The sequence below is a fragment of the Micromonospora cremea genome, from assembly GCF_900143515.1.
Taxonomy (GTDB): domain Bacteria; phylum Actinomycetota; class Actinomycetes; order Mycobacteriales; family Micromonosporaceae; genus Micromonospora; species Micromonospora cremea.
In genome coordinates, this window is the sequence record NZ_FSQT01000001.1 from 2,862,394 (window position 1) to 2,906,689 (window position 44,296).

Annotated in this window: 48 protein-coding genes, 5 pseudogenes and 1 other annotated feature (1 of these 54 cut by a window edge); of the genes and pseudogenes, 27 read left to right on the forward strand and 26 right to left on the reverse strand. The window is 67.9% G+C overall.

From position 1 onward, the window contains the following. The 3 genes and pseudogenes from BUS84_RS41235 to BUS84_RS13135 form a co-directional block, all read right to left on the reverse strand. Window positions 1–180 carry the 5' portion of a transposase gene (locus BUS84_RS41235; RefSeq protein ID WP_425293432.1) on the reverse strand. Its footprint begins 144 nt before the window's first position, so 180 of the gene's 324 nt are visible here — the first part of the coding sequence; its start codon is at window positions 178–180; its stop codon lies beyond the left edge, outside the window. A 280-nt stretch (window positions 181–460) separates the two neighbouring features. After that, a pseudogene (locus BUS84_RS41240) lies at window positions 461–916 on the reverse strand (IS110 family transposase); the annotation flags it as partial. 251 nt (window positions 917–1,167) lie between these two features. Then, window positions 1,168–2,064: a LysR family transcriptional regulator gene (locus BUS84_RS13135; protein WP_074311727.1), complete on the reverse strand. Its 897-nt coding sequence runs from the start codon at window positions 2,062–2,064 to the stop codon at window positions 1,168–1,170. Between the two features lie 80 nt (window positions 2,065–2,144). On the opposite strand from BUS84_RS13135, the gene BUS84_RS13140 reads away from it, so the two are divergent. The 4 genes from BUS84_RS13140 (at window position 2,145) to BUS84_RS13155 (ending at window position 5,930) form a co-directional block, all read left to right on the forward strand. After that, a complete protein-coding gene (locus tag BUS84_RS13140) occupies window positions 2,145–2,969 on the forward strand; it encodes an NAD(P)-dependent oxidoreductase (protein WP_208869606.1) in 825 nt (274 codons plus the stop codon). Beyond that, window positions 2,969–3,379 carry a RidA family protein gene (locus BUS84_RS13145; RefSeq protein ID WP_208869607.1) on the forward strand — a complete coding sequence of 137 codons (411 nt, stop codon included), beginning with the start codon at window positions 2,969–2,971 and terminating at the stop codon, window positions 3,377–3,379. The genes BUS84_RS13140 and BUS84_RS13145 overlap by 1 nt, the downstream gene beginning before the upstream one ends. 88 nt (window positions 3,380–3,467) lie before the next feature. Next, window positions 3,468–3,971 (forward strand): hypothetical protein, encoded by a 504-nt coding sequence (locus BUS84_RS13150; protein WP_074311734.1) that lies wholly within the window; start codon window positions 3,468–3,470, stop codon window positions 3,969–3,971. A 1,128-nt stretch (window positions 3,972–5,099) separates the two neighbouring features. After that, window positions 5,100–5,930, forward strand: a complete 831-nt coding sequence (locus tag BUS84_RS13155) for an FkbM family methyltransferase (RefSeq protein ID WP_244298511.1) — start codon at window positions 5,100–5,102, stop codon at window positions 5,928–5,930. 134 nt (window positions 5,931–6,064) lie between these two features. On the opposite strand, the pseudogene BUS84_RS41245 reads toward BUS84_RS13155, so the two are convergent. The 5 genes and pseudogenes from BUS84_RS41245 to BUS84_RS36640 form a co-directional block, all read right to left on the reverse strand. After that, window positions 6,065–6,222: pseudogene (locus BUS84_RS41245) on the reverse strand (transposase); the annotation flags it as partial. A gap of 112 nt (window positions 6,223–6,334) precedes the next feature. Continuing rightward, complete coding sequence (locus tag BUS84_RS13165; RefSeq protein WP_074311740.1) at window positions 6,335–7,795, reverse strand: glucose-6-phosphate dehydrogenase; 1,461 nt, start codon at window positions 7,793–7,795, stop codon at window positions 6,335–6,337. Window positions 7,796–8,019: 224 nt separating this feature from the next. Continuing rightward, on the reverse strand, window positions 8,020–8,154 hold the full coding sequence (locus BUS84_RS40660) for a hypothetical protein (protein ID WP_280175117.1): 135 nt from the start codon (window positions 8,152–8,154) through the stop codon (window positions 8,020–8,022). A gap of 6 nt (window positions 8,155–8,160) precedes the next feature. After that, window positions 8,161–8,928, reverse strand: a complete 768-nt coding sequence (locus BUS84_RS13170; protein WP_084757383.1) for a DUF4396 domain-containing protein — start codon at window positions 8,926–8,928, stop codon at window positions 8,161–8,163. A 145-nt stretch (window positions 8,929–9,073) separates the two neighbouring features. Continuing rightward, window positions 9,074–9,244 (reverse strand): annotated as a pseudogene (locus tag BUS84_RS36640) (ISL3 family transposase); the annotation flags it as partial. A gap of 440 nt (window positions 9,245–9,684) precedes the next feature. Between BUS84_RS36640 and BUS84_RS13180 the strand changes: the two are divergent. Beyond that, on the forward strand, window positions 9,685–10,464 hold the full coding sequence (locus BUS84_RS13180) for an IS5/IS1182 family transposase (protein WP_074311742.1): 780 nt from the start codon (window positions 9,685–9,687) through the stop codon (window positions 10,462–10,464). Window positions 10,465–10,855: 391 nt separating this feature from the next. Here BUS84_RS13180 and BUS84_RS13190 read toward each other — a convergent pair whose 3' ends face one another. Next, the gene (locus BUS84_RS13190) at window positions 10,856–11,212 is read right to left on the reverse strand and encodes a DNA polymerase ligase N-terminal domain-containing protein (protein WP_244298513.1); all 357 of its coding nucleotides are present in this window, start codon (window positions 11,210–11,212) and stop codon (window positions 10,856–10,858) included. A gap of 802 nt (window positions 11,213–12,014) precedes the next feature. Here BUS84_RS13190 and BUS84_RS13195 point away from each other — a divergent pair. Further along, window positions 12,015–13,862: a glycoside hydrolase family 15 protein gene (locus BUS84_RS13195; RefSeq protein WP_074311747.1), complete on the forward strand. Its 1,848-nt coding sequence runs from the start codon at window positions 12,015–12,017 to the stop codon at window positions 13,860–13,862. A 7-nt stretch (window positions 13,863–13,869) separates the two neighbouring features. Here the strand turns inward: BUS84_RS13195 and BUS84_RS40665 are convergent, their stop codons facing one another. Continuing rightward, the gene (locus BUS84_RS40665; protein ID WP_280175118.1) at window positions 13,870–13,995 is read right to left on the reverse strand and encodes a hypothetical protein; all 126 of its coding nucleotides are present in this window, start codon (window positions 13,993–13,995) and stop codon (window positions 13,870–13,872) included. A 188-nt stretch (window positions 13,996–14,183) separates the two neighbouring features. Here BUS84_RS40665 and BUS84_RS13200 point away from each other — a divergent pair, with 188 nt between their 5' ends. Next, window positions 14,184–14,519 (forward strand): cupin domain-containing protein, encoded by a 336-nt coding sequence (locus tag BUS84_RS13200; RefSeq protein ID WP_074311749.1) that lies wholly within the window; start codon window positions 14,184–14,186, stop codon window positions 14,517–14,519. 209 nt (window positions 14,520–14,728) lie between these two features. On the opposite strand, the gene BUS84_RS37505 is transcribed toward BUS84_RS13200, so the two are convergent. After that, window positions 14,729–15,040: a hypothetical protein gene (locus BUS84_RS37505; RefSeq protein ID WP_143728355.1), complete on the reverse strand. Its 312-nt coding sequence runs from the start codon at window positions 15,038–15,040 to the stop codon at window positions 14,729–14,731. Here BUS84_RS37505 and BUS84_RS40900 point away from each other — a divergent pair. Further along, window positions 15,003–15,326, forward strand: a pseudogene (locus tag BUS84_RS40900) (NF041680 family putative transposase); the annotation flags it as partial. The gene BUS84_RS37505 and the pseudogene BUS84_RS40900 sit on opposite strands and share 38 nt — an antisense overlap. Window positions 15,327–15,357: 31 nt before the next feature. On the opposite strand, the gene BUS84_RS13210 reads toward BUS84_RS40900, so the two are convergent. Both BUS84_RS13210 and BUS84_RS13215 read right to left on the reverse strand, forming a co-directional pair. Next, entirely contained in the window at window positions 15,358–16,881 is a 1,524-nt protein-coding gene (locus BUS84_RS13210; protein ID WP_074311751.1) for a transposase, read from the reverse strand. Between the two features lie 304 nt (window positions 16,882–17,185). Beyond that, window positions 17,186–17,821 carry a TetR/AcrR family transcriptional regulator gene (locus BUS84_RS13215; RefSeq protein WP_074311753.1) on the reverse strand — a complete coding sequence of 212 codons (636 nt, stop codon included), beginning with the start codon at window positions 17,819–17,821 and terminating at the stop codon, window positions 17,186–17,188. Between the two features lie 232 nt (window positions 17,822–18,053). Here BUS84_RS13215 and BUS84_RS13220 point away from each other — a divergent pair, with 232 nt between their 5' ends. The 5 genes from BUS84_RS13220 to BUS84_RS13240 all read left to right on the forward strand — a co-directional run bounded on the left by BUS84_RS13220 (window position 18,054) and on the right by BUS84_RS13240 (window position 21,482). After that, entirely contained in the window at window positions 18,054–18,491 is a 438-nt protein-coding gene (locus tag BUS84_RS13220; RefSeq protein ID WP_208869608.1) for a carboxymuconolactone decarboxylase family protein, read from the forward strand. 108 nt (window positions 18,492–18,599) lie between these two features. Then, window positions 18,600–19,391 (forward strand): isocitrate lyase/PEP mutase family protein, encoded by a 792-nt coding sequence (locus BUS84_RS13225; protein ID WP_244298514.1) that lies wholly within the window; start codon window positions 18,600–18,602, stop codon window positions 19,389–19,391. Window positions 19,392–19,452: 61 nt separating this feature from the next. After that, window positions 19,453–20,100: a nitroreductase family protein gene (locus BUS84_RS13230; protein ID WP_074311759.1), complete on the forward strand. Its 648-nt coding sequence runs from the start codon at window positions 19,453–19,455 to the stop codon at window positions 20,098–20,100. Between the two features lie 45 nt (window positions 20,101–20,145). Further along, window positions 20,146–20,526, forward strand: a complete 381-nt coding sequence (locus tag BUS84_RS13235; protein ID WP_074311761.1) for an MmcQ/YjbR family DNA-binding protein — start codon at window positions 20,146–20,148, stop codon at window positions 20,524–20,526. Window positions 20,527–20,570: 44 nt separating this feature from the next. Further along, the gene (locus BUS84_RS13240; protein ID WP_074311763.1) at window positions 20,571–21,482 is read left to right on the forward strand and encodes an NADP-dependent oxidoreductase; all 912 of its coding nucleotides are present in this window, start codon (window positions 20,571–20,573) and stop codon (window positions 21,480–21,482) included. A 238-nt stretch (window positions 21,483–21,720) separates the two neighbouring features. Here BUS84_RS13240 and BUS84_RS41250 read toward each other — a convergent pair whose 3' ends face one another. Both BUS84_RS41250 and BUS84_RS13245 read right to left on the reverse strand, forming a co-directional pair. After that, window positions 21,721–21,933, reverse strand: a complete 213-nt coding sequence (locus BUS84_RS41250; protein ID WP_143728417.1) for a hypothetical protein — start codon at window positions 21,931–21,933, stop codon at window positions 21,721–21,723. Window positions 21,934–22,270: 337 nt separating this feature from the next. Beyond that, entirely contained in the window at window positions 22,271–22,582 is a 312-nt protein-coding gene (locus tag BUS84_RS13245; protein WP_074311765.1) for a hypothetical protein, read from the reverse strand. 92 nt (window positions 22,583–22,674) lie between these two features. On the opposite strand from BUS84_RS13245, the gene BUS84_RS13250 reads away from it, so the two are divergent. Beyond that, window positions 22,675–23,793 carry an IS630 family transposase gene (locus tag BUS84_RS13250; protein WP_342197856.1) on the forward strand — a complete coding sequence of 373 codons (1,119 nt, stop codon included), beginning with the start codon at window positions 22,675–22,677 and terminating at the stop codon, window positions 23,791–23,793. Between the two features lie 18 nt (window positions 23,794–23,811). Here BUS84_RS13250 and BUS84_RS13255 read toward each other — a convergent pair whose 3' ends face one another. The 4 genes from BUS84_RS13255 to BUS84_RS13265 all read right to left on the reverse strand — a co-directional run bounded on the left by BUS84_RS13255 (window position 23,812) and on the right by BUS84_RS13265 (window position 26,042). Continuing rightward, window positions 23,812–24,102, reverse strand: coding sequence for a hypothetical protein (locus BUS84_RS13255; RefSeq protein ID WP_244298516.1), 291 nt, complete (start codon window positions 24,100–24,102; stop codon window positions 23,812–23,814). A gap of 312 nt (window positions 24,103–24,414) precedes the next feature. After that, a complete protein-coding gene (locus BUS84_RS37520) occupies window positions 24,415–24,663 on the reverse strand; it encodes an SMI1/KNR4 family protein (RefSeq protein ID WP_143728356.1) in 249 nt (82 codons plus the stop codon). A 240-nt stretch (window positions 24,664–24,903) separates the two neighbouring features. Further along, the gene (locus tag BUS84_RS13260) at window positions 24,904–25,395 is read right to left on the reverse strand and encodes a hypothetical protein (protein WP_074311769.1); all 492 of its coding nucleotides are present in this window, start codon (window positions 25,393–25,395) and stop codon (window positions 24,904–24,906) included. A 353-nt stretch (window positions 25,396–25,748) separates the two neighbouring features. Then, window positions 25,749–26,042 carry a DUF7336 domain-containing protein gene (locus BUS84_RS13265; protein WP_074311771.1) on the reverse strand — a complete coding sequence of 98 codons (294 nt, stop codon included), beginning with the start codon at window positions 26,040–26,042 and terminating at the stop codon, window positions 25,749–25,751. A 433-nt stretch (window positions 26,043–26,475) separates the two neighbouring features. Between BUS84_RS13265 and BUS84_RS13270 the strand changes: the two genes are divergently transcribed. Next, a complete protein-coding gene (locus tag BUS84_RS13270) occupies window positions 26,476–27,612 on the forward strand; it encodes a hypothetical protein (protein ID WP_143728357.1) in 1,137 nt (378 codons plus the stop codon). Window positions 27,613–27,773: 161 nt separating this feature from the next. Further along, window positions 27,774–27,953, forward strand: a complete 180-nt coding sequence (locus BUS84_RS40670) for a tyrosine-type recombinase/integrase (protein WP_280175132.1) — start codon at window positions 27,774–27,776, stop codon at window positions 27,951–27,953. Window positions 27,954–28,200: 247 nt separating this feature from the next. Here the strand turns inward: BUS84_RS40670 and BUS84_RS38220 are convergent, their stop codons facing one another. After that, window positions 28,201–28,374, reverse strand: a complete 174-nt coding sequence (locus tag BUS84_RS38220; protein WP_159451019.1) for a hypothetical protein — start codon at window positions 28,372–28,374, stop codon at window positions 28,201–28,203. A gap of 740 nt (window positions 28,375–29,114) precedes the next feature. Between BUS84_RS38220 and BUS84_RS13285 the strand changes: the two genes are divergently transcribed. The 5 genes and pseudogenes from BUS84_RS13285 (at window position 29,115) to BUS84_RS13305 (ending at window position 33,829) form a co-directional block, all read left to right on the forward strand. Then, window positions 29,115–29,813, forward strand: coding sequence for a hypothetical protein (locus BUS84_RS13285; RefSeq protein ID WP_074311778.1), 699 nt, complete (start codon window positions 29,115–29,117; stop codon window positions 29,811–29,813). Between the two features lie 320 nt (window positions 29,814–30,133). Next, window positions 30,134–30,733: a hypothetical protein gene (locus tag BUS84_RS13290; RefSeq protein WP_143728358.1), complete on the forward strand. Its 600-nt coding sequence runs from the start codon at window positions 30,134–30,136 to the stop codon at window positions 30,731–30,733. 240 nt (window positions 30,734–30,973) lie between these two features. Then, window positions 30,974–31,734: pseudogene (locus BUS84_RS36645) on the forward strand (hypothetical protein). Between the two features lie 65 nt (window positions 31,735–31,799). After that, window positions 31,800–33,173 carry a HEAT repeat domain-containing protein gene (locus tag BUS84_RS13300; RefSeq protein ID WP_159451020.1) on the forward strand — a complete coding sequence of 458 codons (1,374 nt, stop codon included), beginning with the start codon at window positions 31,800–31,802 and terminating at the stop codon, window positions 33,171–33,173. A 281-nt stretch (window positions 33,174–33,454) separates the two neighbouring features. Then, window positions 33,455–33,829, forward strand: coding sequence for a hypothetical protein (locus BUS84_RS13305; protein ID WP_074311784.1), 375 nt, complete (start codon window positions 33,455–33,457; stop codon window positions 33,827–33,829). Window positions 33,830–33,994: 165 nt separating this feature from the next. Here BUS84_RS13305 and BUS84_RS13310 read toward each other — a convergent pair whose 3' ends face one another. The 3 genes from BUS84_RS13310 to BUS84_RS13320 all read right to left on the reverse strand — a co-directional run bounded on the left by BUS84_RS13310 (window position 33,995) and on the right by BUS84_RS13320 (window position 37,080). Next, window positions 33,995–35,176: an SMI1/KNR4 family protein gene (locus BUS84_RS13310; RefSeq protein ID WP_074311786.1), complete on the reverse strand. Its 1,182-nt coding sequence runs from the start codon at window positions 35,174–35,176 to the stop codon at window positions 33,995–33,997. Window positions 35,177–35,497: 321 nt separating this feature from the next. Next, window positions 35,498–35,803, reverse strand: a complete 306-nt coding sequence (locus BUS84_RS13315) for a hypothetical protein (protein WP_074311788.1) — start codon at window positions 35,801–35,803, stop codon at window positions 35,498–35,500. A gap of 167 nt (window positions 35,804–35,970) precedes the next feature. After that, window positions 35,971–37,080: an IS630 family transposase gene (locus BUS84_RS13320; protein WP_143728360.1), complete on the reverse strand. Its 1,110-nt coding sequence runs from the start codon at window positions 37,078–37,080 to the stop codon at window positions 35,971–35,973. Between the two features lie 72 nt (window positions 37,081–37,152). Between BUS84_RS13320 and BUS84_RS13325 the strand changes: the two genes are divergently transcribed. The 3 genes from BUS84_RS13325 (at window position 37,153) to BUS84_RS13335 (ending at window position 38,882) form a co-directional block, all read left to right on the forward strand. Next, window positions 37,153–37,572, forward strand: a complete 420-nt coding sequence (locus tag BUS84_RS13325) for a DUF4304 domain-containing protein (protein ID WP_159451021.1) — start codon at window positions 37,153–37,155, stop codon at window positions 37,570–37,572. A gap of 291 nt (window positions 37,573–37,863) precedes the next feature. Then, window positions 37,864–38,175: a transposase gene (locus BUS84_RS13330; RefSeq protein WP_074311792.1), complete on the forward strand. Its 312-nt coding sequence runs from the start codon at window positions 37,864–37,866 to the stop codon at window positions 38,173–38,175. Further along, window positions 38,130–38,243: a sequence feature (AL1L pseudoknot), on the forward strand. It overlaps the preceding gene by 46 nt. Continuing rightward, the gene (locus BUS84_RS13335; RefSeq protein ID WP_074311795.1) at window positions 38,172–38,882 is read left to right on the forward strand and encodes an IS3 family transposase; all 711 of its coding nucleotides are present in this window, start codon (window positions 38,172–38,174) and stop codon (window positions 38,880–38,882) included. It overlaps the preceding feature by 72 nt. Before BUS84_RS13330 ends, BUS84_RS13335 begins: the two co-directional genes overlap by 4 nt. On the opposite strand, the gene BUS84_RS13340 is transcribed toward BUS84_RS13335, so the two are convergent. Beyond that, a complete protein-coding gene (locus BUS84_RS13340; protein WP_074308642.1) occupies window positions 38,779–40,179 on the reverse strand; it encodes an IS30 family transposase in 1,401 nt (466 codons plus the stop codon). The two genes, BUS84_RS13335 and BUS84_RS13340, sit on opposite strands and share 104 nt — an antisense overlap. Before the next feature lie 20 nt (window positions 40,180–40,199). Between BUS84_RS13340 and BUS84_RS13345 the strand changes: the two genes are divergently transcribed. Beyond that, window positions 40,200–40,490, forward strand: coding sequence for an IS3 family transposase (locus tag BUS84_RS13345; protein WP_143728361.1), 291 nt, complete (start codon window positions 40,200–40,202; stop codon window positions 40,488–40,490). A 213-nt stretch (window positions 40,491–40,703) separates the two neighbouring features. On the opposite strand, the gene BUS84_RS13350 is transcribed toward BUS84_RS13345, so the two are convergent. Next, the gene (locus tag BUS84_RS13350) at window positions 40,704–41,909 is read right to left on the reverse strand and encodes an MFS transporter (RefSeq protein WP_074311797.1); all 1,206 of its coding nucleotides are present in this window, start codon (window positions 41,907–41,909) and stop codon (window positions 40,704–40,706) included. 167 nt (window positions 41,910–42,076) lie between these two features. On the opposite strand from BUS84_RS13350, the gene BUS84_RS13355 reads away from it, so the two are divergent. Both BUS84_RS13355 and BUS84_RS37525 read left to right on the forward strand, forming a co-directional pair. Further along, entirely contained in the window at window positions 42,077–42,313 is a 237-nt protein-coding gene (locus BUS84_RS13355; RefSeq protein WP_244298517.1) for a hypothetical protein, read from the forward strand. 868 nt (window positions 42,314–43,181) lie between these two features. After that, window positions 43,182–43,994, forward strand: coding sequence for an ASCH domain-containing protein (locus tag BUS84_RS37525; protein WP_143728362.1), 813 nt, complete (start codon window positions 43,182–43,184; stop codon window positions 43,992–43,994). A 52-nt stretch (window positions 43,995–44,046) separates the two neighbouring features. On the opposite strand, the gene BUS84_RS39030 is transcribed toward BUS84_RS37525, so the two are convergent. Then, on the reverse strand, window positions 44,047–44,296 hold a 250-nt coding region (locus BUS84_RS39030), incomplete at its 5' end, for a hypothetical protein (RefSeq protein ID WP_208869609.1).

Below are 44,296 nucleotides of genomic sequence, written 5' to 3' on the forward strand. Positions count from 1 at the left end.
GTGTTGTAGGCGGGTCAGGACGATGGTGTGTAGGGCGCGGTTGAGTTGGCGGTCTCCTGAGCGGTTGAGTCGGTAGCGGACGGTTTTGCCGGAGGACGCCGGGATCGGGGCGGCGCCGGCGAGCATGGCGAACGCGGCGTCGTCGCGGCAGCGTCCTGGGTGGGACCAGGCGGTGAGCACGGTGGCGACGACGATCGGTCCGACGCCGGTGAGGTGAAGCAGGTCCGGTCGCCAGGAGCGGACGATGGCACGGATCGCTTTGTCGTGTTCGGTGGCTTCGGTCTCGAGGAAGCGGGACGCGGCGGGCGAGGTCCCGCAACACGGTCAGGTAGGTGAACACCTCGACGTCTGCGCTGGTGGTGGGGCGCAGTCGGGTGGCGGTGGTGAGCATGACGCGGGTGCTCTGGCCGCGGGAGCGGGCTCGCACCACCTCGGGAGCGGTGATCACCATGGCGTGCAGCTGTCGCTGGGCGTCGGCGCTGGCTTCCACGGCGGCGCGGCGGGCGGTCAGCCGCACCTGCAACGCTGCTCGTTGCGCGCCGGTCTTGGGCTGAGCCAGGCGCGTGCGGGCCAGGGCGTCGCGGGCGGCGCGTTCGGCGTCGATCGGGTCGGACTTCGCCCCGGCGCGGCGGGCCGGGCGCAGCGGCCGGTCCAGTTCGACGACCAGTTCGCCGGCGCCGGCCAGGTGCCGGGCCAGGCCGGCACCGTAGCCGCCGGAGCCTTCCAGCGCCCAGGCCCGCAGCCCCGAGTGTTGCTCGGCCAGGGCCACCAGTTGCGCATAGCCGTCCGGGTCGGTGCTCACCGTGACCCGGGCCAGTACCCCGCCGGTACGGGTGTCGAGCAGCGCGGCGGTGTGCGTGTTTTTGTGCGTGTCGACGCCGATGACGACCTCGACCAGTTCTGCCAGCATGGACATGCGTTCTCTCCTCACCGTGGGGACGCAAGGGTCCGGTCCGGTGCGGAGATGGCAGGACTGTGATGAGACACGCCAGCCGCTAACTGGCGGTCAAGCTCCTGATCAGGCCAAACGTCTCCCGCCGGGCCGGCGCCGGCAGCAGCAGGCGGACAAGTCCCCCCAAAGGCACGAAGCCAGTCAGACGAAGGGTCACGCCCACCACTGCCAGCCATCAGCTCACCACTGCTGAACCGATCCCGCCATGCTCACAGTCAGCCGAGGCGGGTCGCCTCCGCCCGCAAGTGGTCCAGAAAATGCGTGACCGCCGGCGACGGCGTCCTGCCCCGCACGGTCGCCGCGAAAATCTGCCGCGTCGACTCGTCGTCCGGATGCAGGCGTAGCAGGGCGATGTCCGGCGGGGTTCCGCGTATTGCCAGGGCCGGAACCAGGGCCACCCCCAACCCGGCGGCGACGCATCCCAGCTTGCCGGTCCACTCGGCCGCGACGATGTCGATGCGCGGCGTGAAGCCGCTGGGCAGGCTTGCGCGGAGCAGCGTCTTCTCCGCGGTGGCCGAGCCCACGACGAACGCGTCTTCCGCGAGGTCCGCCAGGCGCACCGAGCGGCGGCGCGCGAACCGGTGGTCGCGGGCGACCGCGACCAGTAGCCGCTCGTCGAGCAGATGCCGCAGGTCGAACCGTTCACGGTCCAGCTCGCCCGCGGGCGAGGTGCTGACCACGGCGACGTCCGCCTCGTCCTCGATCAGGCGCTCCAGCAGCCGCGGCGTCACGCCCTCGACCAGCGACAGCGAGATTTGTGGGTACGCCGAGCGGAACGACGCCATCGCCCGGGGCACGAGGGCCGCGACCGCGGTCGGGAAAGCGCCCACGCGCAGCCGCCCCCGGCCGAGTCCGCGCAGATCGTCGAGGTCGCGCCGGGCGGCGGCGAGTCGGTCGAGGACCGCTTCGGCGTGCGGGAGCAGCCCGCGGCCCTCCTCGGTCAGGGCGACGCCGCGGGGCAGCCGGTCGAAGAGCTTCGCGCCGACGTCGATCTCGAGCGCGGCGATCTGGCGGGAGACGGCCGACTGGGTGAAGCTGAGGGCGCGGGCGGCGGTCGTGATCGAGCCGTGCTCCGCGACGGTGCGGAACACCTCCAACAGCTGAGTCTCCATGGCAGATATGGTAACCACGCATGGCAGGCATGCGAGACATTCGTTGGTGGCATGACTCGCGCCGGTCTAGCGTTGCCAGCATGAAGATCATCGCGGTCCTCGGCACAGGACGTATGGGTACGCCGATCGCGCGCCGCCTCCTCGCCGGCGGTCACCGGGTCACGGTGTGGAACCGCAGCCCGGCGCGTTCGGAGCCGCTGGCCGCGAACGGCGCGACGGTGGCCGAGAGCCCGCCCGCCGCGGTGGACGGCGCCGACGTCGTCATCGTCATGCTCACCGACGCCGACGCGGTCGAAGCGGTGCTGTTCGGGCCTGACGGCGCCGCCGCCGCGCTCCGACCGGGGGCGGTTGTGGTGCAGATGTCGACCATCGGGCCGGACGAGGTCCGGGCGGTCGCCGGACGCCTCCCGGCGGGCGTCTCGTTCCTCGACGCCCCCGTCGGCGGCAGCGTCAACGCCGCCCGGGCCGGCAGGCTGGCGATCTTCGCGGGTGGCTCTGCCGACGCCCTGGAGAGCGCGGCTCCGGTGCTGGAACAGCTCGGTTCCGTCCGGCACTGCGGCCCGATCGGGGCTGGCGCGGCCGTCAAGCTCGTCGCGAACACGGGCCTGGTGACGGCGGTCGCCGGGCTGCGCGACGCGCTGACCGTCGCCGCAGCGCTCGGCGTCGACCGGCAGACCGCCCTCGATGTGCTCGGCCGTGGACCCCTCGCCTCCGCGGTCGAACGTGTCGGAGCGCCCGGCGCTTCGTTCGCAGTCGCGTTGGCGGCGAAGGATGCGCGGCTGGCACTGCGTCTGTCGGCGTCGGCTCCCGCGCTCGAGGCCGCCCTCGACCTGATGCAAGCCGCGCCCGACCAGGACGCAGACCTCTCCTCCCTCGTCTCTGCCGACTCTGTGAAGGAATCCTGATGAACCTCACCCTGGACAACCCCGCATCCGTCGCGGCCCCGTTCGGCGACCGCTTCGCCCACGTCGCCCGGATCGACGTCGGCGGCGGCTCGCTGCTGATGCTCGCCGGACAGGTCGCCGTCGACGACGACGGCAAGGTTGTCGCCCCCGGAGACGCCGGCGCTCAGGCCGAACGGATCTTCGAGATCGTCGGCGGCGTGCTCGCGGCGCACGGTGCGAGCTTCGACGACGTGCTGCACATCCGTACGTTCATGACGGATCTAGGGGATCTTCCGGCGTACGGGGCCGTCCGACGCCGCCTCTTCCAGGGCACACCGCCGCCGGCGAGCACGACCGTCGAGATCAGCAAGCTCTTCCTGCCAGGCGCCGTGCTCGAGGTCGAAGTCACGGCCGTGGTCCGTTCGCGCTAGGGAATCGACCTCGCGCGGCGTAGATCATCGTGGGTGAGCATGCCCCTAGACTCCCGGTGTCTCGGAACTCGACAGATGGGAAGTTCTCGTGCGTCGCTGGACGGCCACCTTGACCCTGATCGTGCTGCTCACAGGGTGCGGTGGAGGCGAACAGGTCGACCCGCAGGCTCCACAGCCGGTTTGGCAGAGCGTCGCGCCGACCACCCCGGCCACGCTGACGCCTGCCGAGGCAAAGAGGCGCTACCTGGCAATCGTGGCGCCGTACAACACCACGTTGGAAGAGCTGGAGGACGCGGTCAACGCCGGGAAGCCGTGGCGGACGGTCCGCACGCTGGCCGCCGACGTGGCCCGGACCAACGAAGCACATGCGGTTGAGCTACGCGAGACGGTCTGGCCGGCAGAGGTCCGGGCGCCGATGGGCGCACTCCTCAAAGAAAACGACGTCGCGTTACGGCATTGGCGGCGAGCCGGCGAGGCGGCGGACGCCGACGCGCTGATGCGGGAGATCCGCGCAGCAGCGGCGCACAGCGGAGCCAGGGAGGCCGGCAAGGTCCGCACCGCGCTCGGGCTGCCCGCCTACCGGGAAGGCTGACCGCCTGCTGCCCGCGATCGAACGCCTCGGCGCCAAACAAGACGGGGGCAAGCGTCCGGCCCGAGTCCCGGTGGATGTCCACCAGACTCGGGCCGGATGCGTTCGTCGCGAAGGCCGACAGGCGTCGACCCTGGCCTGAGCGTCGGTCACCGTTACGATCGCCAAGAGCCCGGGCACGGTCCTGGCCGAGGGGATCGAAGCCCGGTCACCGGTTCGCCGGCAAAAGTTCATTTCCTGGGCTACGTGTTTCATTGACCTGCACCACGCGCCGCGACCAATCGGTCAGCACCGTGCAGGCGATCCCTTCCACGTTCGGAGACACCGTGGCAGCTCCAGCAAGGGGATCAACCGCTTCGGCGGTTACCCCACTGGCGCGGGCTCTGGACCGAGCCCCGGCCGCCGGATCGCTGGCCCTTTCCATGCGGTTGAGGCGAGGCCACCTTGCCCTTCGCGCGTCGGGCAGCCCGATTTGCGTAAACCGCATCCTCGTCGGTCTCGGTCTCGGCCGTGGTTGGCGTGTCGGCATCCTCGGCGTGGACGTCTTGAGCCGGCTCAGGCTCCAGCATCGGTATCTCCCTGGATTCGTGGGGTGCCCTAAGGACCGTCGCCAGCCGGCGGAGCCGGACTGCTCGACGCCGGTGGGGGCACCTTGACGGTATCGCAATACCGAGCCCGTCCGATCGACGGTCCGTAGGCCCAGCGCGAATGGCGACCGCCGTTAGATCTGCGGCAGTCGATACGCGACCGAGGGCTGACCGGAAGTGTCACCCAACCGCCCGATTTGATCTTCAACGGCCGAGCATACTGCCCGCCGTTCCGGTGTGGCACGCCGCGTCGACGTACGGCCGCGCTGGCCCGACCGGGACCGGCGCCAACCGCTCACCGACACCTCGGCCTCTTGCTGAACCAGCATGAACGCAAACGGTGTGCGCTGCAGTTGATCTCGGCGCACCGTGGGGCAATGGTCTGTGTCGCCCCTCGGACACAGACCATTGCCCCACCGCCCATGATGATCGGCAAGTCGCGCACTCGCGCATGCCCGTCAACGGCGAACCAGCCGTCGCCAAACGAGGGCTGCGCTCCCCGTCTACGCCGTCCTAGGAGGCTGGGTATCCGGGTGCCCGGGAAATGGACGCGAATCGCCCTCGCGTTGCTCCGGACGCGACTACGGTCAGACCAGTGGTCGATGACCTCAGCGCGGTGGAGGCACTCAAGGCGGACCCGACCCTGTCCGGGTTGCGCCGTTCCCTGGAGGCGTACTACGGCGACCCGGCCCGCGAGGCGGCGATGGACGCGTTCTACGCGCCCCTGGTCCGCCCAGGGGACCTGGTCTTCGACGTCGGCGCGCACGTGGGCGACCGGCTCGGCAGCTTCCGGCGGCTGGGCGCCCGCGTGGTGGCCGTCGAGCCGCAACCGCTCTGCACCCGGGCCCTGCGCGCCCTCTACGCGGACGACGACCGGGTGACCGTGGTGGAGGCGGCGTGCGGGGCGTGTACCGGGCCGGTGCGGCTGCACGTCAACTCGGCGAACCCGACGATCTCCACGGTGTCGGCGGGTTTCCTGCAGGCCGCCGAGGGGGCCGGCGGCTGGGAGGACGAGATCTGGGACGTCGAGATCGAGGTGGCCGGAACCACACTCGACACCCTGGTCGCGGCGCACGGTGTGCCGGGCTTCGTCAAGATCGACGTGGAAGGGTTCGAGGACGCCGTGCTGGCCGGGTTGAGCCGCCCCCTGCCGGCGCTGTCCTTCGAGTTCACCACCATCGAACGGGACCTGGCCGCGCACTGCCTGGACCGGCTCACCCGGCTGGGCTTCACCACGTTCACCGTGGCGCTCGGCGACGAGATGGCGTTCGCCCTTGATGGCTGGCGGCCGGCGGGCGAGGTGGCGGCGTACCTGCGGGCGCTGCCCCACGAGGCCAACTCGGGCGACGTCTACGCCCGCGCCCGGCCCGCCTGACCCGCCTGGCGGACGTCAGGCAGCGGCGAAGGCGGCGAGCCGGTCCAGGCCGGCCGGTTCGGTCATCGGATCACGGTAGGCGCCGGCACGCCCCCGGACGACCCGGTTTCCTCGCATTGACGCTGGTCACACGCCGTCCACCCGATCTTCCCAGCGGCGTCCGCCCGGCCTGCAACCCTGCCAGGACCTTCGTCCACGTGCCGTCACGCTGCCAGCGCCGGAACCAGCGGTACAAGGTCTGTCGCGGCGCATAACGCCCTCGACCCGGCTCCGCAGGCAGGACGCGCCGCACCCCCGCCCACTGAGCGTCGGTGAGATCGTGCCGCCTCCCTGCCGCTACCCTCGCCGGCCTCCAGGTGAATGGCGCCTCCGGGCGTCCGCATGATCGGCGGCCCAGATCGTCCTCAGTGACGACGCAATTCGCCGGGCGCCGGGGTCAGGAGGGAGTCGCCCGGGCCGTGACTGCCCGCCGGGTACTCCTGCAACGGCACTGCTCCCGCCCGCCATGCCTCGAGCACCGGCTCCACGATGCGCCAGGAGTCCTCGACGGTGTCGCCCCGCACCGACAGCGCCGGGTCGCCCTCGAAGGCCCCGCGCAGCACCTCGCCGTACGGCGGCAGCTCCCCCGGCCCGAAGTCGGCCGCCAGGTTCACCTGATCGAGTTCCAGCGGGTTGCCCGGACCGTTGATGTTGACGTCAAGGCTCAGCCGGTCCGGCCCGAAGCCGATCCGCAGCCGGTCCGGCTGCTCGTAGCCGGTCAGCCCGGTGGGTACCCGGGGCGGCTGTTTGAAGGTGACGACGGCTTCCTCGCGTTTGCCGGCCAGGGCCTTGCCGGACCGCAGCCGGAACGGCACACCCGCCCAGCGCCAGGTGTCCACGGCCAGCACCACCTCGGCGAGCGTCTCAGTCTCCCGGTTCGGGTCGATGCCCGGCTCGTCGGCGTACGCGGGCAGCCGCCGCCCGGCCGCCTCCCCGGCCGTGTACCGGGCCCGCCTGCTCCATCGCACCGGGTCGTCGTCCCATACCCGCGTGGCCCGCAGCACCTGTGCCTTGCGGCCGCGCAGGTCCCGGGCATCCAGTGTGGGCGGGGCGTCCATCGCGATCAACGCAAGGACCTGCAGCAGGTGGCTCTGCACCATGTCGACGAGCGCGCCAGCGCCGTCGTAGTAGCCGGCGCGGCCCTCAAGGCCCAGGGTCTCGTCGAAGACGACGTCCACGCAGGCCACGTGCGCCGAGTTGAGCACCGGCTCGAAGATCCGGTTAGCGAAGCGCAGCCCGAGGATGTTCATGACCGTGGACTTGCCGAGGAAGTGGTCAATGCGGTGCACCTGGTCCTCCGGCACGAACCGGGCCAGGATGCCGTTGAGGGACCGCGCCGAGACGGCGTTGGTGCCGAACGGCTTCTCCAACATCAGCCGGGTGCCGGGCGGCAGGCCGATGCGGGCGAGCGCGGCGGCGGCCCGGGCGGTGATCATCGGTGGCAGCGCGAAGAAGATCACCAGCCGGCCGCGACAGTCGGTCAGCAGCCGCCGCAGGTCCTCCTCGCGGGTGACGTCGGCCGAGACGTACCGAGTGGTCCGGACGACCTCGGTCGCCCGGGGACCGTCGGCGCCGACCGTCGCGAAGGCGTCGGCCACGCGGCGGCGCCACCGCTCGTCGTCCCAGTCCTCAGTGCCGCTGCCGCTGCCGATCAGCGTGAGGCCGGGCTGGGCGCCGGTGTCCACCAGTCGGCCGAGCCCGGGCAGCAGCAGGCGCGCGGCCAGGTCACCGGTGCCGCCCAGCAGCAGCAACGTCTGGGAGACGCGGTCCCCGGCGGCGGGAAGGTCGGCCACGGGACCTGGGGCGCTCGGAGGCGATGTCGTCATGCAACCACCATGCCCTGCCGGTCGGGCAGGTTGGCGCCCCTTTAGGGGGACGAGCCCCCGGTCGTTGCGCATCGAAGCCGGCTCCGGTCAGGCCGGGATCAGCGTCCTGTCGCCTGCGGACGTGGACGACCTGAACCTGCGCCTCGCCGCCGAGGACCGCACCGACGTGTGGTGGCTGCGCGCCGCCGTGTTCGTCCGGAGACGAAGGCCGGGTTCTGGCGTGGCTACTCGCGGACCCGGTCGACCCGGCCGCCGTCGAGGCTCACGTGGCCGCGCTGGTCGACACCGCCACCGACCTGCTCCGGTTCCTGCTCGCCCGTTCGGGCGGCGAGTCGCTGATCGACAGGGCATCGGCGCATCACCACCTACTGCGGCGTGCCCAGCAATTCCGTTTTGACGCCGCTGCGGATCAGCAACAAGCTTGGCGGCCAAGCGGCGAAGAAGCCGATGATCAACCCGACCTGGATAATGAGCCAAAACACCGGACTACTAGGCCGCAGGGTCTCGTGGAAAACAAGAAAATGCATTAGCGCCAGCCAACCTAATAGGGCGAATTCGAAGACGGACACGGTCAGCAGGTCGCCCCTGAAAAATTTCCGCATTGCGGCCCACGCTCTTCGACCACCCGTGTGAGCCTCAGTAGAGTAGCGAAATGCAACGCCTACGGCCACTGCGCCTACATAGTCGCCGACGACCTCGGGCCACAGTGTGCTGCCGAACATTTCGAGGCCAACGCCGTAGGTGATAGGCGTAGCAATGATGACACCCATAGTGCAGTGCGTCGCACAATGACAAGCATCGATTGTCGTACGAGCATGTCGCGACCACCTGGGCGGGTTGCCGTGCCGGTCCAGCCACCGGGGAGACTGGGGCCTACCCCACTTTCTGTAGGCCAGGACGGCTGCTGGGCCAAGGTAGAGGGCGGTTGCCGGCCAGACTATCTCCATGACCTTGACCGGCTGACGATATCCAAGAACAAATTGGTCAACAAGGACAACGGCGGTGCTGGCCAACCCCACAAAGAGCACAGCCCACGAAAGCATCACCAGCCACACCGGTTGCACAGACATCTCCGTTCGCTCCATGGCACTCGATGCAATGTCGGTGGCGGCGGATGTGACGAACTCCGCCACCAGGTGAGGAAGGCGACCCAAGATGCCGTCTCAAACATGAGAGCACATCGGGCGGTGAGGCATCCGGCATCGCCCCACCTGCACAACATCGCGCCTCGCGGGCTGAACAATGAACCCGATGCAGAGCAATGCTGGCTCAACGAATTCAGCGGGGGTCGAGTTGTTCTCGGGTTCGTCGGGTGGTGGCGCGGCGGGTGCGTAGTCGCTGGTCGACGGGGTTGCGGAAGATGTAGGCGTCGTGGGCGACCGTCTTGATCACTCGGTTGGTGCCTTCGAAGCCGGCGTTGATGCCGGTGCGGATGAAGGCCAGGATTTGGGCCAGTAGGGCGAGCGCAACCGCATCAAGGGCGCGAGTGCGCAGCGGCATGGCCGCCCAAGCCGCCACCGAAGGTCGGTTCCTCGGCGGACGGCCACCCTACGGCTATCGACTCGTCGACGCCGGCCCCCACCCGAATCCCGGCAAGGCAGCCGACGGTCGACGGCTGCACCGCCTGGAACCTGATCCGCTCACCGCACCCGTAGTACGGTGCGCATCTACGCCGAGTACCTCGCCGGACACGGCATCTTGCCATCGCCGAAGGACTCACCCGCGACGGCATCTTCTCCCCCTCGGCCTACGACCGGCGCCGCAACCGACACCGCACCACCACACCATGGAGCAAGAGCGCCATCCGCTTCAGCCTGACCAACCCCCGCTAAGGGACGTCTCGTAACCCCGGTGTCTGTCTGGTGAGGACGGTCGGTCAGGATGCCTGGATGCAGGTGATCACCGCGGCCCGGCCGGCATGGGTTTTCCCGTTCACGGGGTTGCAGCCCGCCCAGTTCCGCACGCTGGTCCGTCTTGTCGCCGAGCGGGGCGGTGCCACGATCGCCGACGGCCGGCCGGGCCGGCAGTGGGCCCTGGACCTCGCCGACCGGGTGCTGCTGGTCGCCGCGTACTGGCGCACCAACCTGACCATGCGGCAGATCGGTCCGCTGTTCGGGGTGTCTCACTCCGCCGCTCACCGGGTCATCGACACCCTCGGCCCGCTACTGGCACTGGCGCCGGTGCGCCGGCGGCCGGTTGACCAGATCGCCATCGTCGACGGCACCCTGATCCCCACCCGTGATCACCGCCTGGCCGCCCCGAGCAAGAATTACCGGTACTCGACGAACCTGCAGGTCGCCATCGACGCCAGCACCCGCCTGGTCATCGCCGTCGGCGACCCGCAGCCCGGCAACCGCAACGACACGATCGTCTACCGCACCAGCGGCATCCAGGAGAAGCTGGCCGGACGGCCGGTCATGGCCGACGGCGGCTACCGCGGCAACCCCGAGGTGATCATCCCGTACCGCAAGCCCGCCGACGGCAGCGATCTGCCGGACTGGAAGCAAGCCCTCAACGTCGAACATCGGACCGTTCGAGCAGGGGTCGAACATGCCCCGGCCAGGATGAAGTGCTTCAAGATCCTGCGCGACTACCGCCGCGCCGCCCACACATTGGCCGACGCCACTTCCGGCATCGCCAACCTCCACAACATCATCCTCGCTGGCTGACCACCGACCCGGCGCCGGGCAACGCCTTCACCCGGTTACGAGACGTCCCTTAGACCGCCGCCAGGTGTGGAAATAACAACGCAAGACCGAAATCCTGATCGACGTCGACGACGTCGCCCTCGGACACGAAACCAAGCTGCGCTGGAACCCCAAAAACGAGTGGATCTACGGCGCCTTGCACACGAACCACTCAATTATGACGAGACGTATACCCGCACCCAGACGCTGATCGCCAGTGCGGGAAGGTGTCCCGATGGGATCACGAAGCCCCGGGCCAGCAAGCGCAACTACGTGCTGTCCGGGCTCCTGCACTGCGGCATCTGCCAATCACACATGAAGCGGCCAGGCCTGGCATCACTGATGCCCAGCAGCTCGGCTGAGGTGGGAGTTCTTATCGTCGCTTGTCCGAGGGCTGCTCTTTCGTCAAGTGGAGCAGCCAACCCTCGCCCGTACGGATGAGCGCGTACCGCCGGCGGCCGGCGCGGCCGTGCAGGGTGAACAACATTCGGCGCTCGGTACGGTCGTGCTCCTCCCACGTGCCGATGTCGGCGATTGACTTGTCAGCGTCCTCGTAGGTGAGGTGATCGAGGTGGTGGTCGGCCACGGCGATTGCGAGCCGGTTGTCGCTGGGATTGTCCGGCAGGCCGCGGGGCACCGCCCAGGAACGCAGCACACCATCCTCCTCGAGCCGCAGGTCGAAGTGCGGTCGTGGTTTGCGGTGGTGGTGCAGTACGAAGGCGAGCGGCACTCTTACGATTGTCGGCGCCCGCTCACCGTCTCGCTACCGACCTGCTCGTCCTCGCCGCGATCTACCGGCTCGCCGCCCGCGCTCTTGCCGCCGAACTCGACGTCGAAGCCATGCAGGACCTACGGCGCCTCGATCACCATCTGTCGCGCGGGGCCGGGTGATCCCCACGCCCAGGCCGCCCGGACTTCCCTGCCGGGCGACACGCGCCTCGTCCCTAGTTGTTCTGCCCACGGACGTTGGTGACGTGACTGGGTCTTGCATCCGCCATGGCTGCCACTACCGGTGATGGTCAAGAAGCTCCATGAAAGGCGGGTGTCGGACTGCTGGTGACGTCCCTCCCTGCCGAATCTGTCGACCACCGGGGCGCAGAGGAATGGCTCGTCCAGATCTGGCCAACCAGACCGCCGGACGCCCCAGAAACTCTCTAGCATCCAACCCCGGTGGGCAGTGCGCATCCCTGCACGTCAGCTCGTCCTTGAACCGCCCCGGTGCTGGTGGAGGCCTCTTTAGTTCAGAGGATCTCCGTCATGCCGAAGCAGTACCCGAAGGATCTACGTGATCCTGCGGTGCGTCTACTACAAGGCCACGGCGATGCCGGCGCCGGCACGGTCGGTCGACGACGCCCGACTGAACAGGAGAAGTGCCCGCGGGCGCCAGCGCCTTGCAGACGCGGGCCTTCACCCTCCGGGCTAGTGGAGGCGCGCCAGGGCGCGCGAGAGGGTGGCTGACCACGAATCGAGCCGAACCCGGCAATTCGTCCCTTAGGTTACTGCGCAGGAGGCTGTCGAGACCGGGGGGCGACGTGGAGAGCTATCCGGCGATCGAGGATCACGGGCTCATCGGCGACCTGCAGACCGCCGCGCTGGTGACGTGCGACGGAACGATCGACTGGTTCTGCGCGCCGCGCTTCGACTCGCCGAGCATCTTCGCGGCGCTGCTGGACCGCGAGCGGGGTGGCTACTTTCGCATCGCCCCGCACGAGGTCCGGTACGTCACCAAGCAGCTCTACCTCCCTGGCACTCCGATCCTGATCACCCGGTTCATCAGCGCGGACGGCGTCGCCGAGGTAATGGACTTCATGCCGGTCACCGGCGATCGGGTCACTGACGCGCACCGTCTGGTCCGCATGGTCAACATGGTCCGGGGCAGCATGCGGTTCCGGGTGGAGTGCCGGCCCCGGTTCGACTACGCCCGGGAGAAGCACCAGCTGGAGCGCCACCGCCATGGGTACGTCTTCCGCAGCCGGTCAGCGGCGCTCACCTTCAACCCGGTGGACCCGGTGCGGCAGCTAATCACGCAGGGAGGCGACGTCCGCTTGGAAGACGGCGACCTGGTCGCGTACGCCACCCTGAACGAGGGTGACACCGGCGGGGTGGTCCTGGATACGGCCGGCACGGAGCCACGGATCATCCCTCCGGTAGAGGTCGAGGGGATGTTGGAGTGGACCCGGGACTACTGGCGGCGCTGGGTCGAGCGCTCCCGCTACACCGGGCGGTGGCGGGAGATGGTCGAGCGCTCAGCCATCACGCTGAAGCTCATGACGTACGCGCCGACCGGCGCGATGATCGCCGCGCCTACCGCCGCGCTGCCCGAGCTGGTGGGCGGCACCCGCAACTGGGACTACCGCTACACCTGGGTACGCGACACGTCGTTCTCGGTGCACGCACTGCTCGGCCTCGGCTTCACCGAGGAGGTCAGCCAGTACATGAACTGGCTGGACGAGCGGATCCGCGAGGCCGGTGACCACCAGGACCCGCTGAAGATCATGTATCGGGTGGACGGCTCCTCCGACCTACACGAGGAGACTCTCGACCACCTGGAGGGCTATCGCGGCTCGCGACCGGTGCGGATCGGCAACGGCGCCGCCGACCAGCTCCAACTCGACATCCACGGCGAGGCCCTCTATGCCATGCATCTCGCGGACGAGCAGGGCATCCGCGTCTCGCACCAGGTGTGGAAGAGCACCGTCCGACTCGTCGACTGGCTCTGTCACCACTGGGACCAGGCCGACGCCGGCATCTGGGAGAGCCGCCACCACCCCCGCAACTACACCTTCGGCCGGGTGATGTCCTGGGTCGCGCTGGACCGGGCCATCCGCCTCGCCACCCGCACCGGCCGCCCCGGCGACATCACCCGCTGGGGTGAGCAACGCAACCAGATCTACAACCAGGTCATGGCCCGCGGATACCACCGGGGACGCGGCACCTTCGTGCAGGCGTACGACGAGAACGTGCTGGACGCGGCGCTGCTCGCCATGCCGGCGGTCGGCTTCGTGACGCCGAGCGACCCCCTCTGGCAGTCCACCCTGAACGCGATCGAGCGCGAGCTGGTCTCCGACAGTCTGGTCCACCGGTACGACCCGGTCCACTCCCCCGACGGCCTTCCCGGGCACGAGGGCACCTTCAACATGTGCACGTTCTGGTACGTCGAGGCGCTGGCCCGCTCCGGTCGCCTGGACGACGCCCGGCTCACCTTCGAGAAGATGTTCACCTTCAGCAACCACCTCGGCCTGTACGCCGAGGAGATCGCCGCGACCGGTGAGCAGATCGGCAACTATCCACAGGCGTTCAGCCACCTCTCCCTGATCAACTCGGCGCTGGCGCTGAACGACCTGCTCGACGTCAAGGCCGACGCCCGGCGCCGCCAGTAGAGCGGCCTCAGCCCGAGATGGTTGCGGCCTGGATCGGATTGTCGGCCGTGTCGGTGAGCTGGACGTCACGCCCGTCGCCGGCGGGCAGCCAGGCGCCTCCCACCTGCACCTGGTCTACATCGCGCTGGATCAAGCTAGTCACCGTGGCGTGGCTGGTCTCTCCCTGGTGCTGCGCCTACGCGGATAGGTTTCCGCCGAGCCCGCCTGCCGGCGGCCCGGCACGGGTATCGTCACCCTGTCTGGGCCGGCTGCCTGGTGGGACGTCCTTGCTCCCGGCGGTGAGTTCGGCGTCGTTCGGTTGGACGGGCAGGTGGGCGCCACGTGCAGAAACACAGTCTGGACGCGCTTGCCCGCGAGCACGGCGAGCGGGCTGCGTCGTCGGGCTCCGGTCGCAGCGCGGCGACCATCTTCGGCGGGCACGAGCGGACGCTCCGGCAGACGATCATCGCACTCCGGGCCGGCGTCGAGCTGAGCGAACACGAGAACCCGGGGCAGGCTTCGGTGCTGGTGCTGCGCGGACGGGTCGAGCTGTTCGGCTCCGCGGCGAGTTGGACCGGACGCCAGGGTGACCTGCTCATCGTGCCGCAGGAGCGGCACCGCCTGGTCGCCCACGAGGACGCCGTGGTGCTGCTCACCGTGGCCAAGCTCGAGCAGTGATTCCGGGTGGGCGTCGGAGGGCTCCGTTGTCGCCAGCGCCCGCCGAAAGAACTCACGAGCCGTTCCACGGTCACCTCCGGTGGGAACCGGAACCCGACGAACGCGGACGCCGGAGGCAACCACGGTCAAGTTCGAATGGACTTCACTGCTCAGGTCTGCCTCGATCTTGCCGACGTTCAATGCAACAGAGCTCAGCTTCCAGGTGTCGTTCAGCTGGACACCTCGGCCGGCCAGAACTGGAACAGAAACGACTCCACTCCGCGTAGTTTCTCGATGCCCGATTGTGGCGTCAGGGCAGCGATTCCGGACCGCCCGGCGCTGTACGCCCGCACCTCGTATCGGCCTGCTGGGCCGATCCAAAGAACATGCGTGTCGGTTGGCTGAATCTGCGGGTAGCCGCTGTCCAGCCGGACGCGTCCCGCCTGACTGCTCTCCCACCCGTCGAGCCGGGGCGGCGCCCCGTCCCAGATCTCCAGAGTGACGAAGCCGGTCTGGCTGTGGTGGTCCGGCGTCGACGCCACGACCGCCGACGTTGATCGGCTCTGGCAGACGTTCCTACGCCGCTTCGACATCGAACACACGTTCCGCCTGTTCAAACAGACCCTAGGCTGGACCTGCCCGAAAATCCGCACCCCGCAGGCAGCCGACCGCTGGACATGGATGATCCTCGCCGCCCACACGCAGCGCCGCCTCGCCCGCGCCCTGGCCGCCGACCTGCGCCTGCCCTGGGAGACACCCGCACCACCCGAGCGTCTCTCGCCCGCCCGCGTCCGCCGAGGGTTTCGGCACCTCCGCGCGAAGGCCACGAGGCTGTCGCACAGCTTTCGATCTTCAACTGTCAAGAGGTCCTCTGTCTGGCATCGTGGTGGAAGATCTTTTTCAGGTTGTGCACCGCGCCGAGGAGTTTGATCTCGGTGTCGACGCCGGCGGTGCCGCGGTGGTGCACGCGGCGTCCGAACTGCTGGAACAGCTGGGCGAAGCCTGGTTCGACGAGGGCGTCGCGGCGGGCGTAGAGCTGCTTGCCTTCGGCGGATGCCAGCCGGGCGGCCATCTCGCGGTGGCCGGCGGGGACGTTGTGCCCGGGTGGCGTGGTCGCCCGGGTCTGCTCGTACTCCTTGGTGATCGACACCAGCAGCGGGAGATCGGCCAGGGCTGCGAAGTTCGCGGTGCTGGCATAGCCGCTGTCGGCCAGCCACGCCGCGACGTCGCCGGTCAGCCCGGCGGCTGCGCAATTGTGTTGAACACGTCTGATGACCGGGACGAGTGCGGTGGTGTCGGCGGGGTTGTCCTGCAGCTCGATCGCGAGGAGAACCTGGTTGCGTGCGCAGGCGATCTGGACGTTGTAGCCCTGCACGTATCCGCCGTGCTTGCCGAGCATGAGCCGCGACGCCGGATCGGTGAGCGAGGCCCTGGCCACTGCGGACGGGATCGGTCGCGGGTAGCGCGCACGGTGCAACGCGGCCTGCGCCCGGGCGAGGCGGGCCTGCTGAGCAACGACCTTGGTCTTGGCCTCGATACTGACCGGCGGGCGCCCGACAGCGCGCCGCCGTCCCGCGGCCTGATCCTGCAGGGTCCGGCGGACGTAGTCGGCCAGCCGCTGCTGCTGGCCGGCCGTGACCTCGGCCAGGCGCGCCTCGGCTTTCGCCACCATCCGCTGCGCGGCCTCCACCTTGATCCGGATCTCGCCCGCCGAGGGCAGCGAACGCTCGAACAGCTTGTCCCGGGCCACCCGGGCCCGTGTCACGCGATCGCTGAGCTGCGACAGCCGCCGCAGACAGCTACCTGCGGCCGTGAGCCGACGGCGCCCGTCGGCAGCCGCTTCGTCCGTGTCCTGCGCCAGCTGGACGAGTTGCGCCTCGCCGTCGGCGATGACGGTCTCCAAGGCGTCCAGGCTGCGGTTGGCTGAGCGTGCGGCGGCCGCGTGCATCGGTGAGCCGTCCACCGCCACGGCGGACAGGTCCACCAGCCCGCGCCGGGCGCACAGCGCCAGGACCTGCACGAACAGCGACTTCAGGCCCTCGCGGTGACGACACAGGAACCGCGCGACGGTGGCATGGTCGACCTGCTGGTTGCCCGTGATGATCCGGCAGCCCACATCATCGAGGCAAGCGGCCTCGATCTTGCGCGTGGAGCGCACGCCCTTGCAGTAGCAGTAGAGCACCAGGCTGAGCAGCACCTGCGGCGGATACGCCGCCGCGCCCTGGCCATCGGCACGATAGCCGCGCAGGAACCCGGACAGGTCGAACTCACCGACGATCTTCAGGACCTGCCAGCACAGATGCTGCGGCGGCAGCCACCCACGCAGGTCATGCCCGGCTGGCGCCGAGCCGTCTGGGCTGCAGGGGATGAAGTTGTAGGCCACGGCACGACATGATCGTCCACTGTGGGCGAACAAAAGCGCCAACTCTTGACAGTTGAAGATCGAAAGCTGTGCGACAGCCTCCCACCTGTCCCGCCGGCGCGCCCAAACCTTCCCGACCAGGACCGGGGCGACCACCCGACCGCCGCAACACCCACCCCACCCCGCGCTACGACGTCCACACCGCGACCACCACGAACACCAAGAAACCGGCCACGAAGAAGGCGAAATCCGCCAATCCCCGTCCACGCCGCACAGGTTAAAGATCAAGTTAGGGAACTCGAGCGGCGGATTCGGTTCCAACTGCCTACGTGTCGTGTGGGATCGCGAAGGTCTCGATGTAGTCGAGAGCGGCTTCCAGGGCGTCCCTGAGGGGGGAGATGTCCCGGGCGACTTGTGCGAGGAGCATGCCGCCCTGGAACGCGGCGAGGAGCAGGCTCGCGAGCTGCTCGGCGTCGGCCTCGTTGCTCAGACGGCCCTGCCGCTGCAGGCGGAGGAGCGCGTCGCGGAAGATCTCTCGCCACTGGGCGAACGCATCCGCAAGCTCATCGTGAACGTCGAGGTCGGTCTTGATGATCTCGCTGGCGAGCGACCCGAGGCTGCAGCCTTCGTGGTAGGCGCGTTCATACCCGATATAGAACGCTGCCCACTTCCGAAACCCCTCGAGGCTCTCGAAGCCGTCGAACTGTTCGCTGCGATGGAGCCCGAGGACGCGTTCAGCCTGCCATTCGATCACCGCCAGGACGAGGCTCTCCTTGGTCGGGAAGTAGTGGTTGATCTGCGACCCGCTGACGCCGGCGGCGCGCCGGAGCTTGTCGTTGTTCGTGGCGTGGACGCCCTCGGCGTAGATGAGCGCGGCGGCGTGCTCCAGTATCCGGGCACGCGTCGCCTGCCCCTTCTCGGTGAGCCTGCGAGGCTCTGGCGCTGCCGTCGTGGACTTCATGATTCACATCTTATCAAAAGTGGGCTTGACAGCCCAGTCTTGTGTGGTGTTGTATTCAGGGAGTGGGCTACGCAGCCCAAAACCTGACCCAGGTCGGTTACCGACCACCACCCACATGGACTGGAGTGGACTTCCCATGCCACGCCTGAACGTTCTTCCTGCCGATGAGCCCTCCGCCGACGTGCGGAGCACGCTCGACCAGGTCGGCGCGCAGTTCGGCTTCGTACCGAACATGTTCACCATGCTCGCGTCGAACCCGACCGTCCTCGATCTCGTCATGACCGTGCAGACGAAGGCGAGCAGGCTCCTGGACGCGAGGACGCGCCACACGATCGCGCTGGCCGTGTCCGAAGCCGATGGCTGCGACTACTGCCTGGCGCTGCACACGGCCGGGTCCCTGAAGGGCGGCATGTCCGTGGAGGACATCGAGCTGGCGCGGGCGGGAAGCTCGGTCGATCCGAGGCGGGCTGCGGTGGCTCGCTTCGCCCAGCGGGTGATCGAGACGCGCGGACGGGTCAGTGATGCCGACCTCGCGGCCGTCCAGGGGGCCGGGTACACCGATCCGGAGATCTTGGCGATCGTCACGCTGGTCGTCCGGGCACTGCTGACGAACTACCTCAACAACGTGAACCTGACCGACGTCGACATCCCGGCCCCCGACCTGGCATGAGCGCTTACCAGACTCGCGAGAACAGCGGCCTGACCGGTCGAACCCTCGCCCTGATCGACCGCAGTGGAAAGGAACGACGTGTCCGGTTCTGAGCTCTATGAGAGGTTCATGGCACTGCACACCCGAGAAGGGGGCCTCGTCATGCCGAACGCCTGGGATGGCGTGTCGGCATTGGTCCTGGCGGATGCCGGCTTCGAGGCCATCGGCACGTCGTCGGCGGCCCTGGCGGCCGCGCTCGGCCGCATCGACGGTCGCCACAGCATCACCCGCGACGAGCATCTCGACCACGCACAGCTGCTCGGCCGGCTCACGGGGTTGCCCGTCAACGGTGACTTCGAGGACGGCTACGGCGTCACCGCCGAGGACGTCGCCGTGACTGTGGACAGTGCCGTCGCGCACGCGCTGGCCGGCATCGGGATCGAGGACACCACCGGGAATCCCGATGACCCGATCCGCGACTTCGACGACGCGGTAGGCCGGGTTCGCAGTGCGGTCGCCGCGGCGAAGCGACGCATCGTCGTCACCGCTCGCACCGACAACTTCATCCAGGGGCGGCCTGACCTCGATGACACCATCCGACGGCTGACGGCCTTCGCCGAGGTCGGCGCCGACGTGCTCTACGCGCCGTTCCCGCCCGACCTCGAGTCCCTGGTCGCGATCGTCACCGCCGTCGCGCCGACACCCGTGAACGTTCTCATCTCACCGGCGGATCAGGTGCTGACCGTCTCTGAACTGCAGAAGGCCGGGGTCAAGCGCATCAGCCTGGGCCCTGCGCTCTACACGCATGCGATGGGTGCTCTCGAACAGGCGGCCACGGCGCTCAAGGCCGGCGACATCGCCTCGGCCACGACAGGCATCAGCTTCGACCGGGTGGGCGAACTCCTCGCCCGCAAACCCTAGCCGTATCCGACTTTCACCATCTACAACCCCTCACCTCATCACGCACAGAAAGCACGATGACATGGATCTCGACAAGCTCATGAGCAAGCACCTCAGCCGGTATTTCGACGGCAGCAAGACGATCCCGGATGAGACTCTTCAGCAGCTGCTGAGGTTCCTGCGCTCGGCTCCCACGTCGACGAACATCCAGCCGAATCACTTCTACGTCGTGTCCTCTCAGGAGGGCAAGGAGCGGCTGGCGGCCAACCTCGGCGAGCGGTTCCAGGACAACGCCGAGAAGATCCTCAACGCCTCGCACACCATCATCCTCACCACTCGGGCCGATGTGCCCGAGCACCACCTCGAAGCGGTGTTCGCCAAGGAGCGGGCCGACGGCCGGTTCGCAGATGAGGCAAAGCAGGAGCGGTGGGAATCGATGACCCGTGACTTCGTGAGCCTGCGCAAATACAGCTACAAGGACACCTACCACTGGATGGAGAAGCAGACTTACATGGTGATGGGTCTGACGATGATGGCAGCCGCCGAGCTCGGCGTCGAGGCCATGCCGCTCGAAGGCTTCGACCCGATCAGCGTGGACAAGGCCTTCAACATCCGCGCGACCGGATACACCACCACCGTGCTGCTCGCGCTCGGCTACCCCGACGAGGCGAAGCAGTACAAGACCCCGGTGTCGCGGTTCGAGCCCGAGCGTCTGTTCACCTTCGCCTGAGCGGCCCGGCCCGGGCGAACCGATCGCTAGAGGAGTTGATCAGCTATGGACGGACAGGAACTCCAGAAGGTCGCGAACGAGTACGCGACAGAGCTGCCGGACGTGACGTTCGAGCACCGTGTCGGCCCGAATTGGGAGCTGTACAAGGTGGGCGGCAAGGTCTTCATGCTCATGACCGACATGCCCGGACACCCCGTCGTGATCCTGAAGGCCGATCCGGACGAGGCCGTTGGGCTGCGCGAGCAGTACGCAGAGATCACGACCGGCTACCACATGGACAAGAAGCACTGGATCACGGCAGCAGGTGGGCCCAGCCTCGACGAGAACCTGGTGAAGGAACTCGTCACCGACTCCTACCGGCTCGTGGTCGACAAACTCCCGAAATCCAAGCGGCCCGTGGACCCGAGCACGAACCCGGCCGCCTGAAACCCGAAACACGCACGAACAGAATCAACACAGAAGGAAGAACCATGATCGGACTCGGTGTTCGAGCCGCCAACGGCGCTCTGGAGATCCTCGACCTTCCGAACCCCCGCCAGCCTGACGCGGGCGAGCTCGTCCTGGAGGTGGTCGCGGCAGGGATCGGGCCGTGGGACGCCCTGCTTCACACGGGCGGATGGGACGTCGGCCTCGTTCCGCCCGCAGCTCTGGGCGTCGAAGCCGTCGGCCGCGTCACCGCGACCGGCCCGGACGAGACCGAATTCCGCACGGGAGACCTCGTGCTGGTCCACGAGGCGCCCCTGCCAGGCCGCAGCGGCACCTGGGCAGAGCGCGTCCTAGTCCGTTCCGCGCACGTCGCACGACTGCCCGAGAACCTGGCTCCGGAGATTGCGGCGGCACTCCCGGTCGCCGGGCTCACCGCCCAGCAGGCCCTCGACGAGCTCCAGGTCGACGCCACCACCCGCCTGCTCGTCGTCGGAGCGTCCGGCCCCACCGCGTCACTGGCCGTGCAACTCGCCCACCTCCGGGGCGCCGACATCGTCGCCGGTGCCGGGCCGGCCCGCGCCGATCAGCTCCGTGCCCTCGGCGCCAGCGAGGTCATCGACACCCACGCTGACGGTTGGGCGCAGAAGAGCGATCGCCGATTCGACGCCGTCCTCATCGCCGCGACAGGCACCGCCGAGGACGCGATCGGACTGCTCACCGACGGAGGCCGCCTCACCTCCATCACCTCGGACGCACCCGACCCGATTCGCGGAATCACCACCTCGGACCTCTACGTGCAGCCCGACGGACGTGCACTCGGCGAACTCGCGGCACTCGCCGCCTCCGGCGAACTGAGACTTGACGTCCAGACGACACCAATCAAGGACGGCGCCGCGATCGCGGACCAGGTCGCGGGCGGCCGCTCTGGTGGGGTCAAGTACGTCCTCGAGTTCTGACGTCCGCGGTAGAAGGACGTTGCAAATCGTCCGAAATGATGGTGTTCGTGCGTCATGCGGGGCCAGCGCCTTCGTGACACACCGCCCTTCTCCCTGCCCCTGACCATCGACGGCGACCGCATCACCGGGCTACACGTGCTGGCCGACCTGGAACGTCTCGACGGAATCATGCATGAGTCCAGGTGCGGTCGCCCCTTCAGGGCCTCCGCAAGATCAAGGTAGGGATTTCTCGGTTCGGTCACGTGATGCCGAGAAGTGGCAGAGGTCTGCGGTGATTTCGGGCGTTGTGGCGTAGGGCTTTGGTCGCGCCAGTCTGCGCGGCGAGGGTCTGCCCCGTGTGCCGCAGGTCGTGAAAGGTCAGGTCATCCATATCTACCTTCTTCCGGGCCCGGACGAACGCCTGATACAAGCTGTCGCCCCGCAGAGGCGAACCGTCGCGGCTGACGAACAGCCGGTCTTTTTGCCCGCGTACTCATCAAGGCGGCCCGCAAGCGGGCCGCGCCGGCCCGGCCCCGGCCTGCTGGCGACCTCCGGCCGGCATCGGCCGGGCCGGCCGGCCACGCTTACGAGACACAGGATCCTGAAGACCTCGGGGCTCCGCCCCGAACCCCGACCCTCCTCAGAGATCAGGCGGCGGATCTCCTCGCCGGGCACCACAAGGGCTACCAGCCTCCCCGGACGGGGCCAAGGTCGTTCGGCTAGTGAGGCGTTCCACCTTGTCCCCGTCCGGGGAGGCTGGAAGGTCTACAACTGCCCGACGAGGAGATCCTTAGCCCGCGTGACGAGGGTTAGTGGGCCCATGGCAGTAGGTCGCCGGGGATCTGGGCGAGGTCGGGATCGGCCGCCAGGACCACTTTCGAGCCGAAGGGCCAACCCTTCGCGCCGAGCTCCTTCTCGAACAGGAAGCGCAGGAAGGTCCAGAGGTTAGAGGCTGCCACGTAGGCGATCTCGTCTGGGTCAGCGATGGCCTCGACGAAGGCGACGCACCCGGCGAGCGGCCCCCGGATCAGCAGTACGTAGGAGTTCCCGAAGCCGTCGCCGGCCACCGGGAGCCAGCCGAGCTGCAGCCAGCCGGCGTAGGTGGCCGCGCGGAATGCCATGTCTAGTGCTCTGACCACGAACGTTCAGGGTGTCGGATGACACGCCGTCCGGCCTGTCGACTGGGCGGCGTCGTGGCGGTCAGGCTGTGGCGGTGGCAGAACCCGTTCGCGTTCGGCGGCTCAGTGACCAGGAGGGTCAGCAGCTGATGAGGATCACTCGTAGAGGTACCGGCTCGCCGATCCGACTACGGCGGGCGATGGTCGTGCTCGCCTCGGCCGGTGGGAACACGGTGCCGGCGATCGCCCGTCTCGCGCAAGCCGATGAGGACACGATCCGGCAGGTCATTCACCGGTTCAACGAGATGGGGATGGCCAGCCTGGACCCTCAGTGGGCGGGTGGCCGTCCCCGCCAGATCAGTCCTGACGAGGAGCAGTTCATCGTCGAGACGGCCAACACCCGCCCCGAGAAACTGGGGCGACCGTTCACCCGCTGGAGCACCCGCAAGCTCGCCGACCACCTGCGCCTTCACTCCACCCGACGGGTTCGGATCGGGCGGGAACGGCTGCGGCAAATCCTGCACCGACACCGGATCACCTTCCAGCGGACCAAGACGTGGAAGGAGTCCACCGACCCGCACCGGGACGTCAAGCTCGCCCGGATCGAGTACGTCAGCAGCCACTTCCCCCAGCGGGTGTTCGCCTTCGACGAGTTCGGTCCCCTGGTGATCCGGCCGCAGGCCGGCACCGGGTGGGCGCCCGCGGGCCATCCGCACCGGCTGCCCGCGAACTATCACAAGCTGCACGGGGTCCGGCAGTTCCACGGCTGCTACTCCGTCGGCGACGACCAACTCTGGGGCGTCGTCCGGCGGCGCAAGAGCGCCGCGAACACCCTCGCCGCGCTCAAGTCGATCCGCGCCGCCCGCCCGGACGGGGCACCGATCTACGTGATCCTGGACAACCTGTCCGCACACAAAGGCCGCAAGATCCGGGCGTGGGCGGCCCGGAACAAGGTCGAGCTCTGCTTCACCCCGACCTACGCCTCCTGGGCCAACCCGATCGAGGCCCAGTTCGGGCCGCTACGCACCTTCGTCATCGCCGGCTCGAATCACCCGAACCACCCGGCGCTGACCCGGAAACTGCAGGCCTACCTGCGCTGGCGCAACGCCAACGCCCGCCACCCCGACGTCCTGGCCGCCCAACGCCGAGAACGCGCCCGCATCCGCAGCGAACGCCAACGACGCTGGGGCCAACCCGCCACCCGCGCAGCCTGACCCGTCAACGTCGCTCGGTTACGGCAGTAGCCCGAGACGTCCCGGCCGATGCAGCCAGGGTGCAACCCTGGGCGCCGCAGCGATAAGGACGACCGCGAGCACCGTGACGAACGCTTGCCCGATCCGGCCGAGCGTGATCCCAGCAGCGGCGTCCAGCACGTAGTTGGCATACCCGTTCGCCACCGCGTCGCTGGCGAGCAGGACGCAGCCGAGCAACAGCCCTTCAAGCCGGCGCAGCGCCAGCAGCAGCGCCGCAAGCGGGTCGAACACGGTCAGCGAGGTGAAGTACCACATCAGCCACACCGGCATGGATGGACTTGGACCACCCGGCCGGACACCGAGCACGTTGCCCAAGTGAACAATCCCGCCATACGCAAAGACACAAACGGCGGCAATCACCACAACCCGAACCCATCTGGGCACACCGGCCCACCGCCGCAGCAGCGATGTCCGTGTCGCCGCCAATGACCCCCCTCGGTCGGGCAGTGGCCGACCCATCGATGCTAACGCGACGCCCCAAGAACGTTCGCCTCGCCGGCTCCGGGCGACGACCAGCGGCATCCAGCCATGCCCGAGATGGCCGCCGCCCTGACCTCGCCGCGACACTGGCAACGTTTGTGGTCACGGCACTAGGAAGTCGGTGCCCGGGCGTGCCCCGAACAATCCGCCGGGCCCAGTCGTGTCGCCATTACACATTCGCAGCCAGGCGACGAGATCCTCGGGAATTTCGGTGCCGAGCCGGAGGGCGAGATCGCTCAGCTCCTGATCGCTGGCACCGCCGGATAGCGGTCGTTTCGGATCGCGGGGCAGGCGTGGCAACAGTTGACACACGCGGACTTGATCGGCATGTGTTGCTGCTTGGTCCGCCATGGCCGCAGCGTACCGATGTGCAGCGTCGCAATCGCTGACCCAGAAGCCACCGGGCCGTCCACGGGCCAGTAGCCGCGAGGACCAGCGGTCACGGGCGGGCATGAGAGGTAACCGGGCCAGTCACCGGGATCAAGCGTTTCGGGCATCACGGCCGGTTGAGCGCGCTCTTCCACACTGAGGTTCCCGCATTAAGACCAGGGGCGTGGCCAGGCGACGGACGAGGCGACCCATAAGTCGGGATCAGCTCTCCACGTTCCGCATGACGATGGTCTGACGGCCGCCTTCCACGCCGTAGAACCACCACGTCCCCTCTGGGGCGGGCGGAAGGCTCTCTCGGAGCAGCTGCAACACGCCCTGCCCAAGCTCGACCACCGGCGCCGTATCCACCGTGTCGCGCCGCAGCTCGATCACGTCCTCGCCAAGCACCGTCCAGCCCCTCACCTCAGAGGCTGTCACGCGCCCACGCTCACCCAGTCGCCGGTTTGCCTCCTCGATCAGCTGCATGAGCAGATCAAGTCGATCACCACGCCAGTCCTCGTCGACAAGTAAGCCAAGGTCCGTCACGACTGCACTCGCACGAAGTTGATCGACCACGTCCTCAAAGGCCGCCGAGCGCCGATCGGCCGCCATCTCCTTCGCCACCACAACGGTCTGACCGAGCAGGACAGCCAGGCTGTCGCTGAACGCCCAGAAGCCCGAGCCGTTGAACTCGACGAAGCATGTCTTACTCACAGAACCTCCTCGCACCGAAGTACCCGGCATGATCGGACGCCACTCCGCGTCAGAGCCGGATGCTACGGGCGGTGACAGGCTCGCCGGCCGTACAGCCAATCAGTACAGCCAAGCCGACCGACGAACGGCGGAGGAGAGCGCCATCGGCCGACACTCGGTGCAGGCCATCGGCGATGAGCTACGCCGGCCGACAGGGCGCTTGATCTTGCAAAGATCAAGCTAGCTGTCGGCCGACGTCGGCGACTGCTGTTGCCCTGCCCGGCTTGTCGCTTGCGGTCTCCGGTCGCAGGGGCTCGTCTACTGGCTTGGCTGTACGAATGGCTGTACCCGTCACGGGATGAGCGGCTGTCTGTCTAGTCGGCTTGATCGGCGCGCAGGATGGACACAAAGCCCTCGTTCCACTCGTCCTGGTCGACGGTGCAGCCGTTGATGTAGAAGCAGTCAGGCTCGTCGCGGAAGCCCGGTAGCTCCCTGGCCCGCTGTATCCGGTCCTCCGCTCGCGCCTGCGACGAGTACACCCCCAGAATCTTGAGATCGTCGCCGTCTTCCTCGTCCCAGGTGAGCTCGCCGACTTCGTCTCGATGCGGGGTTGGTCGCCCGTCGAGCCACCGGGCGTGGCGGACATGCCAGAGAAGGAAGACCTCCATGCAGCCGGACGCTACCCGTTGCCGCTCTGCCTCAGGGGAGCGGCATGACGAACCCCGGGCACGGCGAACCCGCTGAGGGGCGGCGCGGAGCGTCAGCTTGGAAGAGCGTGCTCAAGCGGTCGTGATGCCCGAAACGCTGGGAGCCGAAGGGTGGCCGGTTGCGTCTCGTGCCCGATCGTGACCGCTACGCGCCCCGGCTACTGGCCCACCGACGGCCCGTGACGGCCTCAGGATTAGAAGAAGATCGCGGATGGCTGGTCAGGCCGCCGCGCCCCTGATCAGCCCGTACGTGGTTGTCGGGCGTCGTCGGCCACTGCCGCTGTCCTTGGCTGTACCGATGGCTGTACGCCGGTCGGGTGCTGACCATCGTCCATAGCCTCGGCCGGACTGTCGGGCCCGGTGCAGGAGATTCCGCGACTGCTGATCGCAGGGCTTGACTCGTCAGCTGGGTCGTCGGCCGGTCCAGATCGATCTGCTGATGGGAGGCGCTGTTACCGTGCCGCCCATGTCTAGAGTGGCCCGGCTGTCTATCGGACCGATGCTGGCGGTTGGCGGTAGCGCGCTGCTCGCGGTCGGGCAGCCGTGGCTCGGCAGCCGTACCCGGGTCCTTGACTGGCATGCCTGCTTCTGCGACCCGGGCGGCGATCAGTCCAGCTGGTTCATCACCACGTTCATCACCTGGTTCCAGACCATGGCAGTCCTGGTCGGTGCGATGGTCGGACGGCTCGCGGTGCCTCGATTGACTGGCCCGGGTCGGGCGGTGACAACGGTGGCGCTGACCCTGGCGGCGGCGGTGGGCGCACTGGTCGGCATTCCTGTGGCCGTCCGGGAGGTGGCGATTGGGCGGCCACCGCCATACACCTCGCTAACCGTGGCCTCGGTACGTGAGGCCGCCATCGTCGGGCTCGCACTCGGCACCGTGGCAGCGTTCGGGGCGCTCTGGTCTGCCCGGGCGGCTGTCGGCGCCACCCTGAGCTGGGCGTGGCTGTGGCTGGTCGGGCTGGCGTCAACGTCGCACAGCGGCGGGTACACGGCCGCGCTGGGCATGCTCTACGGCTACAGCGGGAGGAGCGCCGTTGCTCGCTTGGCAGACATCATTCCGCTGGCGATCATGGCGGCGATCACCGCCGGCACCGCCTGGTGGGGGACACGACGTGGTGGGCCCAGGTTCGCGGGGATGTACGCCGCGATACTCGGGCCGTCACTCGTGCTCGCCGCCTACCTCCGTTCGGGCTTTCCTAACGACAACGCCGGGGGCATCGAGAACGCGTTCGCCCTGATGCTCATCACTATGATGGCCGCTGCGGGCGGAGCCGCCGCTGGGGCCTGGCGGGGACCCTGTCGGCATCAACTTCTTGACCCCCTGATCATCATCCTGGCGATCGCCGGCATCCTCAGCGCCGCGGGGGTTGGCGTCGCGCCGGTCGATCACGGCCCTGCTCCCTTCAGCAACCCCGTGACCGGAACCCTTGTCGTGGCAGCACTCCTCACGCTGCCCTTCCTTCCTGGCGTCGCCGACTCAGCGACCGCCAGTCGTCGAGAGCAAGTTACCTACTCTCCGCGTCCTTGAAGCGGATCTCCTCGTCGGGCAGTCGCCAGACCGTCCAGCCCTTCCAGACGGGGACCAGGTGGACGCCCTACCGGACGAACGACCTGGTCCCCGTCCGGAAGGGCTGGTAGCCCTTGCGGTGCTCGGCGAGGTGAGCCGCGGCTGACCTTGACTGGCTGCGGCTGCACGACTTGCGGCACGCCTGCGCGACGTTCCTGCTCGTCTCCGGTGCCTCGCCTCGGACCGTGATGAAGGTGCTCAGGCACAGCCAGATCGGGCTGACGATGAACACCTACGCCCATGTCCTGCCGGAGATCGAGCGGGCCGCCGTGGACGAGGCCGCAAAGCACCTCTTCGGATGACTTGGCTGTACGAATGGCTGTACGAAAGCCGTGATGATCGCTAGGACCGGGAGCGGAAAGCCGCTGACCTGCGGTAATGGTGGTGCGCCCGGCAGGATTCGAACCTGCGGCCTTGGGATTAGAAGGAGATCGCGGATGGCTGGTCGAGTGGCTGCATCCCTGGTCAGCCCGTCTGCCGTTGTCTGATGACGTCGGCGTCAGCCGGTGGTCTTGACGGTACGGATGGCTGTACAGGATCGGCTCTTCGTCAGACCCTCTCAGCCTTGACCCGCGATCGGCGCATCATGACGAGGACGATGATGGCAGCCGCCAGGAACCCGGGACCGCAGTGGACGGCAAGGACCCCCGGCAGGTCCGGCCCGCCCCAGTCATTCCGGTAGCTGGCAGGGTCCGAGAAGTCGATGATGAACAGCTCAATCACGGCCCGAACGATGAAGTACAGAGCAATGATCAGGCCGAGGACGGTCCCGATGATGGACAGAGCCCTACGCAACCTGACCTCCATTGTGAACGCAGCTGTCTGGCGGGGCTGACTCTATTGCCTGCACCCAAGCTTGGCTGTCCTGCCGAGCTCCTCGTCGGGCAGTCTCCGACCTTCCAGCCTCCCCGGACGGGGACAAGGTGGAGCGCCCGAGACCGGCGGCCCGGTCACATGGTCGCCCGGATACCTGGAGTATCAGTTCGCCTGCTCGTCCCCGCCGCCGTGGCCGGTGAGCGCCAAGGAGGTCGGCGGCGCTGCCTGGTGTCAACACCTGCTCGCCGCTCTGGCCGACCCGGCCAGCCTAGACCGCGATGACCCTGTTGAGACGCTCGGCGCGGGCTTCGATCCCGCCCGTTACCACCACGCAACCGCCGGATAGGTCAGCCGTGACCACAGTCGACACCGCGCGGCACTCGGCGAAATCCTGGACGCGCTGGTAACCCGGCCGCGGACCCTGGGCGTGGAGGGGATCGTGGTGGCACTCGTCGCGCACGCCCAGCGGCTACCCGCCAGCAATCGCCGGGAACTCGCCCGGATCGGCGCGGAACTCGCCGAGCGCTACGCACGCTGACAGCCCACCTTCGACACCGTCAGCTAGCCGGACGACGTTGCCTGACGGCAAGTTTAAGTTTTGCTTATCGGGTTGTCGATCAACGAGGGAAGCTCGGTACCTTGCCCGCATGCGACACATCAAGACCGTAATCGCCGCGCTCATCGTGGGTCCGCTGGCCTGGGTCCTGCTCGCCGCTGGACAAGGCCGGTCCCTGGGGGTGTTCGCGGATGCGCAGGACAATGGTGGTGCGCTCGACCCTAACGCTCTGCTGAAGCCGTTGCTGGTACTGGCGGCTGCTGGCCTTCTCCTCGGGCTCATCGCCACCGTCCGGATCTCCCCGATCGGCTCGGTGCTGACCGGACTTGCGTACATGGTCAGCTACGCAGGCCTGTTGTTCAGCCCGGCACGGCTGCTGGACCTACTCAGTCACCAGCTGAGCGTGGCGGGTTACCAGATTGACTTGCTCACCCCCGTACGGACCGGGACGACGCTGCTGCTGGGCTCGCTGCTCCTGGTCGGGGTCGCCAGTGTCCAGCGGTGGCGGCGCTGGCCGCAGTCGGACGCCGATGAGCCGACGAACGTTGTCCCGGACACGATCATCCCGCCGGTATCGGAACGGGACCGCCCGCTCGGCGCGGACGGGCTCGGCTCGACGAAGCAGGGTGAGGATCCGACGAAGCCGGGTAAGTCCGATGAACCGGCGCCGGCGATGGCCGGCGGTTCACGCTGGACCGATTCGCCGCGCAGCCATTCCACGAACGAGCCCTGGCAGCCAGACGCGACGCGCTGGCAGTCCCCGCCGCGGGGGACGGGCTACCCGAGCTGACCGGGAAGCCCGCGTCAACGGTTCAGGCAAGTCGGCGCAGGGCAACACCGAGCGTGGCAATGCCCGCCCTGCTGACTACGAACGCCACCCCGAAGTCTCCGAAACGGAGATCCGGGCCGCCATCGCCGGCATGACCCGCCGAATCACCCGCGACCGGGCCGCACGCTCGTCAAGCCCGCCGCACTCACCTGGACCTGATCGACAGCCTCTCAAACACGCCCTCAGAGCCGGTGGGGAATTTCGTGAGCATTGCCACAACTCCTTCTCTTGCGACAGATCGGACTCGTTAGGGTCAGCTCCTGAAGATCAGGAGGCGCACGATGTTGATGAAGCGAGGCAGGACCCGCCGATCGGCCGAGATGGCCGTGGCGATGGCAGCGGTACTGATCGGCGGCTCGGCCTGCGGCGGTGATGGGCAGCAAGCGGATGCTGGGGTTGCCTGGGAAGCGCCAACGTCGAGCGCGCCGCAAGTCAGCGCACCGGCTCGGCTCGCGGAGATCACCTCTGCTTGCAAGCTGCTGCCCGCCGAAGTAACCGTTAAGGTGCTCGGCGGGTCCGCCGACACGAAGCTGAGCGCCGAGGAACAGCCGGTCGACGAGACCGAGGCAAGGCGCAGGTACTCCTGTGCCTACGGCCGCGACGGCCAGGAAGCACTCTCCTTCATTGTGCAGGTCAATCCGGATCGGGCCGACACTGCGCGAGAGTCGATCGACGCCATCGCCAACGGCAGCGGCGCGAAGACGACCAGGATCGAAGATCTGGGTACGGACGCCGTTACCTATGAAAGCGACGGCGCTCGGGTGCTGGCCGTCGTCGTGCCCTACGAGAAGGAGCTGCGACTGCTGTTGTTCACCGGCCCAACGATCGTGCCGCAAAGCAAGCTCACCGAACTCGCCCAGCACGTCATCCCCCAGATCTGAGTGCCAGGGCACCGCTCGGACAGGACACACATCTCAGGCTGACGCCTGTCGTGCCGCCCGAGCCGAGCCGGGGACCAGGTCTGCCCGGGTGTTGACTCAGCGGCTATTCGCCCCGACCGCCAGCAGGCCCTGCGACTGCACGACGGCTCTCGGCGAAGCGTCGCTGACATCGAATGGCCCGCCTCGCCGCTTGACGCCGCCGACGCCGCGTTCGTGGCACTGACCTGCGACCCCGCGCCGATGACACTCGACCTTGACACGTTCGATCCTGACGCCGGCCTGCCCGACAAAGTCATGACCCTTTTGGCGCTGCGGGACTGGCTCCTGGCACACCCGCGCGCCTTCGCCGCGCGACGAGGTGTGGCGGGAGCTGATTCGCCACGCCCGGCTTGACGGACCGGCGTAGGTGATCGCCGCGGTCGGCATCGCAATGCCGGCCCTGCGCCGCTACGCCAACCACCTGTGCGCGGGCTATGGCGGCGACCCCGACGACGTCGGCGCGGAGGTCCTTCCGGGTTCCTGGCCGCCCTACGGGACCGGGTCGACCTGGCCCGCGACGCTCCCTACGCGGCGCTGCGCCGGGCGGCGTTCCGGGCCGGCTACACCCTGCGCCAGCAGGCCGGCGAGTACACGTCGGTGGATAACGTCGAGCATGTCACCGGTCCTCGTACCCCCGCCGTGCCCTACGGGCACCCGGACTTGCTCGTGCGACGGGCGGTCGGGCTGGGCATCCTGGACCGGGAGGACGTGAGCAGCCCTACATCGACGTCCGGCTCGGGCGGCGTGCGATCGAACCCGTCGCCGGCCGCCTCGGCGTCACCGTCGACCCGTTGCGCATGCGGCTGGGACGCATCGACGCTCGCCTCGCCGAGGCCCTCACGGCAGGACTGCTGACCGGCGGGACCAGCCAGCAGGCGGCTGACGAGCTCACCCATCAAGCCGTGCACCGCTTGGCCACCCGCACTGGCCTTGCAGCGGCACGAAGGTGGCACCATTCCTGACCCTGGACGGCGACCCTGACCCGGAGATCGAGTACGGCGAGCCGCCTGGGTTGGCCGGTGCGGGGTTGTCGCTCCGCTCCCCCGATCTGCTGCGCCACTTCTGGCCGAATGCGGGTCCCCACCCTCAGACCGCGGGGCGGACGGCAAGCGGTTCAAGCTATAGCCTGCTGCCGGTGTGGCGACGACAGAGATCATGGGATGCGGTCGACTGGAGCTCGGTGCAGCACGCGTATGGGCAAGCGGTGGAGGTGCCTGACCTGCTGGGCCGGCTGCGCTCGCGCGACAGGGAGGCCCGCCGCAGTGCCTACCAGGGGCTGTTCGACCTCCTGGTGCACCAGGGCTCAAGGTACGAGGCAAGCGCAGTAGCGACGCCGTTCCTGGTCGAGATCGTCGCTGATCCCAAGGCACCGGACCGCTTCGCCGCCTGTCAAGTGCTGGCGGCCATCGCGGTAGGGGATGAAAGTTCTTGGCTGATCGACCGCCCTGACGTGGCGAAGGCGCGACGCGAGGTGGAGCGCCAGGCCCATCTCACCCGAGCTCAGTTGGAACAGAAGCAGGCCGATTGGGCGGCAGCGGGAAGTACTGACCACGAGCGCCGGGCCCGAGCGCGCCGCAACGAGTTCTCCGACGTGGAAAGCGACCGCGACGCCGCGCGCTGGCAGATCGCGGCGTACGACGCGGCGCGGGCCGGCGTGCCCGCGTACCTCGCCGCCCTGGCGTCTCCCGAGACCCCGGTACGGCTGCACGCCGCCCACCTGCTGGCCTGGTTCCCCGAAGAACGGGAGTCGATCGCGCCGGCCCTGGCCCACCTGATCGGCGCCGAACCGCAGCCCATGGTCACAGCGGCCGCCTCCGTGGCCGCGGGACTCTGCGGCGGCGCCGACGACCCTGAGCTGGTCAACGCGCTGTCAGCCCGCCGCGGCAGCGACAACCGGGGAGAGCGCTGGTCGGTGGTACTGGGGCTGGCACGTCTGGTGTCGCGCCCCGACCGGCCGCTGATCGAGGAGCTGTACGCCTGCCTGTTCGGAGCCGTCGGCCCGGTCCCGTACTGGCCGATGCTTAACGGTGACATGGCGACGTTCGCCGCACTCACCATCCGAGACCTCGACCCGGCAGTCGCCCCAGACCGGGTGCAAACCCTTGTCGACCGGCTGAACGCACCGGCTGACGACACCGATCGCTACCTGCTGCTGCGTGCCGCCCTCGACACCGCCTTCCTCACCGGCCCGATAGCGGACGGCACCGCCTTCACCGACCTGGACGCCGATCAGCGCACCGCCGTCGCCGGACTGCAGCACAGCGGAATCCTGAACGACGGCGCGATGGTCAGCATGCTCCTGGACGCCTACAACCTGCCCCGCGACGAGGCGGCGATGACCCGGTGGTGTGACAGCGACTCCGATCATGAGTCCGGCTGCGCCCCCGGTTCGCAGGCCTGACACTGCTGGAGCTGGCCGTCATTCGACGATAACGTCAACGCCCTTGTTGGGCTGGTGCTGCGCGGCGCTGTTCATCGCGGCATGACATGAGAGAACGGCACGGGCCAACTTACCGCCACGCCCCTCACCAGCCCAACGCCGAACAGGAGCACACCGAGGATGCGAAGTCGGCTCTCACCGGCCAAGCCAACCATCGCTCTGCAACTTCGCTAGGAGGCACAACCGCGCGGATCGCGTCAGAAGAGTGCTTCACGAGCGGGTAGCCGATACCGTTCCGCCTCATGGATGGCCACTGGCGCGAGCCGGATCGTCACGCGCCGTTGACCGGTGTGCAGGCTGCTGACGTCGTTCGGAGCCGAATCGGCCAGGGAAGGCTCGAAACGTGGTTCGAGCACGACCGAGGACGACTGCTCGCTGTCGTTAGCGACGGCACCCGCGCCTCGGTCATGCTGCTGGATGAACCGAGCGACCCCGGTGAGCACGCCATCGACCCGACCGGGACCGGTCAACAGGACGGGTTCGTCCTCAGCAACGGGCAGCACGACGCATACAGCGACCGCGACACTGTTCCGCTTGGGCAAGCGCTCGCGATCGTGGAACACATCGTCGATCACGGTCACCCGCCGGCCAGCGTCGGCTGGCAGGTCGACCGGTAGCTACCAGCGGTTCGATCGATCATCGGAAAGAGAGGGCATCGCGCCGTTCACGATGCAGCTCAGCGCGGGCACGCCCGTGGCGCGTCGTGGCACCCCCCCGGTGCGTGCGGTGCCGAGGTGGTGTCAGGCGGTCCAGCGGTTTGGACGCCGGCCAGGAGACCATGTTTACCAGTACGTTTCGTCGTCCCATGGCTCGAAATCGATAAACTCCAGCGGATCGTCGAGTTTGTCCAGGCGGGGAAGTCCCTCCGTGGCGAATTGTCCACGCAGCCACTCCAACAGGGTGTCCGTCAGGTTGCTAGGCAGTGGCGGCCCTTGGTCGGCATGACGGGGTGAGACGATCAGCGGCCACTTGTCAGGGTCCCCCTCGGTCAGCCATCCAAACTGATCGCCGTCAATCGAGTTCGCGAAGGGTAGGAAGCCTCCAGGTTCAGGCCAGACAGGCAGTGGGTGGTACTGGGGAAAGTCCGCGCGAAGGCTGCGGTACCCGTCTAGTGCCTGCGCGGCGTGGTAAGCGAACCCGCGGCCATTGGTCCGCAATGGCGTGACGAAGCTCAGCCACTTCGACCAGCAGCCGGCCCCGTAGCGGTCCATCAGAGCCACGTACTCAGCGGGCAGCCGCGTGCCTAGCTCCTCGAACAGTTCCTCCCAGGTGCCGCCGCCGAGGTAGGGAGCCGCAGGCGGTGGCACCAGCAGGCTCAGCGCCTCCAGCCCGATACCCTCAGTGAGCGCGGCCCGCCGCTGCGCCTCGGGTACCACCTCCGGCCGGGGCGCGGGCGGGGTCCATGGGCCGGCGTCGTTTAGGAAAGCTGTCCGCCGCGCGGTCGCCGGCAGCGGCCCAATCCTCCCGCCGCCGGGCAGCGGAAGCCCGGTGCGAACGGCTGCGGACAGCGTGTCCAGCAACGGCATGTCGTAGCTGTGCCATGGCTTGACGCTCTGGCAGACGGCATCCTGATGGAAGACAACCACAGGCCACCGGTCCGGATCTTCAGACGCTGCGGTCTCCCAGAACAGGTAGCTCGCCGACCGTGTCATCCCCCAGGCGAGCAAGCCACCAGGCGCGGGATGCAAAGCCGGAGGCTCATACGGCGGGGCCTCCCGAGAGGAGATGCGGCAGTGTCGGTGGGTGTCCCGCAGCCAGGTGGCGTAGTCAAAACGCCCCTCTTGGACACAGGGAGTGTGCAACCAGACGAACTCACCGATGTCGAGCGGCCCGTATGCGGAAGCCACTGACTTGTAGTCGCCGGGCAGGGGAAGACCGAGCCAGGACTCCACCGCGTCCCAGTCGACGGGGACAGGGACGGCCGACGGCGGGCCGAAAATCGCGGCGAAGGACGACGTATCCACGAGCGGATTGTGGCATCGGCCCCGTCAGGTTTGCACGGCCACCTTTTCCCGCCAGGTACCGACAGCGGCTCGTCGGATGTTGGATGGCCCAGCAAGTGCACCGGCGTGCGGGGTGCACCGGCGACTCTCACCGGGTCAGGCCGCGCCCATGCCGCTGCGACAACGCCGTCGGCGCAGGACCAGAGGCTCACTACGGAGGGGAGCCCGCCCGGCGCCTTGTCCGCCGCTGATCTCCGAGGGAAGGCCGGGGTTCGGGGCGGAGCCCCGAGATCGTGCCTGGTGAGGGGTCCCGCGCTGTGCCACCCGATTGGTCGCGTGCTGTTACTCGGCTGCTGCTGAGATCAGGTCAACAACGCCATTGCCAACGAAGAGTAAGCCGACGAGCATGAGCCCAATCCCCCAGATGTACCGGCCGAGGGCCATCCCGCCGTGGCGCTTCATCTCCTCCGGGGCCACCTCGCGGCCTTCCACCAAGCGAGCCATCCAGCGAGTCGATGAACTCCGCGCGATCCGACTGGCGTGCTCGTCCGCGACACCGAAGAGGTTCGCTACCCAGACGAGGCCGACGAACCCAAGGAGCAGGCCGAATCCGATGAGGCCAAGAGCCTGCTGGATGTGCAAGGGCATGACGACTCCAAAGTGGGCGAACGCCTTCGGTAAGCCAGGGTAGCCGGGGGTTCTGGGGCAGCCGTCTCGGTGCACGGGCGAGGAGATCCCGCCCGGCGTACGCTCCGTCCTGATCTCCGAGGAAGGGCCGGGTTCGGGGCAGCGCCCCGGGTCGTTCATGCTTGGCGCTAGTGTCCTGAGTCGTTGGAAGCTTTATTGATCCGGGCGCAGTAGTTGGCGAGGTTGTCGAGGATCTGGTCGGCGGTTTTGGTCCAGACAAAGGGTTTCGGGTCGTCGTTCCATGCCGCGATCCAGGCGTTGACGTCGTCTTCGAGGGCTTTGACGCTGCGGTGCGTGCAGCGGCGGAGCTTGCGGTTGGTCAGTTCAGCGAACCAGCGTTCGACCAGGTTGAGCCAGCTGCCGGAGGTTGGTGTGAAGTGCAGGTGGAAGCGGGGATGTGCAGCCAGCCAGGTGCGGATCGCCGGGGTCTTGTGGGTGGCGTAGTTGTCGCAGATCAGGTGCAGGTCCAACTCGGGCGGCGTGCTGGCGTCGATGGTCTTGAGCAAGCGCAGGAACTCCTGATGGCGGTGCCGACGCTGGTGCTGGCCGATCACCTTGCCGGTGGCGATGTCCAGCGCGGTGAACAGGCTCGTGGTGCCGTGCCGCACGTAGTCGTGGGTGCGGCGCTCAGGCGCACCCGGCATCATCGGCAGCATCGGCGCGGTGCGATCGAGGGCCTGCATCTGGGATTTCTCGTCGACTGCGAGGACCATCGCCTTGTTCGGCGGATCGAGGTACAGCCCGACCACGTCACGAACCTTGTCGATGAACAACGGATCGGTGGACAGCTTCCAGGTGTCAACCAGGTGCGGTTTGAGCCCGAACGCCCGCCAGATCCGCGACACGGCCGTCTGGTTGAGCCCGGCCGCCTTCGCCATCGACCGGGTCGACCAGTGGCTATCCCGGTTGGACGGCGCCTCTTCGAGGGTCTTGACGATGACCGCCTCGACCTGCGCGTCGGTAATCTTCCGCGGCGCGCCAGGACGAGGCTCGTCCTGCAGCCCTGCCAGTCGCTGCGTGATGAACCGCTTGCGCCACTTACCAACCGTCGGCAGCGACGCCCCGAGCTGCCGTGATACCTCGCTGTTGGACAGGCCATCCGCGCACGCCAACACGATCCGCGCCCGTAACGCCAACGCCTGCGCCGTCTTTCCACGACGAGCCCAGCCCTGCAACACGTCCCGCTCCTCAGCGGTCAACGCCAGCAACGCCAACTTCGGACCACGACCATCACCCACGCCATCAATCTAGCAATGAACCAACGACTCAGGACACTAGGTTCTGGTTGTCAGACCAGAGCGGGTGATGACGTGGGCGACGTGCGGGCTACCTATCGTGCGATGCTGCGCGACGATATTGCTCCCGCTCTACGCGCCCTCGGCTTCAGCTCGCGGTACAGCCTGCCGGACCCGGAGTCCTGGGCGTTGCTCGGGTTCCAATCCTCGCGGTTCAACACCAGCGAGTCCCTGACGTTCACCGTCAACCTCTGCGCCGTATCACGGCTCGTCTGGGAGTCGCGCAGGCGTGAGCAGGGCCACCTACCGGAGAAGCCGTCGCCGCGCACCTTCTACGGTCATTTCGTCTGGTCCTGTCGCCTGGGCCACGTGATGCCTGTGGACAAGGACGTCTGGTGGAACCTGGACGAGGATGCTGAGGCCAAGGGTGTTGCGAGCGAGGTCGTCGCCGCCATCAGCGCGTATGGCCTTCCAAGTCTGCGCGAACGGCTTTGATCCAAGGGCCTTCGACACGGCCGGCCAGCCCGGCCGATGCCGGCCGGAGGTCGCCAGCAGGCCGGGGCCAAGCCGGCGCGGCCCGCGTGCGGGCCACCTTTATCTGATAGAGCGCAATTCGGCAGTGCGCGCCGTGGCAACGGTGTCCTGTCATGGGACATGCTTGACGCTCGCCTCCCACCTGATGCCCGACATGATCCTCAAGAGGAGCCGCGAAGCCCTCACGTGAGGTCCCCCCGGTTTCACGGAGTCTTCTGATCATGGTCTGATGGCCATGGGGAGGAGTCTTTCGTGGCAGCACCGAAGAAGTACCCGGATGAGCTGCGGCAACGTGCCGTTCGGCTGTATCGGGAGTCGGATCCGAAGCCGGTGATCAAGCGGCTGGCCGAGCAGTTGGGTGTGCATCCGGAGGCGTTGCGGAACTGGATCCGGCAGGACGAGGCCGACCGTGGTGAGCGCGAGGACCGGCCGACGACCGAGGTGGCCGAGGAGAACCGGCGGCTGCGCAAGGAAGTCGCTGAGCTGCGGCGGGCGAACGAGATCCTGAAGGCGGCGAGCGCGTATTTCGCAGCGGAGCTCGACCCGACCCGGCGACGGTCATGAGGTTCATCGACGAACACCGTGACCAGTTCGCGGTCGCGCTCCTGCTACGGGTCCTGAGCATCACCGCCTCGACCTACTACGGCTGGCTGCGCCAGGCCGAGCAGCCCTGCGACCGGGACCTGGTCGACCGGGGCTTGTTGAGCAACATCCACGAGGTCTGGGAGGCCTCGGGTCGCACCTACGGCGCTGACCGTGTCCACCAGCAGCTACGCCGCGACGGCATTCGCGTCGGCCGTAAGCGGGTGGAGCGGTTGATGGCCGTGCAGGGTTGGCAGGGCGCGTTCCTGCGCCGAGGCTGGCGCGGCGGCTCCACCCGTCAGGACCCTCGGGCCACGCCGGCGCCGGATCTGGTGAACCGGCAGTTCACCGCGGCGGTGCCGAACCGGTTGTGGGTCGCTGACGCCACCCGCATCCCGACCGGTGAGGGCGTCTTCTGGGTCGCCGCCGTGCGAGACGCGTTCTCCAACCGGATCGTCGGCTGGAAGGCCGGCGACCGCTGCAACACCGAACTCATCCTCGGCGCCCTCGAATACGGCATCTGGTCCCGCGACGTACGTGACCAGGAGTTGATCCACCACAGCGACCGCGGGTCGAACCTTAGGTTCAAGGAGTCGTTGCAACACCGGCCTGTTGGATTGATCTTAGGTGTTCGTCCAGGGCCTCTGCTGGCGTTCTCCACTCCAGAGACTTGCGGGGCCGACTGTTGAGCACGGCGGCGATGGCCTCGAGGTCGGTGATGCTGTGTCGTGATAGGTCGGTGCCTTTAGGGAAGTACTGGCGCAGCAGTCCGTTGGTGTTCTCGTTGGTGCCGCGCTGCCAGGGACTGTGCGGGTCGCAGAAGTAGACCTCGAGACCGATGTCCAGACGCAGCTGGACATGTTGGGCCATCTCGGCTCCCTGGTCCCAGGTCAGCGAGCGGCGTAGCTGCTCGGGCAGGTTGGTGATCTGGTCGGCGATAGCGTCTCGGACCGCTTCGGCGCCGTGCCCGGCCAGCGGCGGGCCGTTCTTCACCACAGGCTGCTGACCGTAGCCATCCATGCGGGGCAGGTGCAGAAGCATCGTGAACCGGGTGCTGCGCTCGACCAGCGTGCCGATGGCCGAGCGTTCCAGGCCGATGATCAGGTCGCCCTCCCAATGGCCTGGCACGGCCCGGTCGGTGACCTCCGCCGGCCGTTGGCTGATCATGACCTCTGGGCTGAGGAAGTGCTTGCCCCGTCTACGGGTGCGCGCCTGCGGCACCCGTAACGCCCGGCCGGTGCGCAAGCACGCCGTCAGCTCACGGCGCAGCGCACCGCGGCTTTGAACGTAGAGCGACTGATAGATCGCCTCGTGCGAGATCCGCATCGACTCATCATCCGGGAAGTCCACCCGCAACCGCCGACTGATCTGTTCCGGGCTCCAGGCCGTGCCCCATCGCCGATCTGCGCGACGCCCGTGCCGGCGTCCCTTCCACGGCACGTTCGGGCCCGGGATCGGCCGACCATCAACGTCGGTGATCGTGCCGGCGAGCCGCTTCTGCACGTAGTCGCGCAGCAGCTGGTTCGCCGCCAGCTTCGCGGTTTTCGGGCGACGGCCACGACGCTCGGCATGCCACTGCGCGGCCACGGCACGGTAGTCCAGGCTGCCGCCACGAGTCACGGCGTTGCGGCGCAGCTCTCGCGAAATCGTCGACGCGTCACGGCCTACCGCTCGAGCGATCTCTCGCACGCCCTTGCCTTGTGCTTTGAGCAGCGCGACCTCTTCACGCTCGGCGAAGGACAGATACCGGCCCGACGGCGGAACCAGCGACAAAGGTGCCATACCGCCACCCTGACGAAACCAGCGCCCACCCACCGGCTGCGACACACCACACGCCGCCGCAGCTTCCTCGCTCGACAGACCTTCGGCGATCCGACGCCAGAACTGCCGCCGCACCTCCCGGTGCTCGTTCACACCCGGCCGGCCCGGCGATCGCATCGCTGGCCTGCCCGTCACCTCCGTCACCCAACCTGGTGGCCTACCCATGCACACACCCCTTGATTGAGGTGTTGCAACGACCACTGGAATCCGCCAACTACACCTCGATCAAGTTCGCGGAACGCTTGTCAGACAACGGGATCCTGCCCTCAATGGGCTCGGTCGGCGACTCGTATGACAACGCGCTGATGGAGAACTTCTGGTCCACCTTGAAGATCGAACTCGTGCACCGGAACTCGTGGCGCACCCGCGATGAGGCCGAGAACGCGATCTTCGCCTACATCGACGGCTGGTACAACTCCCGCCGCCTTCAGAAAGACCTCGGCTACCTCAGCCCCGACGAGTACGAAACCGCCTGACACACCCGGCAGAACGCCCAACCGCAGACAGCTATCGTTCAGCCTGAGCCGACCGGCGCCAGGTAACCCCCACTCCGCGAAAGCGGGGGGACCTCAACGGTCCGCGACTGGGGCGCGTCGCGGCAGATGCGGATGCCATGGCAAGAAGAGTCATTGGTTGAGTTCCCCGGCCCCGAGCGGCGTTGTCCGCCTTTCAGGGCCGGGGTGGGGTTGTTAGGCGGTTGCTTCGCGCAACCGTTGCCAGGCGAGGGCGGTGATCGCAGTCATCATCGCGCTGGCGATCCAGAACGGTGTGGTGATCTCCCAGACGCTGGCGAACAGTCCGCCGAGGAGAGAGCCGAGCGCGGCTCCGCCCAGATCCAGCAGCGCGTACACGCTGCCGACGCGACCGCGCAGTTGTGCGGGCACTATCCGCTGTCGGGCGGAGGCGACGGTGATACCCCAAACTGTGGCGTGGATGCTGAAGATCACCACGATGACCGCGGCCACCCAGGGTGTCGTCGTGGCCGCCAGGGCCAGATGCGTGACGACCTCGATGACCAGGCCGGCACGCAGCACGGTGGTGCTTCCGAAGGCTTGAGTGAGCTTGGCGGCGACTGTCGTTCCAAACAGGCCGCCGACCGCGAAGGCGGTCAGCAGGAAGCCGTAGCCAACGTCGGACAAACCTAGTCGCTGCCGGCAGTAGAGGACGAACACCGCGAACGCGGCACCGAATGCGATGTTGCCCAGGCCCATGCTGACGGCGAGGGTCCGCAGCAGCGGGTGTCGCCACAACCAGCGCACACCGGCTGCGATCTCGCCACGCAACGAGGCCCGCTGCTGGGGCTTCTCTGGTGCGGGAACCGGCCGGATACCGCCTATCAGTGCCGCGGCCACGGCGAACGTGAACGCGTCGAGCCCGAATGGCGCGGCGGCGGAAATGACGAACAACCAGGCGCCCAGCGGCTTGGCAACGAACTGGTTGCCGATGGTGAAGCTGGCGTAGAGCCGGGCGTTGGCGCTGGGCAGTTTCTCGGGTGCGACGACAGACGGGAGCAACGCGCTCATGGCGGTGTCCGCGAGGGTTTCTCCGGAACCGAGGAGGAAGAGCACCGTGTAGATGATGGCCACGGTGACGGTCTCGGTCGCGATGGTGGCCGCCAACCCGGCTAGGGCGACGGCGCGTACCAGGTTGACGGCTACGACCAGCTGGCGCCGGTCGAGCCGGTCGACGTAGGCGCCGCTGATCAGGGCGAACAGCAGCCAGGGCAACTGCTGGGCAAAGACGGCTCCGGCGATGAGGGCCGGATTGTCACTGACGGAGGCGACCAATAACGGGCCAGCGGCCATGGTGACGCCGTCGCCGATGTTGGACACCGCCGAGGCGGTCCACAGTTTGGTGAAGTCCGCGCCCAGACGCGCGGATACAAGGGCACGCAAAAGAGCTCCTCGAGCCAAGGAAGGGAAACGGTCGGCATGGGACCGTTCCGCGGCGAGGAGCACCGCACTGCCGGCACGATCACCGGCGGCGAACGATCAGTACGCGGTGTGCTCTCGCGGCGAAACGGGGACCGCGACCATGGCGAGGCGCATCTCAGCTCCTAACTGTGGATCAACATCCCGAGCAGGGTAACCAGGCTGCCGTTGCGAAGGAAGGGCTCGCCGCCGGAGAGGTGTGGTCGGATCTGGGCCTGGTCTTCGCCAGCACGATCGGCACGGCGATGGAACCGCGGAACGTCAACCGGCGCTTCGAGCACCTCCGCGTGGCAGCCGGGTTGGACTGGCTGCATCTGCACGACCTGCAGCACGCGTTCGCGTCTGCTGGGTGCCAAGTCCGGGTGTGATCGGGGGTCGGTGTCGACCTCGGTCTTGCCTGAAGGGCTTCGTGGATGTCCTGATGCTGCCCTACGTTGCGGCACAGTGGCCGGCGCTCGGCACCGTAGCCGAGTTCGAGATCGCCCATATGGATGAGCGGCCTCAGATCCGTCTGTGGCCCGTCAAGCCGAGCTACCGAGCGGATCATCCGGTAGCCTCGTTGTACAGCCATCCGTACAGCCAAGCCGGCCGACCACCCGGTCATGAGCGGACGCGAGCTGACGGGACGAGCAGGTCAAATGGCACCGGTCTACACCGGCCGACAGCAGTCTTGATTTTGCAAGGCAGGGTTAGGGGTTCGAGTCCCCTGGGCTCCACCAGCACTTTCCTCGGTTGATCTCGGCGGCGAGTACAGCCAAGGGGTCACGCCGTCCCCTCCTCGCCCAGCACCCGATCAATGGCTGAGGCTGTCTGACGAGCCCGCGCCGGCAGGACATGGCCGTTGGTGTCGGCCGTCATCCGGATCGTGGAATACCCCAGAAGGTCCATGACGGTGCGCAGTTCCTCGCCCTGGTCGAGCAGGAACGTGGCGACCGGTCAGGCGTTGGCCTACATGCAGCTGCGCGCGTAGTGCACGCCGGTCGTCGGTGCTGTCATGGCCACCACCCACGACGCGATCATCGCAGCCCGCACCGTTAGTTTGGAAGGGTGCGCTCAACCGGCCGTGATGCCCGAAACGCCTGTGGCCGGCGGCAGAGCTAACTGCCCCTCGTGCCCGCTCATGACCGCTGCGCGCCGCGGTTACTGGCCCGTGGATGACCCACGACGCCAATGGAGGTAGCGGCGCGGACATGCCCCCGACCGGGACTGACGAAGTGATCAAGGCAGTATGAAGCGGTGTTAGAGAAGATCGAGAGAAGGCTTGTAGCAGCGGCTGAGGCTGTGGTTCGCTCGCCGTCCACCGGCGACGCGCACACCGTCGCTGCTGCAGCAATGGACGCCAACGGCGATATTTACAGCGGCGTCAACGTTTTCCACTTCACCGGCGGCCCGTGCGCCGAGCTCGTAGTCATCGGGTCGGCAGCGGCAGCCAACGCCCCGCCACTCATCACGATCGTGGCGGTAGGTGACGGCGACCGAGGTGTCATCGCCCCCTGCGGTCGGTGCCGACAGGTAATGCTGGACCTGCACCCCGATGTCTTCGTCATCGTTCCAACGGGCGACGGGCAGTTGGCTGCGAAGCCGGTCCGGGAATTGCTGCCCTTTGGCTACGTTGCACGGACCGGCTCGACCGCACCTCGGGTCGTCTACTTTCATCCGAGGCACTACGACACCATTTCCTCCGGGTTGAAGACGGCGACGGTCCGATTCCAGGATTCTGTCCAAACTGGGCCCGCCGTGTTCGTATTTGACGACGGGGAGAGCATTCGACGCCTCGACGCGGTTGTTGAAAAGGTCGAATCCCGCCGCCTTGACCATCTCACCGAGGAGGACGCACATCACGAGGCGCTGCCCGACAGCGACGCCCTGCGCGACGCCATCAAAACCCAGTACCCCATGCTGGGCGACGGGGACGTGGTCGACGTCGCTACGTTCCGGCTGACAGCAATATCGGCCCCCGACCCCGACCCTCGGTCGAGCTACCCTCCAGCCGTAAGCCGTTGTAATCCCGCGGGTCCTAGGGCGGATCTCCTCGTCGGGCAGTCGTAGACCATCCAGTCTCCCGGACGGGGCCAGGGTGGAGCGCCCTACCGGACGAGTCTCAATGGTCGTTGTCAAGGGTGGGGTTGTGCACCACATTGAGCCGATGCTGGGACGTCATCGACTCGACAAGCTGACGCCTGCCCATCTGACCTCCTTCTACAGGGATCGGCTCACGGTCCTGTCGGTCGGTAGCGTCCGGCGGCTGCACGCCAATCTCCGACGGGCGCTCAATGTCGCCGTCCGATGGCAGTTGATCCACGTCAACCCGGCTTCGCTGGTCGACCCCCCTCGTTGCCTCACGTAGAAGT

What these genes read in the sequence shown, in the direction of transcription:
- BUS84_RS13180 (WP_074311742.1), top strand. Translation starts at nt 9,685, where the DNA reads ATGCAGGTGATCACCGCGGCCCGGCCGGCATGGGTTTTCCCGTTCACG.
- BUS84_RS13245 (WP_074311765.1), bottom strand. Translation starts at nt 22,582, where the DNA reads ATGGCATTCCGCGCGGCCACCTACGCCGGCTGGCTGCAGCTCGGCTGG.
- BUS84_RS13290 (WP_143728358.1), top strand. Translation starts at nt 30,134, where the DNA reads ATGTTGATGAAGCGAGGCAGGACCCGCCGATCGGCCGAGATGGCCGTG.
- BUS84_RS37520 (WP_143728356.1), bottom strand. Translation starts at nt 24,663, where the DNA reads ATGGCGGACCAAGCAGCAACACATGCCGATCAAGTCCGCGTGTGTCAA.
- BUS84_RS13165 (WP_074311740.1), bottom strand. Translation starts at nt 7,795, where the DNA reads ATGACGACATCGCCTCCGAGCGCCCCAGGTCCCGTGGCCGACCTTCCC.
- BUS84_RS13230 (WP_074311759.1), top strand. Translation starts at nt 19,453, where the DNA reads ATGGATCTCGACAAGCTCATGAGCAAGCACCTCAGCCGGTATTTCGAC.
- BUS84_RS13335 (WP_074311795.1), top strand. Translation starts at nt 38,172, where the DNA reads ATGAGGTTCATCGACGAACACCGTGACCAGTTCGCGGTCGCGCTCCTG.
- BUS84_RS13220 (WP_208869608.1), top strand. Translation starts at nt 18,054, where the DNA reads ATGTTCACCATGCTCGCGTCGAACCCGACCGTCCTCGATCTCGTCATG.
- BUS84_RS13255 (WP_244298516.1), bottom strand. Translation starts at nt 24,102, where the DNA reads ATGCCGGTGTGGCTGATGTGGTACTTCACCTCGCTGACCGTGTTCGAC.
- BUS84_RS13145 (WP_208869607.1), top strand. Translation starts at nt 2,969, where the DNA reads ATGAACCTCACCCTGGACAACCCCGCATCCGTCGCGGCCCCGTTCGGC.
- BUS84_RS13225 (WP_244298514.1), top strand. Translation starts at nt 18,600, where the DNA reads ATGGCACTGCACACCCGAGAAGGGGGCCTCGTCATGCCGAACGCCTGG.
- BUS84_RS13235 (WP_074311761.1), top strand. Translation starts at nt 20,146, where the DNA reads ATGGACGGACAGGAACTCCAGAAGGTCGCGAACGAGTACGCGACAGAG.
- BUS84_RS13265 (WP_074311771.1), bottom strand. Translation starts at nt 26,042, where the DNA reads ATGGAGGTCTTCCTTCTCTGGCATGTCCGCCACGCCCGGTGGCTCGAC.
- BUS84_RS13155 (WP_244298511.1), top strand. Translation starts at nt 5,100, where the DNA reads ATGGACGCGAATCGCCCTCGCGTTGCTCCGGACGCGACTACGGTCAGA.
- BUS84_RS13340 (WP_074308642.1), bottom strand. Translation starts at nt 40,179, where the DNA reads ATGGGTAGGCCACCAGGTTGGGTGACGGAGGTGACGGGCAGGCCAGCG.
- BUS84_RS13315 (WP_074311788.1), bottom strand. Translation starts at nt 35,803, where the DNA reads ATGCCCTTGCACATCCAGCAGGCTCTTGGCCTCATCGGATTCGGCCTG.
- BUS84_RS13140 (WP_208869606.1), top strand. Translation starts at nt 2,145, where the DNA reads ATGAAGATCATCGCGGTCCTCGGCACAGGACGTATGGGTACGCCGATC.
- BUS84_RS40660 (WP_280175117.1), bottom strand. Translation starts at nt 8,154, where the DNA reads ATGCGCCGATGCCCTGTCGATCAGCGACTCGCCGCCCGAACGGGCGAG.
- BUS84_RS13285 (WP_074311778.1), top strand. Translation starts at nt 29,115, where the DNA reads ATGCGACACATCAAGACCGTAATCGCCGCGCTCATCGTGGGTCCGCTG.
- BUS84_RS13215 (WP_074311753.1), bottom strand. Translation starts at nt 17,821, where the DNA reads ATGAAGTCCACGACGGCAGCGCCAGAGCCTCGCAGGCTCACCGAGAAG.
- BUS84_RS13135 (WP_074311727.1), bottom strand. Translation starts at nt 2,064, where the DNA reads ATGGAGACTCAGCTGTTGGAGGTGTTCCGCACCGTCGCGGAGCACGGC.
- BUS84_RS13240 (WP_074311763.1), top strand. Translation starts at nt 20,571, where the DNA reads ATGATCGGACTCGGTGTTCGAGCCGCCAACGGCGCTCTGGAGATCCTC.
- BUS84_RS13305 (WP_074311784.1), top strand. Translation starts at nt 33,455, where the DNA reads ATGGATGGCCACTGGCGCGAGCCGGATCGTCACGCGCCGTTGACCGGT.